At 64.0% G+C, this 54,339-nt stretch carries 58 protein-coding genes (1 of these 58 only partly in view); 25 read left to right on the forward strand and 33 right to left on the reverse strand.

Annotation, left to right across the window (positions count from 1 at the left end; genetic code table 11):
• From RT513_RS06855 to RT513_RS06870, 4 genes are all read right to left on the reverse strand, one after another.
• On the reverse strand, positions 1-520 hold the start of the coding sequence (locus RT513_RS06855) for an ATP-binding protein (RefSeq protein ID WP_290684429.1). Its footprint begins 1,292 nt before the window's first position; 520 of the gene's 1,812 nt are visible here — the first part of the coding sequence; it begins with the start codon at positions 518-520; its stop codon lies off the left edge, out of view.
• Positions 521-604: 84 nt separating this feature from the next.
• The gene (locus RT513_RS06860) at positions 605-3,709 is read right to left on the reverse strand and encodes an efflux RND transporter permease subunit (RefSeq protein ID WP_088215936.1); all 3,105 of its coding nucleotides are present in this window, start codon (positions 3,707-3,709) and stop codon (positions 605-607) included.
• Positions 3,710-3,718: 9 nt separating this feature from the next.
• The gene (locus RT513_RS06865) at positions 3,719-4,870 is read right to left on the reverse strand and encodes an efflux RND transporter periplasmic adaptor subunit (protein WP_290684426.1); all 1,152 of its coding nucleotides are present in this window, start codon (positions 4,868-4,870) and stop codon (positions 3,719-3,721) included.
• Positions 4,867-5,466 (reverse strand): TetR/AcrR family transcriptional regulator, encoded by a 600-nt coding sequence (locus RT513_RS06870; protein WP_290684424.1) that lies wholly within the window; start codon positions 5,464-5,466, stop codon positions 4,867-4,869. Before RT513_RS06870 ends, RT513_RS06865 begins: the two co-directional genes overlap by 4 nt.
• A 171-nt stretch (positions 5,467-5,637) precedes the next feature.
• Between RT513_RS06870 and RT513_RS06875 the strand changes: the two genes are divergently transcribed.
• Together RT513_RS06875 and gabT are read left to right on the forward strand one after the other, a co-directional pair.
• Positions 5,638-6,228, forward strand: coding sequence for a cupin domain-containing protein (locus RT513_RS06875; RefSeq protein WP_256947343.1), 591 nt, complete (start codon positions 5,638-5,640; stop codon positions 6,226-6,228).
• Positions 6,229-6,301: 73 nt separating this feature from the next.
• The gene (gabT, locus tag RT513_RS06880; RefSeq protein WP_290684421.1) at positions 6,302-7,594 is read left to right on the forward strand and encodes a 4-aminobutyrate--2-oxoglutarate transaminase; all 1,293 of its coding nucleotides are present in this window, start codon (positions 6,302-6,304) and stop codon (positions 7,592-7,594) included.
• A 165-nt stretch (positions 7,595-7,759) separates the two neighbouring features.
• Here gabT and RT513_RS06885 read toward each other — a convergent pair whose 3' ends face one another.
• The 3 genes from RT513_RS06885 to RT513_RS06895 are packed head-to-tail and all read right to left on the reverse strand — an operon-like array spanning position 7,760 to position 9,922.
• On the reverse strand, positions 7,760-8,374 hold the full coding sequence (locus RT513_RS06885; RefSeq protein ID WP_290684419.1) for a Smr/MutS family protein: 615 nt from the start codon (positions 8,372-8,374) through the stop codon (positions 7,760-7,762).
• A 1-nt stretch (position 8,375) separates the two neighbouring features.
• Positions 8,376-9,263 (reverse strand): murein transglycosylase A, encoded by an 888-nt coding sequence (locus RT513_RS06890; protein WP_290684417.1) that lies wholly within the window; start codon positions 9,261-9,263, stop codon positions 8,376-8,378.
• The gene (locus RT513_RS06895; RefSeq protein ID WP_290684415.1) at positions 9,260-9,922 is read right to left on the reverse strand and encodes a Tim44/TimA family putative adaptor protein; all 663 of its coding nucleotides are present in this window, start codon (positions 9,920-9,922) and stop codon (positions 9,260-9,262) included. Before RT513_RS06895 ends, RT513_RS06890 begins: the two co-directional genes overlap by 4 nt.
• A gap of 142 nt (positions 9,923-10,064) precedes the next feature.
• On the opposite strand from RT513_RS06895, the gene RT513_RS06900 reads away from it, so the two are divergent.
• Both RT513_RS06900 and secB read left to right on the forward strand, forming a co-directional pair.
• Positions 10,065-10,556, forward strand: a complete 492-nt coding sequence (locus RT513_RS06900) for an FxsA family protein (RefSeq protein ID WP_290684413.1) — start codon at positions 10,065-10,067, stop codon at positions 10,554-10,556.
• A gap of 54 nt (positions 10,557-10,610) precedes the next feature.
• The gene (gene secB / locus RT513_RS06905; RefSeq protein WP_088215929.1) at positions 10,611-11,105 is read left to right on the forward strand and encodes a protein-export chaperone SecB; all 495 of its coding nucleotides are present in this window, start codon (positions 10,611-10,613) and stop codon (positions 11,103-11,105) included.
• A 2-nt stretch (positions 11,106-11,107) separates the two neighbouring features.
• On the opposite strand, the gene dnaQ is transcribed toward secB, so the two are convergent.
• The 4 genes from dnaQ to RT513_RS06925 are packed head-to-tail and all read right to left on the reverse strand — an operon-like array spanning position 11,108 to position 13,818.
• The gene (gene dnaQ, locus RT513_RS06910) at positions 11,108-11,797 is read right to left on the reverse strand and encodes a DNA polymerase III subunit epsilon (RefSeq protein WP_290684411.1); all 690 of its coding nucleotides are present in this window, start codon (positions 11,795-11,797) and stop codon (positions 11,108-11,110) included.
• Positions 11,790-12,395 carry a dephospho-CoA kinase gene (coaE, locus tag RT513_RS06915; RefSeq protein WP_290684409.1) on the reverse strand — a complete coding sequence of 202 codons (606 nt, stop codon included), beginning with the start codon at positions 12,393-12,395 and terminating at the stop codon, positions 11,790-11,792. The genes dnaQ and coaE overlap by 8 nt, the downstream gene beginning before the upstream one ends.
• Positions 12,392-13,228, reverse strand: coding sequence for a shikimate dehydrogenase (locus RT513_RS06920; RefSeq protein WP_088215926.1), 837 nt, complete (start codon positions 13,226-13,228; stop codon positions 12,392-12,394). Before RT513_RS06920 ends, coaE begins: the two co-directional genes overlap by 4 nt.
• Positions 13,225-13,818 (reverse strand): nucleoside triphosphate pyrophosphatase, encoded by a 594-nt coding sequence (locus RT513_RS06925; RefSeq protein WP_179209207.1) that lies wholly within the window; start codon positions 13,816-13,818, stop codon positions 13,225-13,227. The genes RT513_RS06920 and RT513_RS06925 overlap by 4 nt, the downstream gene beginning before the upstream one ends.
• A 407-nt stretch (positions 13,819-14,225) precedes the next feature.
• Between RT513_RS06925 and hemJ the strand changes: the two genes are divergently transcribed.
• From hemJ to RT513_RS06960, 7 genes are all read left to right on the forward strand, one after another.
• Positions 14,226-14,675, forward strand: coding sequence for a protoporphyrinogen oxidase HemJ (gene hemJ, locus RT513_RS06930; protein ID WP_290684406.1), 450 nt, complete (start codon positions 14,226-14,228; stop codon positions 14,673-14,675).
• Between the two features lie 121 nt (positions 14,676-14,796).
• On the forward strand, positions 14,797-16,068 hold the full coding sequence (gene rho / locus RT513_RS06935) for a transcription termination factor Rho (RefSeq protein ID WP_088215967.1): 1,272 nt from the start codon (positions 14,797-14,799) through the stop codon (positions 16,066-16,068).
• 24 nt (positions 16,069-16,092) lie between these two features.
• On the forward strand, positions 16,093-17,373 hold the full coding sequence (gene mnmE / locus RT513_RS06940) for a tRNA uridine-5-carboxymethylaminomethyl(34) synthesis GTPase MnmE (RefSeq protein WP_290684403.1): 1,281 nt from the start codon (positions 16,093-16,095) through the stop codon (positions 17,371-17,373).
• A gap of 2 nt (positions 17,374-17,375) precedes the next feature.
• Entirely contained in the window at positions 17,376-19,250 is a 1,875-nt protein-coding gene (gene mnmG, locus RT513_RS06945) for a tRNA uridine-5-carboxymethylaminomethyl(34) synthesis enzyme MnmG (RefSeq protein WP_290684402.1), read from the forward strand.
• Entirely contained in the window at positions 19,247-19,852 is a 606-nt protein-coding gene (gene rsmG / locus RT513_RS06950; protein ID WP_290684400.1) for a 16S rRNA (guanine(527)-N(7))-methyltransferase RsmG, read from the forward strand. Before mnmG ends, rsmG begins: the two co-directional genes overlap by 4 nt.
• Positions 19,845-20,636: a ParA family protein gene (locus RT513_RS06955; protein ID WP_290684398.1), complete on the forward strand. Its 792-nt coding sequence runs from the start codon at positions 19,845-19,847 to the stop codon at positions 20,634-20,636. Before rsmG ends, RT513_RS06955 begins: the two co-directional genes overlap by 8 nt.
• A 10-nt stretch (positions 20,637-20,646) precedes the next feature.
• Positions 20,647-21,522, forward strand: coding sequence for a ParB/RepB/Spo0J family partition protein (locus RT513_RS06960; protein WP_290684396.1), 876 nt, complete (start codon positions 20,647-20,649; stop codon positions 21,520-21,522).
• Here RT513_RS06960 and RT513_RS06965 read toward each other — a convergent pair.
• Genes RT513_RS06965 through rph form a run of 5 tightly spaced genes read right to left on the reverse strand, consistent with a single transcriptional unit; the run spans position 21,491 to position 24,714 of the window.
• Positions 21,491-21,853, reverse strand: coding sequence for a YbaN family protein (locus tag RT513_RS06965; RefSeq protein WP_290684394.1), 363 nt, complete (start codon positions 21,851-21,853; stop codon positions 21,491-21,493). The two genes, RT513_RS06960 and RT513_RS06965, sit on opposite strands and share 32 nt — an antisense overlap.
• 2 nt (positions 21,854-21,855) lie before the next feature.
• Positions 21,856-23,028, reverse strand: coding sequence for a radical SAM family heme chaperone HemW (hemW, locus tag RT513_RS06970; RefSeq protein ID WP_290684392.1), 1,173 nt, complete (start codon positions 23,026-23,028; stop codon positions 21,856-21,858).
• Positions 23,025-23,399, reverse strand: a complete 375-nt coding sequence (locus RT513_RS06975) for a RidA family protein (RefSeq protein WP_290684390.1) — start codon at positions 23,397-23,399, stop codon at positions 23,025-23,027. Before RT513_RS06975 ends, hemW begins: the two co-directional genes overlap by 4 nt.
• A complete protein-coding gene (gene rdgB, locus RT513_RS06980; protein WP_290684388.1) occupies positions 23,396-24,004 on the reverse strand; it encodes an RdgB/HAM1 family non-canonical purine NTP pyrophosphatase in 609 nt (202 codons plus the stop codon). Before rdgB ends, RT513_RS06975 begins: the two co-directional genes overlap by 4 nt.
• Positions 24,001-24,714: a ribonuclease PH gene (gene rph / locus RT513_RS06985; protein ID WP_035743380.1), complete on the reverse strand. Its 714-nt coding sequence runs from the start codon at positions 24,712-24,714 to the stop codon at positions 24,001-24,003. The genes rdgB and rph overlap by 4 nt, the downstream gene beginning before the upstream one ends.
• 138 nt (positions 24,715-24,852) lie before the next feature.
• Here rph and hrcA point away from each other — a divergent pair, with 138 nt between their 5' ends.
• Entirely contained in the window at positions 24,853-25,914 is a 1,062-nt protein-coding gene (gene hrcA, locus RT513_RS06990; RefSeq protein WP_290684384.1) for a heat-inducible transcriptional repressor HrcA, read from the forward strand.
• A 3-nt stretch (positions 25,915-25,917) separates the two neighbouring features.
• Positions 25,918-26,460, forward strand: a complete 543-nt coding sequence (locus RT513_RS06995) for a nucleotide exchange factor GrpE (RefSeq protein WP_290684382.1) — start codon at positions 25,918-25,920, stop codon at positions 26,458-26,460.
• A 50-nt stretch (positions 26,461-26,510) separates the two neighbouring features.
• Here the strand turns inward: RT513_RS06995 and RT513_RS07000 are convergent, their stop codons facing one another.
• Genes RT513_RS07000 through RT513_RS07010 form a run of 3 tightly spaced genes read right to left on the reverse strand, consistent with a single transcriptional unit; the run spans position 26,511 to position 30,338 of the window.
• Complete coding sequence (locus RT513_RS07000) at positions 26,511-27,830, reverse strand: cytochrome c (protein ID WP_290684380.1); 1,320 nt, start codon at positions 27,828-27,830, stop codon at positions 26,511-26,513.
• A gap of 12 nt (positions 27,831-27,842) precedes the next feature.
• Positions 27,843-29,612, reverse strand: coding sequence for a GMC family oxidoreductase (locus RT513_RS07005; protein WP_290684378.1), 1,770 nt, complete (start codon positions 29,610-29,612; stop codon positions 27,843-27,845).
• A 3-nt stretch (positions 29,613-29,615) separates the two neighbouring features.
• Entirely contained in the window at positions 29,616-30,338 is a 723-nt protein-coding gene (locus RT513_RS07010) for a gluconate 2-dehydrogenase subunit 3 family protein (RefSeq protein WP_290684376.1), read from the reverse strand.
• 177 nt (positions 30,339-30,515) lie between these two features.
• Here RT513_RS07010 and RT513_RS07015 point away from each other — a divergent pair, with 177 nt between their 5' ends.
• The 5 genes from RT513_RS07015 to RT513_RS07035 all read left to right on the forward strand — a co-directional run bounded on the left by RT513_RS07015 (position 30,516) and on the right by RT513_RS07035 (position 34,914).
• A complete protein-coding gene (locus RT513_RS07015; protein ID WP_290684374.1) occupies positions 30,516-31,547 on the forward strand; it encodes an LLM class flavin-dependent oxidoreductase in 1,032 nt (343 codons plus the stop codon).
• A 139-nt stretch (positions 31,548-31,686) separates the two neighbouring features.
• The gene (locus RT513_RS07020) at positions 31,687-32,211 is read left to right on the forward strand and encodes an RBBP9/YdeN family alpha/beta hydrolase (RefSeq protein WP_088215908.1); all 525 of its coding nucleotides are present in this window, start codon (positions 31,687-31,689) and stop codon (positions 32,209-32,211) included.
• Positions 32,212-32,290: 79 nt separating this feature from the next.
• Entirely contained in the window at positions 32,291-33,040 is a 750-nt protein-coding gene (locus tag RT513_RS07025; RefSeq protein WP_290684371.1) for an ABC transporter permease, read from the forward strand.
• 30 nt (positions 33,041-33,070) lie between these two features.
• Complete coding sequence (locus RT513_RS07030; RefSeq protein WP_088215906.1) at positions 33,071-34,081, forward strand: ABC transporter substrate-binding protein; 1,011 nt, start codon at positions 33,071-33,073, stop codon at positions 34,079-34,081.
• Positions 34,082-34,107: 26 nt separating this feature from the next.
• Positions 34,108-34,914 (forward strand): ABC transporter ATP-binding protein, encoded by an 807-nt coding sequence (locus RT513_RS07035; protein ID WP_313533808.1) that lies wholly within the window; start codon positions 34,108-34,110, stop codon positions 34,912-34,914.
• A gap of 52 nt (positions 34,915-34,966) precedes the next feature.
• Here RT513_RS07035 and RT513_RS07040 read toward each other — a convergent pair whose 3' ends face one another.
• The gene (locus tag RT513_RS07040) at positions 34,967-35,896 is read right to left on the reverse strand and encodes an XdhC family protein (RefSeq protein WP_290684366.1); all 930 of its coding nucleotides are present in this window, start codon (positions 35,894-35,896) and stop codon (positions 34,967-34,969) included.
• Positions 35,897-36,055: 159 nt separating this feature from the next.
• Here RT513_RS07040 and RT513_RS07045 point away from each other — a divergent pair, with 159 nt between their 5' ends.
• Positions 36,056-37,240, forward strand: a complete 1,185-nt coding sequence (locus tag RT513_RS07045) for a MalY/PatB family protein (protein ID WP_290684364.1) — start codon at positions 36,056-36,058, stop codon at positions 37,238-37,240.
• A gap of 466 nt (positions 37,241-37,706) precedes the next feature.
• On the opposite strand, the gene lpxK is transcribed toward RT513_RS07045, so the two are convergent.
• The 6 genes from lpxK to RT513_RS07075 form a co-directional block, all read right to left on the reverse strand.
• Entirely contained in the window at positions 37,707-38,699 is a 993-nt protein-coding gene (lpxK, locus tag RT513_RS07050; RefSeq protein WP_290684362.1) for a tetraacyldisaccharide 4'-kinase, read from the reverse strand.
• Positions 38,699-39,985 (reverse strand): 3-deoxy-D-manno-octulosonic acid transferase, encoded by a 1,287-nt coding sequence (locus RT513_RS07055; protein ID WP_290684360.1) that lies wholly within the window; start codon positions 39,983-39,985, stop codon positions 38,699-38,701. The genes lpxK and RT513_RS07055 overlap by 1 nt, the downstream gene beginning before the upstream one ends.
• Positions 39,978-40,220, reverse strand: coding sequence for a DUF4170 domain-containing protein (locus RT513_RS07060; RefSeq protein ID WP_035712519.1), 243 nt, complete (start codon positions 40,218-40,220; stop codon positions 39,978-39,980). Before RT513_RS07060 ends, RT513_RS07055 begins: the two co-directional genes overlap by 8 nt.
• Positions 40,221-40,293: 73 nt before the next feature.
• Positions 40,294-41,079 (reverse strand): 3'(2'),5'-bisphosphate nucleotidase CysQ, encoded by a 786-nt coding sequence (locus RT513_RS07065; RefSeq protein WP_290684354.1) that lies wholly within the window; start codon positions 41,077-41,079, stop codon positions 40,294-40,296.
• Positions 41,066-42,406, reverse strand: a complete 1,341-nt coding sequence (locus RT513_RS07070) for a TldD/PmbA family protein (RefSeq protein WP_290684352.1) — start codon at positions 42,404-42,406, stop codon at positions 41,066-41,068. The genes RT513_RS07065 and RT513_RS07070 overlap by 14 nt, the downstream gene beginning before the upstream one ends.
• Before the next feature lie 60 nt (positions 42,407-42,466).
• Entirely contained in the window at positions 42,467-44,026 is a 1,560-nt protein-coding gene (locus RT513_RS07075) for a DUF2125 domain-containing protein (RefSeq protein WP_313533817.1), read from the reverse strand.
• Between the two features lie 124 nt (positions 44,027-44,150).
• On the opposite strand from RT513_RS07075, the gene RT513_RS07080 reads away from it, so the two are divergent.
• The 3 genes from RT513_RS07080 to RT513_RS07090 are packed head-to-tail and all read left to right on the forward strand — an operon-like array spanning position 44,151 to position 46,703.
• Entirely contained in the window at positions 44,151-44,906 is a 756-nt protein-coding gene (locus RT513_RS07080; protein WP_290684348.1) for an SDR family oxidoreductase, read from the forward strand.
• Positions 44,903-45,520, forward strand: coding sequence for an enoyl-CoA hydratase/isomerase family protein (locus tag RT513_RS07085; RefSeq protein ID WP_290684346.1), 618 nt, complete (start codon positions 44,903-44,905; stop codon positions 45,518-45,520). Before RT513_RS07080 ends, RT513_RS07085 begins: the two co-directional genes overlap by 4 nt.
• Entirely contained in the window at positions 45,513-46,703 is a 1,191-nt protein-coding gene (locus RT513_RS07090; RefSeq protein WP_290684344.1) for a TIGR03862 family flavoprotein, read from the forward strand. The genes RT513_RS07085 and RT513_RS07090 overlap by 8 nt, the downstream gene beginning before the upstream one ends.
• A 3-nt stretch (positions 46,704-46,706) precedes the next feature.
• Here the strand turns inward: RT513_RS07090 and RT513_RS07095 are convergent, their stop codons facing one another.
• From RT513_RS07095 to RT513_RS07105, 3 genes are read right to left on the reverse strand one after another with little or no spacing between them, the layout of a single operon-like run.
• Positions 46,707-46,913: a Trm112 family protein gene (locus RT513_RS07095; protein ID WP_088215896.1), complete on the reverse strand. Its 207-nt coding sequence runs from the start codon at positions 46,911-46,913 to the stop codon at positions 46,707-46,709.
• Positions 46,910-47,536 (reverse strand): LON peptidase substrate-binding domain-containing protein, encoded by a 627-nt coding sequence (locus RT513_RS07100; RefSeq protein WP_088215964.1) that lies wholly within the window; start codon positions 47,534-47,536, stop codon positions 46,910-46,912. Before RT513_RS07100 ends, RT513_RS07095 begins: the two co-directional genes overlap by 4 nt.
• 21 nt (positions 47,537-47,557) lie before the next feature.
• Complete coding sequence (locus RT513_RS07105; RefSeq protein WP_290684341.1) at positions 47,558-48,469, reverse strand: co-chaperone YbbN; 912 nt, start codon at positions 48,467-48,469, stop codon at positions 47,558-47,560.
• 189 nt (positions 48,470-48,658) lie between these two features.
• Here RT513_RS07105 and RT513_RS07110 point away from each other — a divergent pair, with 189 nt between their 5' ends.
• Complete coding sequence (locus RT513_RS07110) at positions 48,659-49,009, forward strand: NirD/YgiW/YdeI family stress tolerance protein (RefSeq protein ID WP_088215894.1); 351 nt, start codon at positions 48,659-48,661, stop codon at positions 49,007-49,009.
• 2 nt (positions 49,010-49,011) lie between these two features.
• Here the strand turns inward: RT513_RS07110 and RT513_RS07115 are convergent, their stop codons facing one another.
• Entirely contained in the window at positions 49,012-49,800 is a 789-nt protein-coding gene (locus RT513_RS07115; RefSeq protein ID WP_088215893.1) for an exodeoxyribonuclease III, read from the reverse strand.
• Positions 49,801-49,995: 195 nt separating this feature from the next.
• Positions 49,996-50,682, reverse strand: coding sequence for a response regulator transcription factor (locus RT513_RS07120; RefSeq protein ID WP_035743345.1), 687 nt, complete (start codon positions 50,680-50,682; stop codon positions 49,996-49,998).
• 171 nt (positions 50,683-50,853) lie between these two features.
• On the opposite strand from RT513_RS07120, the gene ribA reads away from it, so the two are divergent.
• Together ribA and RT513_RS07130 are read left to right on the forward strand one after the other, a co-directional pair.
• Entirely contained in the window at positions 50,854-51,942 is a 1,089-nt protein-coding gene (gene ribA / locus RT513_RS07125) for a GTP cyclohydrolase II (RefSeq protein WP_290684336.1), read from the forward strand.
• A gap of 50 nt (positions 51,943-51,992) precedes the next feature.
• A complete protein-coding gene (locus RT513_RS07130; RefSeq protein ID WP_290684334.1) occupies positions 51,993-52,487 on the forward strand; it encodes a L,D-transpeptidase in 495 nt (164 codons plus the stop codon).
• Here the strand turns inward: RT513_RS07130 and RT513_RS07135 are convergent.
• Positions 52,436-53,092: a YggS family pyridoxal phosphate-dependent enzyme gene (locus RT513_RS07135; RefSeq protein ID WP_088215890.1), complete on the reverse strand. Its 657-nt coding sequence runs from the start codon at positions 53,090-53,092 to the stop codon at positions 52,436-52,438. The genes RT513_RS07130 and RT513_RS07135 overlap by 52 nt on opposite strands.
• A 124-nt stretch (positions 53,093-53,216) precedes the next feature.
• Positions 53,217-54,230: a porin gene (locus tag RT513_RS07140; protein WP_179209204.1), complete on the reverse strand. Its 1,014-nt coding sequence runs from the start codon at positions 54,228-54,230 to the stop codon at positions 53,217-53,219.
• Positions 54,231-54,339: the final 109 nt, after the last annotated feature.

Raw genomic sequence — 54,339 nt, forward strand, 5'->3', positions numbered from 1 at the left:
CCGTCACCACGCCCAGAATATCCCCGCCCCGGCGGATCGGCGCGGAGAAGTAGTATCCCCGAAGGCCCGAGGTGGTGCCGATCCCGTAGAAGCGCGCGAGCCGCCCGGAGATCGCGTCCTGAAAATAGGGCCGGTAGCTGAAGTTCTGACCCACGAAACTGTCAGGCCGGTCGTGGTTGCTGGCGGCCAGCGTCACGCCGTCGCGCCCTATGACATAGATGTCGGAGGCCTGAAGCGCGGCGTTCCGCTCCGTAAGCATCGCGTTGATCTCGGCGGTGCGGGCAGGGTTTGCGGGATCGGCCGCCAGCGCCCGCACCTGATCCAGAGCGGCGAGCAGGTCAGGCGCCACCTCGTAGCGCGCGAGATAGCCGGTCATCGCGCCGGTGGTCAGACGGAGCGCCGTTTCGGCCCGCTGACGGTCCGCTTCCAGATAGTGTCGGAGCGCGATGCGCCCCGCCTGCCAGACCGACAGCAGGATGAGAAGCAGACAGGTTCCGGCGACGAGGATACGGCGCGTCATGGGCGGCTCCCGGAAACGAAAGGGGCGCCCGGTTCCCCGGACGCCCTGTGGAGTATGGGGCCGGCAGCGTTGCCGGCCAAGCACTCAGGCTGCGACGGGCGCCTTCTTGCGACGTTCGAAGAGCGCCATGACCACCACGAAGAACACCGGCACGAAAAACACGGCCAGTACGGTCGCGGCGACCATGCCCCCGATCACCGCCGTGCCGATGGCGTTCTGGCTGGCCGCCGATGGCCCCGTGGCGATGGCGAGCGGCACCACGCCCAGCGTGAAGGCGAGCGAGGTCATCAGGATCGGGCGGAAGCGCAGCTTCGCCGCCTCTACCGCCGCCTCGAGCGCAGTCTTGCCCTCCTCCCGCAGCGCTTTCGCGAATTCCACGATGAGAATCGCGTTCTTGGCCGATAGACCGATGATCGCGATGAGACCCACCTTGAAATACACGTCGTTCGGCATGTCGCGCAGCATGACCGCGATCACGCAGCCGATGACCCCCAGCGGCACGACGAGCATGACCGAGATCGGGATCGACCAGCTTTCGTAAAGTGCGGCGAGCAGCAGGAACACGAACAGGATCGACATGCCGAACAGGAGGGTGGAGGCGTTGCCCGAGGAGATCTCCTCCAGCGACTGCCCGGTCCATTCGTAGCCGAAGCCTTCCGGCAGTTCGCCCGCCAGCCGCTCCATCTCCGCGATGGCGGCACCGGAGGAATGGCCGGGTGCGGCCTGACCGGCGATGCGGATGGAGGGATAGGCGTTGTAGCCCACCACCTGTGCCGGGCCCCGCTCCCAATGCAGCGTCGCGAAGGAGGAGAAGGGCACCATTCCGCCGTGGCTGTTGCGCACCGTCAGGTCCAGAAGCCCCTCTGCCTGCATGCGGGCGGACTCGCCCGCCTGCACCACCACGCGCTGCATCCGCCCGTTGTTCGGGAAGTCGTTGACATAGAGCGACCCAAGATACTGCGAGATGGTGGAGGAGATGTCGGCGAAGGTCACACCGAAGGTATTCGCCTTCTCCCGGTCGATCGTCACCTGCACCTGCGCGGCATCCGGCAGGCCCTCTGCGCGCAGGCCCGCAAGGATCGGGCTCTGGCCCGCCATGCTCATGAGCTGGTTCGCCGCCGCCTGCAGCGCCTGCTGGCCGTGGCCCACCCTGTCCTGAAGCCGGAAGCTGAAGCCGGAGGAGGTGCCGAAGCCCTGGATCGCAGGGGGTGACAGGGCAAAGGCGCGGGCATCCTGCACACCGAAGAGTTGCGCATTCGCGGCGTTGGCGATCTGCTGGGCAGAACGATCCCGCTCCGACCAGTCCTTGAAGGTCACGAACATGAGCCCGGCGTTCGCCCCGGAGCCGGAGAAGGAGAAGCCGCGAAGGCTCACCACGTTCTCCACCTCCGGCATCTCGCTGAAGATGCCCTCCGCCGTCTCCAGCACCGCGCTCGTGCGGTTGGCGGAGGCTGCGGGAGGCGCCTGCACATCGGCGATGATGAAGCCCTGATCCTCGTTCGGCAGGAAGGAGGTCGGCAGTTGCAGGAAGCCGTAACCGACCGCCGCGCAGAGGATCACGTAAACCAGCATCATCGGCCAGGGCCGGTTCACCACCCGCCGCACGCCGCTTGTATAGCCCTCGGTCGTCCGGTCGAAGCCCCGGTTGAACCAGCCGAAGAACCCCTTCTTGGCATGATGGTCATGCGTGACGGGTTTCAGGAAGGTCGCGCAGAGCGCCGGTGTCAGGGTAAGGGCAAGGAAGGCGGAGAACAGGATCGACACCACCATCGTCAAAGCGAACTGGCGGTAGATGATGCCCGTCGAGCCCGGGAAGAAGGCCATCGGGATGAACACGGCCGACAGCACCAGCGTGATCCCGACGATCGCACCGGTGATCTGGTGCATGGCCTTTTCGGTGGCCTCCCGGGGCGGCAGACCCTCGGAGACCATTATGCGCTCGACGTTCTCGATCACGACAATCGCATCGTCCACCAGAATGCCGATGGCCAGAACCATCGCGAACATGGTCAGCACGTTCACCGAAAAGCCGGTCGCCCACATCACCGCCAGCGTCCCGGACAGCGCAATCGGCACGACGATGGTCGGGATCACGGTGTAGCGGATGTTCTGCAGGAACAGGAACATCACCAGGAACACCAGAATGACCGCCTCGATCAGCGTGTGGATCACCTTTTCGATGGAGGCCTGCACGAAGGGAGAGGTGTCATAGGGGATCGAGTATTCGATGCCTTCCGGGAAGAAACCGGACAGTTCAGCCATCTTGGCGTGGATGGCCTCAGACGTCGCCAGCGCATTGCCGGTGGTGGAAAGCTGAATGCCGACGGCGGCGGAAGGCTGCCCGTTCAGGCGCGAGGCGAAGGTGTAGCTCTCCCCCCCCTCCTCCACCCGGGCGACATCGCGGAGCCGCACGGCGGAACCGTCGGGATTGGCGCGCAGGATGATCTCGCCGAACTCCTCGGGGGTGGAAAGCTGGCCCTTGACGAGAACGGTTGCGGTGAGTTGCTGGTTTATCGGGTTCGGCGCGGCACCGACGGAGCCTGCCGCCACCTGCGCATTCTGTGCCCGGATCGCTGCCACGACATCCGCGGAGGAGAGGTTGAGCCCGGTCATCTTGTCCGGGTCCAGCCAGACCCGCATGGCGCGTTGCGCGGCAAAGATCTGCGCCTCGCCCACGCCGTTGATGCGCCGCAACTCGCCTACGATATTGCGGTTGATATAGTCGCCCAGTCCGACCACGTCATAGCTGTTGTCGGTGGAGGTCAGCGCGACCATGAGCAGGAAGCCCGCACCGGCCTCCCGCACGGTGATCCCCTGGTTCACGACCTGCGAGGGCAGGCGCGGCTGCACGCGGGCAACCGCGTTCTGCACGTCCACCTGCGCACTGCCGACATCCGTTTCCGGGGTGAAGGTGGCGGTGATCGCGATCCGGCCGGAGGTATCCGAGGTGGATTCGAAATACATGATCCCGCTGATGCCGTTCAGCTCTTCCTCGATGGGACGAGCGACGGACTGGTAGATTTCCTCCGGCGAGGCGCCGGTATAGCTGGTTGAAATCTGGATCTGCGGCGGAGCGACGCGGGGATATTGCGAGATCGGGATGGAGGGCAGCGCCAGCACACCGGCGAGCACGATGAAAATCGCGATCACCCAGGCGAAGACGGGCCTCTTGATGAAGAAATGCGGCATCTGACGTCCTCAGTTCGCGCCGTTTTCGGCCTGCGACCACTGCTGCGGCACGACCTTGGCATCCGGGAAAAGCTTCTGGGAACCGACGACCACGACACGCTCGCCCGCCTGCAACCCGCCGTCCACGATCCAGCGGTTGCCGATCGTCGGGCCAAGCTGGAGGGTGCGAAGCTCCACGGTATCGTCATCGCGGACGACATAGACCTGCGCATTGCCCTGCGCATCGCGCAGGACGGCCATCTGCGGGATGGCGAGCGCATTGTCACGGATCGCCTGCTCGATACGGACGCGGACATAAAGCCCCGGCAGAAGCTCCCCGTTGGGGTTCGGGAATTCACCGCGCAGAAGCACCTGGCCGGTGGTCGTATCGACGGTGGCTTCGGAGAACAGCAGCTTGCCGGGGTGCTCGTATTGCGTGCCGTCATCGAAGAACAGCGTCACCTGCGCCTCGTTCGGAGCGGTCGCGACCAACTGGCCTGCCGCCATCGCCTGCCGGAGCCGGCGCAGATCGGAGGAGGATTGGGTGAAGTCGGCATAGAGCGGGTCAAGTTGCTGGATCAGCGCCATGATATCGCTCTGCGAGGTGACAAGCGCCCCCTCCGTCACCAGCGCGCGGCCGATCGTGCCCGCGATGGGCGCCCTGACCTGGGTATAGTCGAGATTGAGTTTCGCCTCCTGCAGCGCCGCCTCTGCGGCGGCGACATCGGCGCGGGCCTGCGCCAGCACGGTTTCGGCGGTATCCAGATCGGCGCGGGCAGAAACGTTCCGCTCCCGGAGCTGCTGCTGACGGCGATATTCGATTTCAGCGTTCATTTCGGTGGCCTCGGCCCGGGCGCGCTGCGCCTCGGCGGCGCGGACACGCACCTCGAACTGGGCGGGGTCGATCTTGTAGAGGACATCGCCCTCCTTCACGATGCTCCCCTGTTCGAACACACGGTCCACCACGATGCCGGAAACGCGCGGGCGCACTTCGGCGATACGTGTGGCGGAGACGCGCCCCGGCAGTTCGTTGACCACGGGCAGAGCTTCGGGCGTCATGGTGATGACGCTGACGGAGGTTGGGGGCATCTGTCCCTGCTGAGCCGCCACGGGGAGGGGCAGGCAGAGCATCGCGACGAGTGCAATTCCGCGCCAGGCGCGGTCAAGGGATGAGCGGATCATTCGGTGCCTGTATTTTCCGATGCGAGGGGGGAGGGAAGGGAGAGAGAGGGAAGGGCGCGAAGGGCGGCGACAACCTTGTCCCGCAGGCCGGGATCGCATCCCGACACGCCTTGAAACTCAAGCGACTTGAGCCCCCAGAGTGCGAGATAGGCGATGAGGGCAGGAGCCGGGTCTCCGGCATCCTGCACCGCTTCGGAGATGATGGTCTGGATGTCATCCTCATGCGCACGGCGCACGATGTCCCGACAGCCGTGGCTTGCCACCATGGCCGCCGAAATGGCCAGCGCGATCTGGGAATCGTCCACGCCCGCGCAGGCCTGATACTTGTCGAGGATGCTGTTCAACCGCTGGTTCGCCTCGCCCTCGCGGGCGACCTCGCGCTCGCGGACCTCCTCCCGCCAGCCGTCGATGCGGCTTTCGGTATAGGCAAGGATCAGCCCTTCCTTCGACCCGAAGTCGTAAAGGACACCGGCCTTGCTGATGCCCATTTCGGCGGCCACAGCGCCGATGGTCAGCCCCGCCGCCCCATCACGGGCAACGACGGTTTCCACGGCACGAAGAATTTCCGCCCGGTCTATGGTCTGCTTGCGGCCCATAGGGTTCCAGATTTTTAAAAGACGACCGTTCGTAAATAAAACTTCGGGGTAAAAGTCAACCGCTCTCTCCGTCTTGCACCGGCAGAGGGAACGCAGGCGGCAAGCCGCGGTTAATGGACGCCGGGAGTGGTTCGGCCTAGGGTCCGGCAAGACGATCATGGGAGATGCGACGTGAACGGGGAGAGACAGTTCGACATCGGCGCGCGGCTGCTGGCGATGCGCCGGGCGGCGGGATTGTCGCAACGTCAACTGGCCGAGCGGGCTGGAGTGCCGCATGCGCAGATCTCCGTGATCGAGCAGAATCGCTCCAGCCCATCCGTCTCAACTTTGCGCAAAGTATTAAGCGGATTGAGCCTCAGCATGGCGGATTTCTTTGAAGCGGAGCGGCAGGAGGCGGAAGGCCCCTTCTTCACGGATGCGGAGCTTGTGGACCTCACCTCCAAGCTGCCCGTATCGGGCGGGGCGGAGTTCACGGGACGGATGGCCCTCCGTCAGATCGGCAATGCACGGCGGCACAACCTCCAGATTCTGCATGAGGTCTATGAGCAGGGCGCCGATACCGGAAACACAATGCTGGAGCATTTTTCAAACGAAGGCGGCTATGTGATCGAAGGTGCGCTCGAACTGACCGTGGGGGAGGACGTGCGGGTCCTTCTTCCCGGCGATTCCTACCTGTTCGACAGCCGCCTTCCCCACCGTTTCCGCAATGTCCATCCCGGACGGACGGTGGTGATATCCGCCTGCACACCCCCCTATCTGTGAATTTCACCAACGAATCTGTTGCTCAAAATTTGAAGCGATCTTACATATTTCCACCTCAACATGGAGATCGCCGATGACTGACAGCAGAACGCTTTCGTCCCGCAAGGAGGCCGCCGTCGCCCGCGGCGTCTCCACCCGTGGCATCTATGCGGTGCGCGCGGAAAACGCCGAACTCTGGGATGCGGATGGCAGGCGCTACATCGACTTCGCCGCCGGTATCGCCGTCAACAATACCGGGCATCGCCATCCGAAGGTCATGGCCGCCGTCGCAGAGCAGGCGCAGTCCTTCACCCATACCTGCTTCCATGTCGCACCTTACGAATCCTACCTTCGGCTTGCCGAGCGGCTGAACGCTGCCGCGCCCGGCGATTTTCCCAAGAAAACCATGCTTGTCACCACCGGCGCGGAAGCGGTGGAGAACGCGGTCAAGATGGCGCGCGCTTATACGGGGCGGTCGGGTGTCATCGCTTTTTCCGGCGCATTCCATGGCCGGACGCTGCTCGGCATGGCGCTGACGGGCAAGGTCGCGCCCTACAAGAAGGGTTTCGGCGCGATGCCGGCGGAAGTTGTCCACGCCCCCTTCCCCAACGAGTACCACGGCGTCAGCGAGGCGCAGGCTCTGGCCGATCTGGAGCGGCTGTTTGCCAGCTCCGTCGATCCCGAGCGGGTGGCCGCGATCATCGTGGAGCCGGTGCAGGGTGAGGGTGGTTTCAACATCGCGCCCTTCGGCTTCCTTCGTGCGGTCCGGGAGATCTGTGATCGCCATGGCATCGTCCTGATCGGGGATGAGGTTCAGGCCGGTATCGCGCGCACCGGCAAGATGTTCGGCTTTGAACATGCGGGCGTGGCGCCCGATCTCGTCACGATGGCCAAGGGGCTGGCGGGAGGGTTCCCGCTCTCTGCGGTCACGGGCCGGGCAGAGATCGTCGATGCGCCGGGCGCGGGCGGGCTCGGGGGCACCTATGCGGGCAATCCTCTGGCCGTGGCTGCCGCGAACGCCGTCCTCGACATCGTGGAAGAGGAGGCGCTCTGCCTCCGCGCTGCCGAGATGGGAGAGCGGATCCGCGCCCGGCTGGAGGCCATCTCCCGACGGCAGGGCATGGAGTGCATCGGCGATGTGCGAGGCCTTGGGGCGATGAACGCGTTTGAACTCGTGACGGATCGGGAGACCCGCGCCCCCGATGCCGCACTTACCGGCCGGATCGTGGCGGAAGCGGAGACGCGAGGGCTGATCCTCCTCTCCTGCGGGACGCGCTACAACGTCATCCGTTTGCTGCCGCCGCTGACCACGCCCTGGGCGCAGGTGGATGAGGCGCTGGATATCATCGAAGCCTCGATCGAGGCAGCCGTGATGAAAGCCGCCTGACGCCTGGCATGGCGCTGAAAAAGCCGGGTATCTACCTGGGCTTGCGCTGAGGGCCAAGAAATCGCTCCGGTCACGAGCCAAAACTCGCGGTGTCCGGGGCGCTCTTCGACAATGTGGGGAAGATCTCCGCCTCAGGACGACCCGGAATGGTTTTTAAGCCGCCTGCTAGGCCCGGTTGCGGCGCAGATAGACATAATAGGCCCCGGCACCGCCATGGCGGATATGCGCCGGGGTCACCTGCAAGACGAGCCCGCCCAGCGGTGGCAGCGTCAGCCACTGCGGCACCTGATGGCGAAGCGCCCCCATGCGGACGGGAATAGGGCCCTCATCGCTCGGGTTTCGACCCTTTCCCGTAATCACCAGCAGCAGCCGACGCTGCCGACGGTGGCCATCCATCACAAAGCGGACAAGCGCGCCATGCGCCTCTGCCAGCGTCATCCCGTGCAGGTCGAGCCGCCCTTCGGGCGAGATCTTGCCGCGGTTCATCTGGTCGAAGGTGCGCCGATCCATCCTGACGCCACCCGAGGCCAACCGCTCCGGCAGAGAGCCAAGCAAGGTATGGGGCCGTCTTGCGTCCGCCCTCTCCCCGACCCGGAACGCCTGAATCGCGGCCGGTATCGCGGCTGGTGTAGGCTCCTGCACACGGGGCACGATGGGCCGCACGGGACGTTCTTCGGGCTCGGGCAGGGGCTCGATGCGATGCATCGGCAGGGTGGAGCGCGCCACGCTCTGCCAGAGTTTCGCCTCCTCGGGGGTGATGTCCCGCCGTTTGCGCGCCATCTCAGCCCTCCCGCGGGAGAAGCAGGAAAGCCTGCCCGGGGTGCCGCAGGCGCCCCGCGCGCCGCCCTGCCTCCGCACCCGAGCCGAAGAAGATGTCACCCCGCGGCCCCTTGATCGCGCTGCCGGTGTCCTGCGCCACCATCAGGCGGGCCATCTCCTCCACCCGCACCCAGACCGCCGCGCCGAGCGGCACGACAGAAGGGTCCACGGCAAGGCTCCGGCCAGCCGTCAGCGGTCGCTCCATCGCGCCCAGCGGACCTGTCGCTGGGGGGAGGTCCAGCAGGCGGAAGAAGACGTAGGACGGGTTGGTATTCAGAAGGTCGGACAGCCGGTCAGGGTTCCGGCGCGCCCAGTCGCGAATGGCTTCGGTGGACATCGCCTCCAGCGGGATCTCTCCCCTAAGAACAAGCTGCCGGCCGATGGAAACATAGGGATGGCCGTTCCACCCGCCGTAGCCGAGGCGCAGGACGCGGCCATTCTCCAGCACCAGCCGCCCGGAGCCCTGCACCTGCAGGAGAAACGCCTCGAGCGGATCGTCCAGCCACGCGATCTCCTGCCCCCGGAGCAGGTCGCCTGCAGCGATCTCCGCACGGCTGAACCACGGTTTCCCTGCGGACAAACCTTCGGGCAGGCGGTGAACCGGATGGCGGAAACGGGCATCCGGCTGGCTGCGAGCCGGAAGTTCAGGCTCATAGTAGCCGGTGAACATCCAGTCTCCGGCAAGCTCCACGGCCCGGAACCCCTGCTCCCAATAGCGTCGCGCGGGACCGTGCCCCGCCGCCGAAGTGACCAAAAAGGCGGCCAGGGCCGCCTCATGATCGTCATCATTCCATCCCGGCAGGGCGTCGGGTGACAATCCCGCGCCTGCCCCAGCCAAGCGCTCCGTCATTCTCCGGTCGCGACAAGCTGCCAGTTGGGGTCATTCGATCCCATGATCCGAGCGAAAGTCCAGACATCGCGCTGACGGCGGATCTCATTCGGATTGCCCTCAACGATCTGTCCCGCCGCATCACGGACGACAGAGGTCAGCTCGCCGGTGAACCGCACGGTGACCGCCCCTTCCCCGCTCCCCTGATCGAAGGTCGCGTCGGCCAGTGAAAGCTCGCGAATACCGACGAAGGTGGATTGAACGGTCAGCCCCTCCCGTCTGCGGCTCTCGATCACATGCGCGAAGGTGGCGTACACCTGATCCGAAACGTAAGGTTTCACGGTTTCGATCTCGCCGCGCTCGAATGCCATGAGGATCATCTCATAGGCCGCACGGGCCCCATGCAGGAACTCGCCCACGTTGAAGGCGGGATCGGCCTTCTTCATGCTGGCGAGCGCGACAGCAGCAGGAGACCCTTCAGGCACGTGATCCGTGATGTCCTGATCGGGACCACCATCAATGACCTCGAAATTCCGGCGGGGCGTCGGGCGGGCCTCATCTCCCACAGGAAGTGACGGCTTTTCAAATCCTTCGCGGCTGCCCAGAACGCTCCGCAGCCTCAGGATCAGGAACACGGCGATCCCGGCAAGAACGATGAGTTGGATAACGGCGGAGCTCATTTATACCTCGGGGTGCGTCAAAAGAGGTCGGAACATGGCATTCGGCGGCTGTTCTACCTATGTAGGGGAGCAGGGGGCCTGAGTCCACCGCAGCGCCCCGGATCAAATGCCGCAACCCCATCTTAAAGGCCTCGAACCGGATATGTATCTGCTCCTCGCCCTTGTCCTCCTTCCGTTGGTCGAGATTGCGCTGTTCATTCTTGTCGGAGGATGGATCGGCGTGTGGCCAACGCTCGGCCTGATCGTCCTGTCCGCGCTGGCAGGCATGGCCGTCGTGCGGCGGCAGGGCCAGGGCGCGCTCAACGATATGCGGCGGCGGCTGGAGACGCTGGGCGATCCATCCGCGCCGATGGCGCATGGCGCGATGATCATGATGGCGGGATTCCTGCTGATGCTTCCCGGCTTCTTCACCGATGCGGTGGGTATCCTGCTGCTCATTCCGCCGGTCCGGCGCTTCATTCTGAGAGAGGCGTCGCGGCGCATCCAGGTGCGCACTTTCGGGATGCGCACGGCAGGTGACACGCGCCGTCCGAATGAGCAGAGCCCCAAGGATATCGTCATCGATGCGGAGTTTGAGGAAATTCCTCCCGGCAAGAATCCCACGCATGGAAATTCCGGCTGGACGCGGCATTGAGGCAGGCTCTGCGACCTGATAGTCACGAACCCAAACGACCTTGAGGAGGTTCTGATGGCTGAAGTGGCGAATGGCGGGGCCCCCGAGGCGCCGCAAGTCAGGATGCAGGTGCTCGCACAGTACACGCGCGACCTGTCGTTCGAGAATGTCGTCGCCCAGAAGGGTGCTCAGAACGGCGAGATGCAGCCCGACATTCAGGTGCAGGTGAGCCTTGATGCCCGCAAGCGCGGGACGACCAACCACTATGAGGTGGTAACCAAGTTCAAGATCACCTCGCGCAACAAATCCAACAACGAGCCGCTGTTCCTGCTGGAGCTGGATTACGCCGGGGTCTTCGCGATCGAGGGCGTGCCGGAGGACCAGATGCATCCGTTCCTGCTCATCGAATGTCCGCGCATGCTGTTCCCCTTCGTGCGCCGCATCGTCTCCGACGTGACCCGTGACGGCGGGTTCCCTCCGCTGTCGCTCGACAACATCGACTTCCTTGCCCTTTACCGGCAGGAACTGGCGCGGCGGGCGACGCAACCGCCGGCGATGACGCCGAACTGAAGTCAGGTATAGCGGCGCCAGAGCGCAGCCTCGCCCATGCCCGCCACAAAGGCGGCATGGGCTTCCTTCTCTTCCGCGGTCAGTCGCGGGGGGAGGGCCACGGGACGCGGGCCCGGGCGCCAGACACGGATCTCCGTTCTCTGCCGCGTTTCCTGAGCGACACCGAGCGCGAAGTCCGGCTGCCGCCCGCCGATCAGCTCCAGATAGACTTCGGCGAGTATCTCGCTGTCCAGCAGCGCGCCGTGTTTTTCCCGCGCCGAATTGTCCACGCCGAACCGGCGGCAGAGCGCATCCAGCGAGGCCGGTGACCCCGGAAACCGCCGTCTTGCGATGGCGAGCGTATCCACCGCCTGTTCGAAGGGTATCCTCGGCAGACCGAGCCACCCCAGTTCCGCATTGAGAAACTTCATGTCGAAGGCGGCATTGTGGATGACAAGCCGCGCGTCTCCCACAAACGTCAGAAAGTCCTGCGCCACTTCACGGAAGACCGGCTTGTCGCGGAGAAAATCGTCGCCCAGCCCATGAACCTCGAACGCCTCCGGCGGCATGGAGCGTTCGGGATTGATGTAGACATGGAACGTCCGCCCCGTGGGCATGTGATTGAACAGCTCAACCGCGCCGATTTCGACGATGCGGTCGCCTTGCTCCGGTTCAAAACCGGTGGTTTCGGTATCGAGAACGATCTCACGCATGCTGGCTTTTCCTGATCTGCTCGATCAGGGAAAGCACAGCATTGCGGGCTTCTTCAAGGCTATTGGTCTCGATAACGTAGTCCGCGCGGCCACGTTTCTGTGCATCCGGCATCTGTTTTTCCAGAATCGCGTCGAGCTGTGCAGGCGTCATCGTACCGCGAGCCAGCACCCGATCCCGCTGAACCGCAGGATCGACGGTGACGACTGCCACGGCATCCATCCAGGTGTCGTGGCCGGTCTCGAAAAGCAGGGGAATGTCCAGCACGACCATATCCGCGCCGGCTGCTTCCGCCTGCTCCATGAAACGCGCACGATCGACCGCCACCAGCGGATGGATGACGGCTTCGATCTGAACCAGCGCATGCGGGTCTTCGGCAATCCAATGCTTCAGGCGGTCCCGGTCCACTGCGCCATCCACCAGCGCCGTGGGGTGAAGTGACCGGATAGCCTCAGCCCCCTGCCCTCCTGCCGCATAGAGACGGTGTACCGCCGCATCGGCATCCCATACGGGAATCCCGGCGTCTGCGAAAAACGCGGCAGTAGTGGATTTTCCCATCCCGATGGAGCCGGTCAGCCCGAGAACGAAAGGCGTCGTCATGATGCCAGCACTGCCTCCCGCGTTTCCTCATCCACCTCCGGCCGTCGCCCGAACCAGCGCTCGAACCCCGGAACGGCCTGATGAAGGAGCATGCCCAGCCCGTCCACCACCGTACACCCCCGGGCCTCTGCCTCCAGCAGGAACCCGGTCCGGAGCGGCGTATAGACGATATCTGTCGCCAGCGCCCTGGGTGAGAGCGCGTCCAGCGGCACCCGTAGTTCCGGCTTGCCGACCATGCCCAGCGAGCTCGTGTTGACCACGGTCAGGCAATCCTCCAGCATCGCCCCTGCCTGCACCCAGTCATGAACGACGATCCGGGTACCGAAATCGTGCCGGAGCGCCTCTGCACGCGGCTTGGAGCGGTTGGAGAGGCGGATCTCGGGCACGCCCACCTCGATCAGAGAGGCGATAACGGCACGGGCTGCACCACCTGCACCGAACACCGCAGCCGGGCCGGCCTTCGGATCCCAGAGGGGCGCATTCTGACGCAGGTTCGCGATGAAGCCATAGCCATCGGTGTTATCCGCGTGGATTTTGCCATCCCGACGAAAGATCAACGTATTCGCGGCGCCGATCAAGGCCGCCCGGTCGGTGACGAGATCCGCCAGCTTCAACGCGCTTTCCTTGTGCGGGATGGTGACGTTCACACCCACGAATCCCGCCTTCGGCAGGCTGCGGATCACCTCGACCAGATCGGCCTGGGCGACATTCATGGGAATATAGAAGCCCCGGATGCCGTATGTCCTGAGCCAGTGACCGTGCAGAACCGGCGATTTGCTGTGCTCGACAGGTGATCCGATCACCCCGGCGAGGGGAATTCCACCCTCCGTCATGACGGGATGACCTTTCGCGCAGCGAGATAGTTCAGAAGTTCGACAAGTGGCAGACCAAGCACCGAAAAGTAATCTCCCTCGATCCGGGAGAAGAGGCGAACGCCCTCTTCCTCCAGCTTGTAGGCTCCGACCGCGTGCCGGATGCTCTCCCAGTTCCGCGCGACATACCCGTCCAGCCAATCGTCGGAGAATGTCCGCATCGTCAGCCTGACCTCTCCGATCTGCCGCCAGACAGGCGCAGCGGCTTCATATACCACGGCTGCCGAAAGAAGCCGGTGCCGCCTTCCCCGAAGCTCCAGCAACTGTGCTTTCGCTGCATCACGGGTTTCTGGCTTGCCATAGATCCTTCCCTCGCACTCCAGCACCTGATCACAGCCGATCACCAGCGCATCGGGCCGCTTCTCGGCCACCTTGCGCGCCTTGAACTCCGCCAGCGCATCGGCCACGTCGCGCGGCTTCGCGCCTTCTGCCTCCAGCGCAGCCCGGATGGTCACTTCATCGATCCGGGCAGGAACAGTCTCAAAGGTCACGCCTGCGTTGCGCAGCAGCGTCGCGCGAATTTCCGAAACTGAGGCGAGGACAAGAGGCATCATCATGTATTATCCTGTGGACAACCGCGTTATAGTTCTGTGGAAGGCATGCAGGTGATCCACACCGATCCACGAAATCCAGATCCGCTGTCAAGCAACAGCCCGCTTTCCCACAGTGGGACGGATCCGTCACGGGCCGGTGGACGACTCGCGGGATCCGTGCGATTCGTTTTGGCTCGCTACAGCTATCCACAAAAAAATCACAAGCCATCCCCTTGATCCTGCGGGTTGATTTAGTGTTATCCACAATCATGTTCCGGGATCCGTGACTCTTATCGACAGATCCGTCGTCCTGTGGAACAGATCCGGGGCAACATCCGGGATTCAGTTATCCCAAGGCCCTACATCAACTTCATCTTCTCTTTATTTTCTTATTTAAGAGTAGAAGGTATGAGAGCGAGGTTCCGATGGGCGAGCTGCTGGCCACCCTTTATCCATGGACATTGTCTTTTCACGTCATCAGCGTGATCGCCTGGATGGCGGGGTTGTTCTATTTGCCGCGGCTCTACGTCTATCACACCGAGAGCGTTCCGCCGGGCGGTGAGACGGATCTGCTGTTCCAGACGATGGAGCGTCGGCTGCTGCGAGCCATCATCAACCCTGCAATGATCGCGGCATGGCTGTTCGGGTTTTGCCTGGTGATGACGCCAGGGGTCGTGAACTGGTCGCTGGGGTGGCCCTGGGTGAAGGCGGGTGCGGTGCTGGCCATGAGCGCCTTTCACGGCTGGCTGACCGCACGACGGAAGGACTTCGTGCAAGGCACCAACAGCGTCAGCGGGCGCAGCTATCGCATCATGAACGAGGTGCCAACGCTCCTGATGATAGTCATCGTCATTTCGGTCATAGTGAAATACTGAAAACGTTGACTCGACCGCGACGGATCTCTATATGCCGCATTGCGTGACCGTCCGGTCCTTCGCGTTTTCCGCAGACAATTTTGTCAAACGTGCCGTCCGGCGCCTTCGAGAACCTATCCCCATGACCCAAGAACGTCTTAGCCTCGCAGATCTCAAGGCAAAGAGCCCCGCTGACCTCCTCGCCATGGCGGAGGAGTGGGAGATCGAGAACGCCTCTTCCATGCGGAAGGGGGAAATGATGTTCCAGATCCTCAAGGAACATGCCGAGGAAGGCTGGGAGATCGGGGGGGACGGCGTTCTGGAGGTGCTTCAGGACGGCTTCGGATTCCTGCGTTCGCCCGAAGCGAACTACCTGTCCGGACCGGATGACATCTACGTCTCGCCCGAGATGATCCGCCAATATTCCCTGCGCACCGGCGACACGGTCGAGGGTGTGATCCAGGCTCCGCGTGAGAACGAGCGTTACTTTGGTCTGGTTGCCGTCAACCGGATCAACTTCGACGACCCGGAGAAAGCGCGGCACAAGGTGCATTTCGACAACCTGACACCGCTTTATCCCGATGAGCGTCTGAAGATGGAGATCGAGGATCCGACCATCCGCGACCGTTCAGCGCGGATCATCGACCTTGTCGCGCCGATCGGGAAGGGGCAGCGGAGTCTCATCGTGGCTCCGCCGCGCACGGGCAAGACCGTGCTGCTTCAGAACATCGCCCATTCGATCGAGCGTAATCACCCGGAATGCTATCTGATCGTCCTGCTGATCGACGAGCGGCCGGAGGAGGTCACCGACATGCAGCGGAGCGTGCGTGGCGAGGTCATCTCATCCACCTTCGATGAGCCTGCGACGCGTCACGTAGCCGTTGCGGAAATGGTTATCGAGAAAGCCAAGCGACTGGTGGAGCACAAGCGGGACGTGGTGATCCTGCTGGACTCGATCACGCGTCTTGGCAGGGCCTTCAATACCGTTGTTCCCAGCTCCGGTAAGGTCTTGACGGGCGGCGTGGATGCCAATGCGCTCCAGCGGCCGAAACGCTTCTTCGGCGCCGCTCGCAATATCGAGGAGGGGGGCTCGCTGACCATCATCGCAACTGCCCTCATCGACACGGGCAGCCGGATGGACGAGGTGATCTTCGAAGAATTCAAAGGCACGGGCAACTCCGAGATCGTGCTTGACCGGAAGGTTGCCGATAAGCGGGTGTTCCCGGCCATGGATATCCTCAAATCCGGCACCCGGAAGGAAGACCTGCTGGTTGACAAGTCCGACCTGCAGAAAACCTATGTGCTGCGCCGCATCCTGAATCCCATGGGGACCACCGATGCGGTTGAATTCCTGATTTCGAAGCTGAAGCAAACAAAGTCGAATTCGGAATTTTTCGAGTCTATGAACGCGTGATTTCTAATTTAGAATCAATGAGTTATGGATACGATCTACGCCTTGGCGACGGCACGGGGACGTGCGGGTGTCGCGGTCATACGCATTTCCGGGCCTTTGGCCTGGGAGGCGTCGGCCGCGCTTGCCGGGACGCTGCCTGAACCACGGCGCAGCGCGCTTCGGCGGCTGACATGGGCGGGCGATCTGATCGATGAAGCCCTCGTGCTGGTATTTGACACGGGGCGGAGCTTCACCGGCGAACGGGTTGTAGAGTTCCATCTGCACGGCAGCATTGCCGTCGTTTCCGCAGTTCTATCAGCCTTAAACAAGCAGCCCGGCCTTCGCCCTGCAGAGGCCGGGGAGTTTACAAGGCGGGCTCTGGAGAATGGCCGATTGGATCTGACGCAGGTCGAAGGACTTGCGGATTTGATCGATGCGGAAACAGAAATTCAAAGAAAACAAGCTCTTAGGATATTTTCAGGCGCAATATCAGCCAAAACGGAAGTATGGCGGGCGCAGCTCATCAGGGCCGCCGCCTTGATGGAAGCAACAATAGACTTTGCTGACGAGGACGTTCCTGTGGACGTGAGTCCAGAAGTTACGGAACTCATTGGTAGCGTTGTATCCGATATTCGGGATGATCTCAAAGGAGCCTCGGTATCCGAGAGAATCCGGGATGGCTTCGAAGTAGCGATCATCGGGGTACCTAACGCCGGGAAGTCTACTCTCCTGAACGCCTTGGCCGGTCGGGAAGCAGCCATTACCTCGGAGATTGCAGGAACCACTCGCGATGTCATTGAAGTCCGGATGGATCTCAAGGGACTGCCGGTCACGTTGCTGGACACAGCTGGTCTGCGAGACACGAGCGATATAGTAGAGACAATAGGAATTGAGCGCGCCCAGGTACGTGCAAGCAAAGCGGATCTTCGCGTTTTTTTGGTTGAGGATGACGTCCTTCCTCCGGGAGTTGATCGACAACCGGATGATATCGTCGTGCGTGGAAAAGGAGACCTGCGCAGCGGCGATGGGGAGGCGGTATCAGGATTGACGGGGCAGGGTATTGATCGTCTTGTCGATCAAATCGCCAACCTCCTGGAGGGAATGGCTGTTGGCGCATCACTCATGGTGCGCGAAAGACACCGTGAAGCGCTGAAAAGCGCAGAGCTATCGTTAAGCGCTGCCACGGCGGAATTGGAAGGTGGTCAGGCGGAAATTGTCGCTGAGCACATCCGCTTTGCTCTTCGGAGACTTGAATCTCTGGTTGGACGGGTTGATGTTGAAGATCTTCTTGGAGAGATCTTCTCAAGTTTCTGCATCGGTAAGTAGGAGTGTTTCACGTGAAACAATTCGATGTCGTTGTCGTCGGCGGTGGGCATGCTGGTGCAGAGGCCGCGCACGCCGCGGCGAGGATGGGCGCGAGTACCGCTCTTATCACTATTCGCAGAGACGATCTCGGCGTAATGTCCTGTAATCCCGCGATCGGTGGACTTGGCAAGGGTCATTTGGTCCGCGAGATAGACGCTCTTGACGGCGCTATGGCGCGTGTCGCTGATAGCGCTGGCATACAATTCCGCCTTCTCAATCGTCGCAAAGGTCCGGCTGTACAAGGCCCGCGCGCCCAGATCGATAGGGCGCTTTATCGACGTGGAATGAAGAAGGAACTGGAGAGCCAAAAGAATCTAAGCATTCTTGAGGGTGAGGTTGCTGATATATCGGTGGAAGGCGTTCAGGTTCGTGGAGTGAGGCTTGCCGACGGAGCAACGATACTTTCCAAGACAGTAATCCTGACGACCGGGACCTTTCTTCGCGGCGTGATACATATAGGGGATAAGCGCCATTCGGGGGGGCGAATGGGCGCTCGTCCCTCAATAGCATTGGCAGAGCGGATCATTGATCTTGGAATTGACTTGGGTCGGTTGAAGACCGGTACTCCCCCAAGGCTCGACGGTCGAACGATAAATTGGGATATTCTGGAGCGGCAACTCGGCGATGAAGAACCGACGATGTTTTCCTTTTGCTCCTCTCATCCCGCAGTTCGGCAGGTCTCATGCGGAATAACGCATACAAATGAGAAGACACATGACATCATTCGAGAAAACTTAACCCTTTCGGCCATGTACGGGGGGATGATCGAAGGCGTTGGCCCCAGATACTGTCCTTCGATAGAGGATAAGGTCGTTCGATTTGCCGACAAATCGTCTCACCAGATATTCCTAGAGCCTGAGGGGTTGGACGACTATACCGTTTATCCCAATGGGATATCCTCTTCTCTTCCGGTCGAGGTTCAGGAAGAGTATGTTCATTCGATTGAAGGCTTGGAGAATGCGACCATTCTTCAACCGGCGTACGCTATCGAGTATGATTACGTAGACCCCCGTGCTTTGAAAGCGAGCTTGGAAATTCGCGCACTCGATGGTCTTTACCTCGCGGGTCAGATAAATGGCACGACCGGGTATGAGGAAGCAGGCGCTCAAGGTCTGGTAGCCGGCATAAATGCAGCGTTGAAAGCTCTTGATCGAGATCCGATCCTATTCAGCCGGACTGAGAGCTATATCGGCGTGATGATAGATGATCTTGTGACGCGGGGTGTCAGTGAGCCTTATCGCATGTTTACATCTCGATCCGAGTTTCGCCTTTCGCTCCGGGCAGACAATGCTGACCAGCGATTGACGCCTCTGGGGATTGGTGCGGGCTGTGTGAGCGAGACTAGGCAAGCCATTTTTGAAGAAAAAATGGGCGAACTGCAACGGGGTAGGGCACTCCTGTCATGTATGCGCACAAGCCCCCGTGAAGCCCAGGCAGTGGGCATCGAGGTGAGTCAAGACGGAGTTCGCCGTACGGGGGGCGATCTTCTGGCGTTTCCTGGAGTCGAACCCCATCATCTTCTGCCTCTTCTACCGGAGTTGGGCACGCTTTCCTTGGCCGTTCAAACGCAGCTTAAGCGGGACGCGCTCTATGCAAAGTACCTAGATCGGCAGGTTTCCATCGCGGAGGCACTGAAGAAGGACGAATCGTGGGTAATACCTTCCGACTTAGATTATGATGTTCTTGACGGCCTATCCAATGAATTGAAGGTGAAACTGAAAGCGTCACGGCCGGATACACTCGCGCAAGCAAGTCGGCTTGAAGGGATGACGCCAGCTGCGCTCGCGCTCATCCTTCTCCGCTTGAAGCGCGGCCAGCGACATAGGGCGTCTGCATGAAGAGAAGCCTTGAATTCAACGATGTTTCACGTGAAACGCTGGAGCGTTTAGAAGTTTACGAGAGACTGCTTCGGACGTGGAACCCCAAGATCAACCTTGTGTCGATGAACACGCTGGATGATTTGTGGAGCCGTCACTTCCGTGATTCTGCGCAACTTCTGACGTACTCGAGCGATTTCAAGGCCTGGGTTGACCTCGGATCCGGTGGCGGTTTCCCGGGGATGGTGGTTGCGATCCTCGGCGCGGGTCAGGATCGTTCCTTTACTCTAGTGGAAAGCGATCAACGCAAAGCGGCTTTTCTGTCGACAGTGGCCAGAGAAGCATATGTAAAAGTGAATATCATAGCGACGCGCTCAGAATCGGTGCCACCGTTAAAAGCCAATGTTGTCTCGGCGCGTGCCCTCGCCCCTTTGCCTCGCTTACTTTCGATGGTTGAGCGGCATCTGGATGAAGACGGTGTCGCGCTTCTCCCGAAGGGGAGGGGGGTAGATCAGGAGATACACGAAGCCCTTGAAAAGTTCCGGTTTGACGTGCAAAAGTTTCCGAGCGAAACCGATCCCAACGGTGTTATCCTGAAAATCAAGGGGCTTTCCCGTGTCTGATACCGGCCAAGCACACATTATTGCCATTGCGAACCAAAAAGGTGGAGTGGGAAAGACTACGACTGCCATCAATCTCGCCGCAGCGTTGACGGAGCAAGGCAAAAAGGTTCTGGTGATTGACCTTGATCCGCAGGGAAACGCTTCTACCGGATTGGGTGTGTCGCCCGAGGCGCGGGATTTCACGACATACGACCTTCTCATCGAAGCCATGCCTCTGGGTGATATCGTCATGCCCACGCGCATTGACGGATTATCTATCTGTTGTGCGACGCAGGACCTCGCATCGGCAGATATTCAACTCGTAGCAAATGAGAAGCGAAGCCTGCTTTTGCGGGACGCTCTTCGCGAAGGTCTGCCTCAGTTCGACTTTGATTACGTTCTTATCGACTGCCCCCCTTCGCTGAGCTTGCTGACTGTGAACGCGATGATTGCCGCAGATTCCGTCCTCGTACCTCTTCAGAGTGAGTTCTACGCGCTTGAGGGACTTTCTCAACTCATGCTGACGATCCGTCAGGTGCGGCAAACTGCCAATCCTGATCTGCGAATCGAAGGTGTATTGCTCACAATGTATGATGGACGCAATAATCTTTCTCTGCAGGTTGAGGCTGATGCGCGGGAAAACCTTGGGGAACTGGTGTTCAGAACGATTATTCCGCGCAATGTGCGGGTGAGCGAAGCGCCGTCTTTTGCCATGCCGGTATTGTCATATGACAGCAATTCACGCGGGAGTGTGGCTTATCGGTCATTGGCACAAGAAATGGCAGATCGTCATGCGGGGGTCTGAAGGAGGCGGCATGAAGGAAAACAAACGTAGCCTTGGTCGTGGACTTTCGGCGCTGATGGCGGATGTTCAGGTTGAGCCTCAATCGGTGAAGCGCCGTGCGGAACTATTGATTCCGGTCGAGAAAATCGTACCCAACCCGGATCAACCTCGCCGGGATTTTTCGGGCGAGGCGCTGGAAGATCTGGCGAACTCAATTCGAGAAAAGGGCATCATCCAGCCGCTTATCGTGCGGGAGCGGCCGGGGGGCACATATGAAATTGTTGCGGGGGAGCGCCGCTGGCGAGCCGCGCAGATTGCGCAGCTTCATGAAATTCCAGTTATAATTCGGGACTTTAGCGACACAGAGGTTCTGGAAGTCGCGATTATTGAGAATATACAGCGCGCGGATCTGAATGCCGTGGAAGAGGCTCTTGGGTATCGCCAGCTCATGGACCGTTTCGGGCATACTCAGGAGCGCCTCGCAGAAGCCCTTGGCAAGAGCCGCAGCTATATCGCGAATCTGTTGCGCCTTCTTCAACTACCTGAAGAAGTGCTGAAATGGGTGAGAGAAGGTTTGCTCAGCGCTGGCCATGCCCGCGCGTTGATCACGGTGGCCGATCCCATTGCGATGGGCCGTCGTGTGATTGCTGAAGGGCTGTCGGTTCGCGAAACAGAGAAGCTGGCACAAAAACAGGCAACTCCCAAAGAGGCCCGTCCGCGTTCGGAAAAAGATGCCGACACTCGTGCGCTGGAAACGGATCTTGGTGCAACTTTGGGAATGCGGGTCGAAATCGCCCATCGCACGGGGCAGGGGAACGGGCAACTTACCATTCGCTACGCTTCGCTTGAGCAGCTGGACGATCTCTGCCGTATTCTTACGTCTTCGGCTCAGGTCGAGTCCATATGAATATACTGACAAGTGTCAGGATTACTCCCTGCGCCATGAGTGCCCAAGCAGGCAATCCGACAAAGGCGCTGACAAAGGCGAAGCCGACCGCCATGGACAGCACGGCTATCCATTTCGTCTGACGTCGAATAGCCCGGTTCGCCTCCCAGTCTCTGAGCGGCGGGCCGAAGATGCGATGGGCCATCAGCCACGCATGCATCCGCTCTGAGGAGCGGCCAAAGCAGAAGGCCGCCACTATTAGAAAAGGAACGGTCGGCATGATCGGCAGGACCGCGCCCACAAAGCCGAGCAGCACGAACAACCCACCGAATATCAGCCACAAGATGCGCATCGCTACCCCGGCAACAGGTCGCGGATAATGCCGTTCAGCACCATTCGGCCCCGCACCGTCGCGCGCAGGCGACCGCCCTGTCGTTCGAGCAATCCGAGTTCCTCCAACGACAGGATTGCCGCCTCATCGAGCGGTTTGCCCATGAGATTCTCATAGCGTAGAGAGTCCATCCCTTCCGCCAAACGGAGGCTCATCATCAGATACTCGGCCGCCTGTTCTTCTGCGGGCAGAGGGATGCGGGACGCTTCACCATTTCCAAACCTTTCCACCTTTTCCAGCCACGCGCCGGGCTGGAGAGGCGTGTCTGTGGCAAAGCGGCCCGCATGATTGCTCAACCGGCCGTGGGCGCCGGGGCCGACACCCGCATAGTCGCCGTAACGCCAGTAGATCAGGTTGTGCTGGGACTGCGCATCCTCTGCGGCGTGATTGGAAATCTCATAGCCCGGAAGACCGGCCGAGGCGCAGGTATCCTGCGTCGCGGCATACAGATCGGCGGAGAGATCTTCATCGGGCAGGCCGCGCAGACCGCCCGCAGCGTGCCGTGCTCCAAAAGCCGTGCCATCCTCGATGGTGAGCTGGTAAAGCGACAGGTGATCAATCGCCATGGAAAGCGCCTCGCCAAGTTCGGCCTGCCACTCGGACAGACCCTGATCCTGACGGGCATAGATAAGATCGAAACTGACCTTGTCGAAGGTATCCCGCGCAATGGTGAACGCCTTGCGCGCTTCGCTCGCGGTGTGCAGCCGTCCCAGACGACGCAGATGGTCGTCATTCAGCGACTGGATACCCATTGAAAGCCGGTTTACCCCGGCCTCGCGGTAGCCACGGAAGCGATCGGCTTCCACAGAGGTCGGGTTCGCCTCCAAGGTGATCTCTATGTCATTGGCAAAGGGCCAGACGCTCCGGGCCGCTTCCAGCACACCGGCGACCGTCTCTGGTGCCATCAACGACGGTGTTCCGCCTCCGAAAAACACGGTGTTAAGGATCCGCCCCGGCGCATCCTGCGACAAACGCCGGATTTCGCTTTCATAGGCGGCAAGCCATCTCTTCTGATCGACCTCCCGCGCCACATGGGAGTTGAAGTCGCAGTAGGGACATTTCGCCTGACAAAACGGCCAATGGACATACAGCCCGAAGCCCGCGTTTCGCCAGTCTTCCGATGCGGTGAAGCTCATCCGCGCAGCGCCGTGACCTCAATCTCCACGAGCATTTCGGGATGGATGAGGTCTGCAAAGACCATGGTCGCCGCAGGGCGGATCTCACCAAACGCCGCAGCCAGCGCCGGAGCGAGATCATCCACCAGCCCCCGGTTGGTCACGGTATATTGAACGCGAACGACATCGCAGAGGTCAAACCCGGCGTCGGCAAGCGCTTGCCGGATGACGTTCAGGGCGTTTTCTGCCTGCCGCGCGATATCGGGCAGAAAGCGTCCGTCACTCTCCGCCCCGGTGCAGCCGGAAACAAAGCACCAGTCACCGGCCACGACAGCGCGCGAATAGCCGATCACCGCCTCATAGGGGGAGCCGCTGCTGATACGCTTTTTCATGTGAAGCACCCTTCCACCAGTTTGCGGAACGCCTCGGCACGATGGCTGATGCGATTCTTTTCCGACGTCTCCATCTCTGCGAACGTGGTGTCCCGGCCCGTCGGTTGGAAGATGGGGTCGTAGCCATGGCCGTTGTCGCCCCGCGGGGGCCAGACGATCTGCCCGGGCATCACGCCCTCGAAGGCCTCGTCATGTCCGTCCGGCCAAGCCAGAACGAGCGTGGAGACAAAGCGCGCCGTCCAGGGCTGCGGAGCATTCCGCTCCTCCAGCAGGTCATGGACCTTCCGCATCGCCATCGGGAAGTCCCGTCCATTTTTCGTCTCTGCCCAATCGGCTGTATGTACGCCCGGCGCCCCGTTGAGGCCATCAACCTGAACGCCGGAATCGTCTGCAAGCGCCGGAAGACCGGTTGCCTTTGCCGCCGCATGGGCCTTGATCCGTGCGTTGCCGACGAAAGTCTCCTCCGTCTCCTCGGGTACTGGCAGGGCCATCTGCGCAGCGCCGGTGACCGCCACGCCATAGGGGCGCAGCAGTTCCGCGATTTCTTCCAGCTTGCCGGAATTATGCGTGGCGACCAGAAGGCGATCGGAGGTGAACTTCCTCATGCGACCGCGACTTTCTGCGCTTCTATCAGGGTTTTGACGCCGGATTCTGCGAGGTCGAGCAGGCCGAACATCTCCTCCCGAGAGAAGGTGGCGCCTTCCGCCGACATCTGTACCTCGACGAGGCGGCCTTTGCCCGTGATCACAAAATTCCCGTCGGTGCCTGCTTCGCTGTCTTCCGCATAGTCGAGATCCAGCAGGGCCTGACCCGCATAGATGCCACAGCTCACGGCGGCGACATGATCCATGATCGGGTCGCTTGTGATCACACCCGCCTTCAGCAGCTTGTTGACGGCGAGGCGGAGCGCGACCCAGCCGCCGGTAATTGCGGCACAGCGGGTGCCGCCATCTGCCTGAAGCACGTCGCAATCCACGGTGATCTGCCGTTCTCCCAGAGCCACCCGGTCAACCGCTGCGCGGAGCGACCGGCCGATCAGCCGCTGGATCTCCTGCGTGCGGCCGGACTGCTTGCCCTGCGCGGCTTCCCGGCGCGAGCGGGTGTGGGTGGACCGGGGGAGCATGCCGTATTCCGCCGTTACCCAACCCAGTCCCGTGTTGCGCAGGAAGGGCGGCGGCTTGTCCTCTACAGAGGCGGTGCAGAGCACATGGGTGTTCCCGACCTTGATGAGGCAGGAGCCTTCCGCATGTCGCGTGAAACCCGGTTCGATTGAAATCGGGCGCAATTCGCTTACCTGTCTGCCGGAGGGGCGCATGGAAAATCCTCTCGTCATCTCATGTCGGGCTGGTTTCCGCGCCAGTTACAGGGCGCCCCCCTCACTATGCAACCCCGATCGACGTATCGCCGATTGACGATCGGCCGCGTCGATTCTTAAATCGTCTGCGGAAGTGCCATGCAGGACGGATCGAAAATTCTCTCTCAACTCAATGATCGCTCGCGGGAGGTGTTCCGGCGGGTTGTGGAGTCGTATCTGCAGAACGGCGAGCCCATCGGGTCGCGCACGCTGACCCGCGCCATGAGTCAGCCGATCTCTGCCGCGACCATTCGCAACGTGATGCAGGACCTGGAGCTGCTCGGACTTCTGGACAGTCCGCATGTCTCCGCGGGGCGCATTCCGACGCAGCTTGGCCTTCGGATGTTCGTGGACGGTTTCATGGAAATCGGCACGGTGGAGACGGCGGACCGCCAGCGGATCGAAGCGAATTTCGCCTCCGGCTCCGGTGAGGTCAGCAGTGTGCTGGACCGGGTGGGTTTCGCGCTCTCGGGGATCACGCAGGGGGCGAGCCTCGTGCTGATGCCGAAGCATGAAGCGCCGGTGCGTCACATCGATTTCGTCAGCCTGGCACCGGACAGGGCGCTGGTGGTTCTGGTGTTCTCCGACGGGCAGGTGGAGAATCGCATTTTCACCCCACCGGCGGGTCAGACCCCGTCCTCCATGCGGGAGGCGGCCAATTTCCTGAACGCGCTGCTGGAGGGCCGGACGCTGTCGGAATTGCGGGTCAGCATTTGTCAGCAGATGGAGACGCGGCGGCAGGAACTCGACACGCTGTCGCGTGAGCTGGTGGAAAGCGGCGTCGCGCTCTGGGACGATCATGGCGAGAGCTATGAGCGGCTGATCGTGCGGGGCCAGTCCAACCTCCTGTCGAACTCAGACGACCTGGAACGGATTCGCAGCCTGTTCGACGATCTGGAGCGGAAACGCGATCTGGCCGAGTTTCTGGAGCTTGCCGAGGAGGGGGAGGGCGTGCGCATCTTTATCGGATCGGAGAACAAGCTTTTCTCACTTTCGGGTTCCTCTCTCGTGGTGTCTCCCTATATGAACGCTGACCGTAAGATCATCGGCGCCGTGGGTGTGATCGGCCCGACGCGGTTGAATTATGGCCGGATCGTCCCGATTGTGGACTACACGGCGCAGCTCGTCGGCAAGCTCATGTCCGACCGGGCGAAAGGATAGGGAATGGCAGAAGAAAAGATCGATGGTGTGACGGACGGCGCGGATGAGGCGCTGGAAGCCAGCTTCGAGGCAGAGCTTGAGCAGGTGAAAGCCGAGCGTGACGAATTCCGCGACCGCTTCATGCGAACTTTGGCGGATGCGGAGAATTCCCGCAAGCGCTCCGAAAGGGATCGCCGGGAGGCGGAGCATTACGGCGGCACCAAGCTCGCCCGTGACATGCTGCCGGTCTATGACAGCCTGAAGCGGGCGCTCGACCATGTGACGGATGAACAGCGCGCAACGTCGGCCGCCTTCATTGAAGGGGTGGAGTTGACGCTGCGAGAGCTGCGCAACATTTTCTCCAAACACGGCATCACCGTGATTTCCCCCGCTGTGGGCGACACCTTCGATCCGCAAATCCATCAGGCGATGTTCGAGGCGCCGGTCCCGAATGTCGCCGCCGGCGGCATCATTCAGGTCATGGGCGAAGGCTTCATGATCCATGATCGTCTGCTGCGACCGGCTCAGGTAGGTGTCTCCTCCACTCCCGCCAGCAAGATTCAATAAGATCAAAGCCCCCAGATGGGGGCTTTTTCATGTCCTCAAGGCTTTTTCGTTCAGTTGGAGGCCGAAGCCTCTCCCGTTCGGCTTTCCCGCAACGGCGCCACCGTGGCGGCGGTCACCGGAGCGGCGTCGTTCGTCCAGGCCTGGCGCAGGAAAGTCGCGAGTTCCGCCACCTCCGCATCCGACAGGCGATGGCCGAAGTCGGGCATCCGCAGACGATAGGGCCTGATCTCGGTGGAGGGCGCGGTGGAGCCGTGCAGGATGACCTCGATGAGCCCGGTGGGAGAGGGCGCATTGACCAGGAAATTGCCATCAAGCTCCGGGAAGACCTCATCCGCGCCCTTGCCGCTGACGAAATGGCAGGCCCCGCAATTGTCCAGGTAGAGCCGCGCGCCAAGGGGCATGTCCCGCGTCGGATGGGTCAGCAGAGCGACCGTCGGTGCGGGATCCCGTACGGGCCGGGGATCGGCCGGATCTGCAATGGACTTCAGATAGGCGACCATCGCGTCCAGATCGCTTTCCGTCCAGTGCTGGGTCGACTCTTCCACCACAAGCGACATCTCTCCCGTCACCGCCGCATGGGCGCTCCGGCCGCTGGCAAAGAGCATCTTGAGCTGCTCCGCGCTCCAGAGAGCCACGGGGCTTTTGGCTCCGCGCAGGTCGGGCGCTGTCCAACCGTCGATCTCTCCGCCGCGCAGGAAGCTCTTGCTCGAGGCATCCGTGCCGTCCTGCGCCATGACGAGGTTCCGGGGGGTGTGACAGGCCCCACAATGGCCTGGCCCCTCCACGAGATAGGCGCCGCGGGCAACTTGCGGATCCTCCGTATGGGGACGGAAGCCGGGCTGCTCCAGCGCCACCCAGTTCCAGGCCCGGATGCCCCAACGCTGGTTGAAGGGGAAGGGCAGGCTCGTCTCCGGCCCCTGATGGTGCACGGGGGCCACTTCCTCGGTGAAGTAGTGGTAGAGCGCGCGGACATCCTCCTCCGTCAGCTTGCGGTAGTTCTCATAGGGCATCGCGGGGTACAGATGCGCGCCATCCGCGCGGATGCCGTCGTAGAGCGCCGCGCGGAACTGATCGAGCGTATAGCGCCCGATACCGGTTTCGGGGTCGGGCGTGATGTTCGTGGAGTAGATCGTGCCGAGCGGGCTGTCTATCGGTCGCCCTCCCGCGAAGCGCTCACCGCCTTCGGCAGTATGACATGCGGCGCAATCCCCCAGATACATCGCATATTCCCCCGCCCCTGAGGGAATCTCGTAATCGGCGGGCAGAGTGGTGAGCGGCGGCGTCGGGCGGTGCGGCACGAAGATCATCGCCAGCGCGACCACGACCCCGATGAGCGCGAGGCCGAGGAGCAGGCGCAGAAACGTCAGCATGGCGCGACCTCCTCAGACCAGCGGGCGGGGGTTGGAAAGATATTCGGTGCGGATCGCGTGCGCCGCCCAATAGGCCAGCGCGCCCACAAGACCGGTGGGGTTGTACTGGATGTTCTGCGGAAAGGCCGATGCCCCCATCACGAAGACGTTGTGCTTGTCCCATGTCTGGAGATAGCGGTTCACCGCCGAAAGCGACGGATCCGCCCCCATGATCGCCCCGCCGACGTTATGCGTGGTCTGGTAGGGCCGCACGTCGTAACGGCTCGCATGGGTCATGTAGGAGGAGGTCTGGAAGTCGGGAGCCATCGACTCGGCGATGGGCTCGATCTTTGATTTCATGAACTGCGTCATGCGGATATCATTCGGCTTCCAGTCGAAGGTCATCCTGAGGAGCGGGCGCCCGAACCGGTCCTTGTAGGTCGGATCGAGGTCGAGATAGGTATCCCGATAGGACATGTTGGACCCGTGGGATCCGATGGACATGGACCGTCCGTACCAGTCCTTCACACCGCTCTTCCAGCTGCTGCCCCATTTCGGCGTCTCGGGCGGCAGGCTCATGGAGCGTATCGGCTGGCCGTTGGTGATCCCTGCGGAGATGTAGCTGCCGCCGATGAACCCCTCGCGCCCGAAATCGATCTGGCTGATGGCGAAATCGTCGATACACATGCCGTTCGATCCTGCTCCGACGAACGGGTTGAAATTGCGTTCCCGAAAAAAGAGCGAGGTACCCCCCAAGACCTGATAGGCATAGTTGCGCCCGGTTACGCCCTCCCCGCTGGCCGGGTCATACGGCCTGCCGATGCCGGACAGCAGCATGAGATGCACGTTGTGAAACTGATAGGCGCAGAGAATGACCAGGTCGGCGGGCTGAAACACCTCCTCCTGCGTCGCTTCGTCGAAATAGGTGACGCCGGTCGCGGTCTTGCCGTCGGGGGCAAGCTCCACGCGCATCACTTCCGCCTCCGTGCGATAGGAGAAGTTTGGCTTTCGCCGCAGTGCGTCCAGAATACAGGTCTGCGGCGAAGACTTGGAGTAGTTCAGGCAGCCATAGCGTTCGCAGAACCCGCAGAAGTTGCAGGGGCCAAGCTGCATTCCGTATTCGTTCACATAGGAGCGGGAGGCGTTGGCCGCAGGGCGCGGAAAGGGATGATAGCCCATGGCGCGCGCCGCCTCTGCGAACATCGTGGCATCCAGCGTCTGCGGGAGTGCAGGCATGGGATAATCGCGGGAGCGGGGAGACTCGAACGGATTACCGCCCGGAATGATCTGCCCGCGTATGTTCCCCGCCTTGCCGGAAATGCCCGCCATGTATTCGAAGCGGTCGAAGAACGGCTCCAGCTCCGCATAGGTGAGAGGATAGTCGTAAAGATCCATGCCCGCGGGAATGATCCCCTCGCCCCAGTTCTCGCGCACATAGGAGCGCAGGCGGAACTCGTTCTCCATCGGCCGCCAGTTCTGGCCGTTCCAGTGAACCCCGGCGCCTCCCACCCCGTCGCCGGGCAGGAAGGAGCCGAGCTGCCGGTAGGGCAGCGCCTGCTCCGTCAGCGTGCGCCGGATCGTCAGGGTGGAGCGAGAGGGCTTCTGCATGAGTTCGAGCCGCACGCCATAGCGCAATTCGTCGACGATGTTGGGATACTGGAAATCCGGCACGGTTGCCCGGTCCTTGCCGCGCTCGAGCGCGACGACCTCCAACCCCTCGGTTGCGAGCTCCATGCCAAGGATGGCACCTGTCCATCCGAGCCCCACGATGACCGCGTCCTTCTTCTTCTCGGTGCGTGCCATCGCTCAGGCCCTGTCGCCGGAGATCGACACGGGGCCGAGCGGATAGGGCACATCCCGTTGATCAATCGATTCCAGAAAGCTGCCGCGCGCGCCGGGAAAGCCGATATGCACCCAGGCCTGCATTCCATGGTTGCCGCCATACATCGGGTCCGCGAAATACCCCTCCTTCGTATTCTGGAGAAGAAGGTCGCCGAAATCCCGCATCTCCGGCGGCAGCGGAACCTTTCCCGCCATCAGCGCCGTGATCGCCTCATCCTGCTCTGCGGCGGCGAGGTCGGCAAAGGCCGCGCCCTTCTGGCGGATGCACCAGTCGTTGAAGATCGGGATTGCGCCCCGGTAAATCTGCGCGGGCGACAGCGGGCTCTGATAGCCGAGATGCGGATCGGCATCGGGCACATGGGGCCCCTGCATGTAGAGGGTCGCAGCCCCGCCGAAGTCGCCCGAGAGCTGGCGGTCGATGAATACCGGCACCCGCGCCTCTATCGCCCCCGGCCCCTCGCCTTCCGAAGGGATGAGCCGTGCCACCGCCGCCAGGATGAAGACCCATTCCGCGTCGCTGAGAAAGACGCGCTGATAGCGGTCGAGCGGGGGGACATCCTCCGTCCGCCCGAACTCTGCCCGGGTCAGCGCGGGCCGGGCAAAAGCCGCAACCGTGACGCCGACCGCCCCGCCCTGAAGAAAGCCGCGTCGTGTGGCGGAGAGGTCGCGCGTCGAGCGTGGGGGCATGGGGTGTCCTTTTTGGCTGGGCAAGAGGCCTCTGGCGATATGCGGGGAGGGCTGCCGCTCGAAGGCAGACCCACGCCCCCAACGCCGGAACGCGGGGCGGGTTCCGCAGGCAGGCCGCCCGATCTGGAACATTTCGGCCAGAGTGCCTATCTGCCAGAAAACCATTGAGGAATTCACATGGCACAGGCTCTGGAACTCGGTCTCGACACGTTCGGGGACGTCATGAATACTGCCGCCGGCGGGCCGGAAACCCACGCGCAGACCATCCGTAACGTGGTGGAGGAAGGGGTTCTGGCCGATAGCCTCGGCCTCGACTTCTTTGGGGTCGGGGAACATCACCGCGCCGATTTCGCCGTCTCCGCTCCGGAGGTGGTTCTGGCCGCCATCGCCGCGCGAACCGAACGGATCCGCCTTGGCTCCGCCGTCACGGTGCTGTCCTCGGACGAGCCGGTGCGGGTGTTTCAGCGGTTCTCCACGCTCGACGCCATCTCCGGCGGGCGGGCGGAGGTGATCGTGGGGCGCGGCTCCTTCACTGAGAGCTTTCCGCTCTTCGGCTATCCGATGGACCAGTACGAGCGGCTTTTCGAGGAGAAGCTCGCGCTCTTTGCCGAGCTGGCGAAGGGCGGGCCGGTCACCTGGCAGGGAAGCGTGCGTGCGCCGCTGAAGAACACCGAGGTGTTTCCGCCGCTGGAGCAGGGACCGCTGCGCACCTGGGTCGGGGTCGGCGGCAGCCCGGAATCGGTCGTGCGCGCGGCGAGCTATGATCTGCCGATGATGCTGGCGGTCATCGGCGGCGATCCGAAACGCTTCCGCCCCTACGTGGACCTCTATCACAAGGTTTTTGCCCAGACGGGCGCGCCGGTGCAGCCGGTGGGAATGCATTCGCCCGGCTATGTCGGGGTGAATGACGAAACCGCCAAGGCGGAGTTCTTCGGCCCCTATGCGGAGATGCACGACCGGATCGGCGCGGGCCGGGGCTGGCCGCCGCTCCGGCGCGAGGATTTCGAGCGGGAGGTGGAGCAGGGCGCGCTCTGCGTCGGCGGGCCGGAGACGGTGGCCCGCAAGATCGCCCGCTCGGTGAAGGCTCTGGGCCTTGTGCGGTTCGACCTGAAATATTCCGCCGGACCGCTGCCGCATGACAATCTGATGCGCTGTATCGAACTTTACGGAACCCGTGTCGCACCGATGGTGCGGGACATGCTGGCCTGACCCCAAGCTGGCCTGACCTTCAGCCGCCAAACCCCGGATCGGGCGATGTTTTTGGGAACCATCCCGGCTCTCGCCCGTTCATGACCCGGCAGTGCTCTCCCCGCAAGACGTAGAGAGCCTGCTTTTGTCCGGAGGTTTCATGGTCAAGATGCTTATCGTTCCCGGTCTGGGAGGCGCGCCTGCGCCGCACTGGCAACACTGGTTGGCAAGCACCGTTCCCGGCGCGCTTCTGGTGGAACAGTTGGAGTGGCATCGACCCTGTCCCCGGCAATGGGAGGTGGAACTTGCCGGTATTCTGCTTCAGCACCCGGGGGCGGTTCTGGTCGGCCATGGTCTGGGCGCCTCGCTGATCGCGCGCGTGATCGCCTCCTGGCCGCAGATCAGGGCCGGGGGCGCATTGCTGGTCGCTCCGCGGGGGCTGGAGATTTTCGCGCCGCCAAAATTGCCGCTGAACGTTCCCGCCGTGCTGGTCGCCAGCCGCAATGACCCCGCGCTGCCATGGCTGAACGCCCGGCGGCTTGCCGAGATATGGCAGGCCGATATGCTCGATCTCGGCCATGCGGGCGGGATCGACAGCGACAGCGGCTACGGCCCGTGGCCGCTCGCCCGCCATCTAGCGCAGCAGCTGGTGACGGAAGGGGGCGGGCTGCGCACGCTTCCCTGAAGGATTGCGCATGGGGGCTGGAAATCCTCCCGCCCCTCTGCTCTCTTGTCCACCGCGGCGGGGAGCAAGGATTGACGACGTGAAGGTTATCGGCCTCAGGCTGCTGTTTCTCGCGCTGATCCTTCTCGCATGGCAGATCACGGCCGAGAGGCTTCCACCGGGTCTGTTCGCGACGCCGCTTGCCACGCTATCTGCTGCGCGCCGGCTGTTTGCCGATGGCGAACTCACGACCGCGCTTCTGGCGAGCCTGCGGGTTTACCTGCTCGGTACGATCAGCGCGGGTGTCGTGGGTATCGTCGTGGGCGTGCTCATGGGCGTGGTGCGACCGCTCGGGCGCATGCTGGACATCTTTGTCTATGCCTTGGCCGCGACCCCCCGCGTGGCATTCGTGCCCCTCATCATCGTGCTCCTTGGGCTGGGGGTGGAGGCGAAGGCCTTCATCGTCTTCATGGGGGCGGTGATGCCCGTGATCCTCAACGCCTACACCGGCGTCTCCGAGGCCGATCCCGATCTGATGGAAATGGCCCGCGCGACTGGGGCGTCGCCGGGACGGATCTTTTTGCATGTCATCCTTCCGGGATCCTTGCCGATCCTGATGGTAGGGCTCAGGCTCGGTGCGACGATCGGGTTGATAAACACGGTCGTGGCGGAGCTTTACACCGCGGTGACAGGGCTTGGCGGCCTGCTGGCGATCTATGGCAACTCCTTTCGGATGGCCGAGTATTTCGTCGTCGTGCTCACTCTGTCTCTGGTGGGCGTTGCGGTCACGGAGACGCTCCGTCATCTGGAGAACCGGCTGACGCGGTGGAGAACCGCATCGGCCCGTTAAGGCGAGGGAAAGATGGGGAGAGGAAAACAGATGACTGTCAGAGCTTTGTGCGCGGCGGGCGCCGTCGCTATCCTGCTAGCAGTACCCGCGATCGCAGCACCCTTTCGGGTGATCGTGACCGATATGGAAACACCGCTGGTTCCCAATTCGGTCATGGAGCTGGCGAAGAGCGAGGGGTATTTCGACCGCGCCGGGGTGGATGTGGAATTCGTGCGCGTGCAGCAGACCCCGCTTGCCATTGCCGCGCTGCGCTCGGGTGAGGGGGAGATGGCCAATGTCGGGGTGGAGGCCCTCCTTCAGCTCCGCCTGCAGGGAGTGGACGACCTGCGCGCCGTGACCTCGCCCAACAAGGCGCTTCCCTACATGATCGTCGCCTCCGGTCTGACCTCCACGTCAGAGCTTCCGGGCAAGGCTTTCGGGATCGGGCGCATCGGCAGCGTGGATCACCTGCTCTCACTCCGGGTGCTGGCGGCAAAGGGGGTAGACCCGACCACGGTGGATCTCGTGCCGCTCGGCCAGCCGAACGTGCGGGCGCAGGCGCTTGTGGCGGGGCGGATCGCGGCGACAACCATGTCGATCGGCACCTTCCTGTCCATACCGGAGGCGGATCGCCTGTCCGTGCTGGTCGGGGTTGAGGATTTCTACGCCGCCGCGCCCGTCGTCTCCAAGGTCAATGCCGTCACGACGGCCGTGCTGGAGCGGCGTGGAGAGGAAGTCCGCGCGGTCATTGAGGCGATGACCCTCGCCGCGCGGGATTTCGCCGCCGACCCCGCGACATGGGTTGCAGCGATGGAGAAGGCCCGCCCCGACGTGTCCCACGAAACGCTCGTCAAGCTCGGTCAGGCCTTCGCGCAGAGCTGGAGCGTGAACGGCGGTCTGGAGAAGGCGGAGCTGGACACCACGGTGGACTGGCTTTGGGAGACCGAAGATTTCGCCGGCAAACCCCGGCCGGCAATGGAAAGCTGGGTGGATTTCGGACCTGAGGACGCCGTGCTGGGCAGGATCGGAGTGGCAGAGGGTCGGGACAGCCCCAGCAGATGATGGCTCCCGCAGATGATCGCCTGCCGATGACGAGTGCCGATTCCTACCTTGCCTTTGAGCATGTGTCGCACAGTTTCGCGGGCTCGCCCGCGGCGGCCTTGTCTGACATCAACCTCACGGCCCGGCAGGGAGAAACGGTCGTCCTGCTTGGCCCCTCGGGCTGCGGCAAGACCACGCTGCTGCGCATCGCCGCCGGACTGGTGCGGCCCACGGGCGGGAGGGTGCTAGTCCGGGGGAAGCGTCCGGTGCCGGGCGTTGAAAGCGCGATCGTCTTTCAGTCCTTCCGGCTTCTGCCGTGGAAGACCGTTGCGGGAAACGTGGCCTTCGCGCTTCCCGACCTGCCCGAGGTGCTGCGTGCAGAGCGCGTTCGGCGTTATGTTGATCTCGTCGGACTGACCCGGTTCGCCGACGCCTATCCGGCACAGCTTTCCGGCGGCATGCGCCAACGCACCGCGCTGGCGCGGGCTTTGGCGCGCGAGCCGGGGCTTTTGCTGATGGATGAGCCTTTCGCCAGCCTCGATGCCCAGTCACGTGAGCTCATGCAGGCGGAGACGATGCGCCTGACGGAAAGCGCGGCGCATGGCCCTGCGATCCTCTTTGTCACACATAGCGTGGATGAGGCGCTGTTGGTGGGCGACAGGGTGGTGCTGCTGTCGCCGCGACCGGGGCGGGTGGCAGAGGTCATCGATGTTCCGTTCCCCCGCCCGCGCTGGCGGCGCGATCCACGGGGAGAGCCGGAATTCGGCACACTTCGCCGCTATCTATGGGAACGGCTGCGCAGCATGGTGCTGACGGATCCGGCGTCGGATTTCTACGGCCGCCTTGCGGAGTAGCGGGGTCGGGCTCCTGCCGCGTGGCATGGACGGTGCCCGTCGAAAGACGGGTTCAGAGAGGGATGCGTTGCGCCTCTCCCAGCACCTCCGCCAGAACGGACGCAGCCAGCGTCCGGGGATCGCGCGCGGAAGGGATGAGACCGACCGGGCCGCGTGCCCGGGCAATATCCGCCTCGCTCACCCCCAGTTCGCGCATCCGTGCCGATCGCACGCGGCGTGCCCGCTGGCTGCCGAGGGCGCCGATATAGAAGGCGGTCGTCGTCAGCGCACCCTTCAGGATCTCCGGCTCCCAATCGTGATCGTGGAAGAACAGGACGATTGCCGTCCACGGATCGACCGCGACATCGGGCATGATCGGGCGCGGAAGGGCGGTCACGACGGCGCCGGAGCCGAGGAGGCTCTCGGGGTCCGGAGAAAACGCCTCGATGGGCCAGCCTGCACTTCGCACGAAGGCCGCGAAGGTGGCGGCCTCCGGCCCCCGGCCGAATACGAGAAACCGTAGATCAGGCGTAAGGGACAGGTGGAATCGGTCGCCCTCAAGCCCGGTCGCCGCCCTGCCCGCGGGCTCTTCCAAAAGGCGTCCGTCGGGCTCGACCACGAGAGAGATCGTTTTGCGCGCCTCCCGCGCCGCCACCGCTCTGGCAAGAACCGCCCGGTCGGGGCGGGGCAGGATCAGGATGTCCAGCCCGCCTCCGCAAGGCAGCTCTATGTCCATGAAGGGCGAGCCTGCGCCATAACGCAACCTGCGCGGAGCGCCATCCGTCAGGGCTTCGGCAGCGTGAAGTGCCACATCACCGTCGATGCAGCCCGAGGACAGCATCCCTATGCGCCCGCCCCCAGGCAACACGGCCATCATCGCGCCGACGGGCCGATAGGACGGCCCCTCCACATGGGTGATGATCGCAAGCGCGCCCTCCGGTGCGGCGGAAAGCGAGGCCAGCGGGTCTTCGGCGCGGGCGCTGGCAAAGATCGTATCGGCCATGGCTTGCTCCTTGATCAGCGGGCGGCTCGGTGGCGCATGTATCGGCAAATATGGGGATGCCGCAGAAATTCGCCACCACTTTCTCTTTCACCGCCAAGGATAGGGGGTTGCACCCCGAAACCCCGGAGATAAGGCTTCAGCCCAGAAAAGGAGATACCCATGACCTCTGCCCCCGATTTCGATGAGGTAATCGACCGCCGCGGCACGCATTCCTCAAAGTGGGACATGATGAGCCGGAACTACGGGGTGCCTGCCGACAGCGGCATCGCGATGTGGGTGGCGGACATGGATTTCCGTCCTCCCGAAGCGGTGCAGCGTGCGATCGAAAGCATGGCGCGGCACGGTGTCTATGGCTATTTCGGCGATGACGGGGCTTATCTTGAGGCGATCCGCTGGTGGATGGCCGAACGGCACCACTGGGATGTCGCGCCCGAGGCGATCATGACCACGCACGGGTTGGTGAACGCCACGGGTCTCTGCGTGCAGACATGGACGGAACCGGGAGATGGTGTCGTGCTGTTCACGCCGGTGTACCACGCCTTTGCCCGCGTCATCCGCGCCGCCAGGAGAGAGGTGGTGGAATGCCCCCTGGCGCTGGACGACGGCCGTTACATGCCCGATTTCGCCGCTGCGGATGCCAGGATGACCGGGCGGGAAAAGATGATGATCCTGTGTTCGCCGCACAATCCGGGCGGTCGTGTCTGGACGGTGGAGGAGTTGCGCGGCTTTGCCGATTTCGCCAAGCGGCACGGCCTGATCCTCGTCTCGGACGAAATCCACCACGATCTGGTCTATCCGGGGCAGAAGCACACGGCCATGCCGCTGGCCGCGCCGGACATCCTCGACCGTCTGGTGATGATGACCGCGACGACCAAGACCTTCAACATCGCCGGCGCCCATACCGGCAATGTGATCATCCCCGACCCGCATCTGCGCAAGCAGTTTCAGGCGACGCTGGGCGCGATGGGGATCTCGCCCAACAGCTTCGGTCTGCACATGGCCACCGCCGCCTATTCACCCGAGGGCGCGGCCTGGGTGGATGATCTGATGACCTATCTCGACGGCAACCGCCGGCTTTTCGATGAAGGCCTTTCGGCCATTCCGGGGCTTTTCTCCATGCCGCTGGAGGCGACCTATCTTGCCTGGGTGGATTTCACCGGTCTTGGCATGAGCGAGGCCGAAGTGCTGCGGCGGGTGGAGGGAGAGGCGGGTATTGCGGCCAACCACGGCACCACCTTCGGGCGGGGCGGGGACGGCTTCCTCCGCTTCAACCTCGCCACGCCGCGCAGCCGGGTGGAGGAGGCTGTGGACCGTCTCCGCCGCGTCTTTGCCGATATCCAGTAGCTGACAGGCTGCTGAATGAACTCTGAAGTCTGATACTTGCTCTGAAAATCAGGAAATCTGCCCGGGAATGACCCGGAATGTGTCAGATCATGAAACGGTTTTCGCTCCGGTACAGATCTGAAGGCTTGTTTCAGCAGCCTTTCAACAGGGTGCTGAAACAGTATTCCGAGGTTGCTCCGGGATGGAGAGCTTCCCTACATGGGTGAAGATCTCCCCGGAAACCGCAGGTTTCGGCTCGTGACTGGACCGCTTTTCTGGTTTTCGGCGCATGGCCGGGGAGGCCCACGACTTTTTCCAGCGGCCCGCTAACAGGCTGCTGAAAAAGGTTTTTTGGCCTGTGTTGAAGTGGAAATCGTTCGCAATCTGACGAAATCCAGCCGGAAATCTTTATACTTCCGGGCGTTTCCGGACCGATTTTCCGATTTCCGACACATAGGCATGACCGTTCGGACTTTTCCGCAGCCCGCTAAAGGCCGATCCGATCGAGGGCCGCATCCAGCGGCCCCCAGTCCTCCAGTACAAGGCGAACGGGCAGGGTGAGCACGCTGGAGCGGAAGGAGGCGGGCAACCGCGCCGCGTCCTTTTCCGTCGTGACGAGCTGCAACGCCCCTGTCCGCGCATCTGCCGCAAGCCGGTTGAGCAGCGGGGCTGAAAAGGCCGCATGATCCGGCAGAGCCTCCGCCCGCACGATCTCTGCGCCAAGCGAGCGCAGCGTGGCGAAGAACTTTTCGGGACGTCCGATTCCCGCAAAGGCCAGAACGCGAAGCCCCGCCCAGTCCATCCCGGTCTGAAGCGGGATCAGCGCACCGCGCAGCCGGGGCACCGGGATGCCCGCCCCCCATTGGCCATCGAATCGTGCCTGCGCAGCGGCATCGCCGATCGTCAGAAGCAGGTCCGCCCGCTTCAGTCCCTTCGCCACCGGCTCCCGCAGCGGCCCGGCGGGCAGGACGCGGCCATTGCCAAACCCCGTCGCCGCATCGGCGACCACGAGGGAGAGGGACTTGGCAACGGCAGGGTTCTGCAATCCGTCGTCCAGCAGCACGGCTTTCATTCCGCCTTCGATGGCCGCCCTTACCCCTGCCGCTCTGTCGCGCGCCACCCAGACCGGCCCGAAGGCGGCGAGCAGCAGAGGCTCGTCACCCACCTCCTCCGCCCGGTGGCGGGTGGGATCGACCCGGACCGGGCCGGGAAGCCTGCCGCCATAACCGCGAGAGACCACGCCCGCCGTTACGCCGCGCTCCGCCAGACGTTGGAGAAGCGCGATGACGGTCGGCGTCTTTCCCGTGCCGCCCGCGTTGATATTGCCCACGCAGATCACCGGGACATCCGGTTGAAGCTCGGGCGCGCGCGCGACACGCCGCGCAGTGGCGGAGGCGTAGATGCAGCCCAGCGGGCCAAGCAGCCGCGCACGCCAGTCCGGCCGATCCGGTGCAGTGAACCAGAACCTCGGTGCCTGCATCAACCCGCCCCGCCGATCTTAGCCGCCGCCGCCTCATCGAGCGCGCGGAGCAGAAGCTCCACGACCCGATCGGTGACCTCGGCGCCGCTGGACGTCACTTCCCACGCGTTGTGGGCCATCTGCGCCGCCCGGTCGGGAGCCAGCAACTCGCTGAGCGCGCTGCCGAATTCCGGCGCCCCCCGCAGCACCCGCGCCGCGCCCCCGCGCCCCAGCCGGGCATAGGCTGCCGTATGGGGGCCGGTCTTTGGTCCGTGCAGGATGGCGGAGCCGAGCGCAGCGGCCTCGTACGGATGCCGCGGCGTGCCCTTGCCCGAAAGCGTGCCGCCGAAATAGGTCACGGGAGCAAGGCGATACCACAGGCCAAGCTCCCCCTCCGTATCCGCGATATAGATCTGCTCTGCCTCCACCGGCTCCTCCTCCCGCGAGCGGAGCGCCACGTCCCAACCGTCGTCCTGAAGGCGGCGGGCAAGGGAGGGGCCGTTTTCCGGGTCTTCGGGAACCACGATCATCATGAGGCGGTGCCGCAATCCCAGAGCCGCACGGTGCGCGGCGATGGCCACGGCCTCCTCCGCCTCGGGCAGGCCCACGGCGAGCCAGACGGGACGCGCGCGGAGCATATGGGCGAGATCGTCACGCTCCGCCTCGGTGCAGGGAAGCGCGCCATGCCCCTCCTCCAGACGGCCCGAGATTTCCACCTGCTCAGGGCGCGCGCCCATGCGCCGCCAGTGCCGGAGCGCGGCTTCGTCCTGCACCAGTATCCTGGAAATCCGACGCAGCATCGCGCGGGAAACGCCGGGCCACCAGCGCCAGCCGCCCCGGGCCGGCGCGCTCACCCCGTCGATAACGATGATCGGGGTTCCGCGGCGATGACCGGCATCGATCACCGCGGGTATCAGTTCTCCGCCGACGAGAACGATCAGCCCGGGCTGCCAGTGTTCCAGAAATCGGGAGGCCGCGGCCTCCGTCTGGGGGCTCGCCGTGCCGGTCTCCTCGCCCGTCATCACCACCTGGGCGGCAGGACGAACGCGGCGGAGGCGGCGGACAAGCTCATCCGCCGCGGCCCGATGGCCGGCGGAGGCCAGATGGAACCACAGGACAGTCCCCTCAGGCCGTGCGGGAAGGAGTGCCCCTGCGTCGGAAGCGCCGGGCGGAGGGGCCGCCCCGATCCGCAGATAGGTGCGCAGCGCAAAGGATCCGCCGGTTTTCCCGGCAGCTATCGGTTTCGCATCCGCCGTGGCGGAAGGCAGGTTTTCGGCCCGTGAAGCCTGTGCGCCGAGGTCAGCCACCGAGCTCCTCGGTCGTGCTCGTTTCGCGCTCCTCATCGCGCAGGCGATGGAGATGCGCGATGAAGTAGCGGGTCTGGGCTTCGTCCACCGTGCGCTGTGCGGCCGATTTCCATGCCGAATAGGCGGAAGCGTAGTCCGGGAAGATGCCGACGATATCAATCGCCTTCACATCGCTGAAAACGGTTGAGGAGACGTCTTTCAGCTCTCCCCCGAACACGAGATGCAGGCGTTGCATGGGCGGTCCTTCCAGACTTGTTGAGGATGGCGGAAGTTACGACATGTGCCCGCGCGCCTCAAGGGAGGCTGGTTCACGGATCGGGCAGCAGCCCGTCCAGCAGCTTGCCCTGCAGTTCGGGCGAGGCGGCGACGATGCCCGGCACCAGCGGGACGCGCCGGTTGAACCGGGGTTGCTCTCCGCGCCGGTCCGTCACCACGGCACCCGCCCGTGCGGCGATCAGGGCCCCCGCTGCCATATCCCATTCCCAGGTGTCGCGGAGCACGACCAGCGCGTCGAACCGCCCTTCCGCGATCAGGCAGAGGCGGAAGGCGATGGAGGCGCGGAATACCTGCCGCATCGGCGGGATCAATCCGCCCCGCCACATGCCGGATTGAAGCACGGGCCGGGTCGCGAGGATCGTGCCACCGGACGGATCCGTCCGCCCGCTGGCTCCGATGGGCACGCCGTTCAGCGCCGCCGGTCCGTCGGCTGTGGCGGTATAGAGCGCGGACATCTGTGGAAGATACACGACGCCCGCGATCACGCGCCCTTCCTCCGCCACAGCGATGGAATGGGCAAAGCTCGGTTCTCCCGCCATGAAGGAGCGCGTGCCGTCGATGGGATCGACGATGAACACCCGACGCGCGCCAAGGCGTGCCTCGCTGTCGTCGCTTTCCTCCGACAGCCAGCCATACTCGGGCCGCGCCGTTGTCAGCTCCTCCCGGAGCATCCGGTTGACGGCGAGATCCGCTTCCGTCACAGGCCCCGCGCCGCCCGGTTTCTCCCATGCCTCCGGCTCTCGGCGCCAGTAGCGGGAGGAAATCTCCCCCGCCCGCTGCGCCGCGTCGATCAGAAGGGCGAGGTCATGATCCGGCAACCGTCATTTCCCCGACGAAAAGGCTTGGCACCACGCGGGACAGGTGAGTGCGCGCGTCATTGGCCGGAACGATCCGCGCCAGCATGTCGCGCAGGTTGCCCGCGATGGTGCATTCGTTCACCGGATAGGCGATCTGGCCGCCCTCCACCCAGAATCCCGATGCGCCGCGCGAATAATCCCCGGTATTGGGATTGATCGTGGCCCCGATGAAGGAGGTAACCAGAAGCCCGGTTCCCATGGCGGCAAGCAGCTCGTCGCGCGCGGCCTGCCCCTGGCTCAGTGTGACGTTGGTGACGCCGGGAGAGGGGGGCGCGCTGGTGCCGCGCACGGCATTCCCCGTGCTTTCCATGCCGAGCTGCCGCCCCGTGGCGAGATCCAGCGTCCAGCCCGTCAGCACCCCGTCGCGCACGATCTGGCGGGAGCGGGCGGGCAGACCCTCCGCGTCGAAGGGGCGGGAGCCGAAAACGCCGGGGCGGAGCGGGTCTTCGGTAAGGCTCATCGCCTCCGGCAGCACGACCTCTCCCAGCGCGTCGCGCAGCCAGGAAGAACCGCGGGCGATGGCGCTGCCGTTCACCGCCTCCAGCAGGTGCCCGATGAGCGAACTGGAGATCCGCTCGTCGAACAGCACCGGGAACATGCCCGTCGCCGGCTTCCGCGCGCCGGCGCGGCCGAGCGTTCGTTCCGCCGCGATGCGGCCCACGGTTTCGGCGCTGTCCATGTCGGCCAGTCGGACGCGGCTGTCGGCATAGTAATCCCGCTCCATGCCGGTGCCCGTCCCGGTGATGGCGAGGCAGGAGAGGGAATGCCAGGACCGCGCATAGCCCCCCGAGAACCCGTTGCTCGTGGCGAGATGTATGCGGCGCACCCCCGCCGTGGCAGAGCTTTCCGCCTGTTCGATACCGGTGTGCGAGAGCGCTGCGGCCTCCGCCTCCCGCGCGCGGCTTTCAAGATCGGCGGGCGTAGGTGGTTCCTCCTCCGCCGAAAGTTCCAGCGCCGCCGTGTCCCAGTCCCGCGCCAGTTGCCCGGGCTCCGCGAGGCCGACCCAGCGATCCTCCGGCGCGGCGCGCGCCATGGCGACGGCGCGTTCGGCGATCTCGTCCAGCGTGCGCGCGCTGACGTCGGAGGCGGAGACGCAGGCCTGCCGCTTGCCGATCAGCACGCGGAGACCGATCTCCACCCCGTCGGAGCGGGACGCCTGCTCCAGCCGCCCGTGACGGACATCCACCTCCACGCTGGAGCCGTCCACGGCGAGGGCATCCGCCGCCTCCGCCCCTGCGCGGCGGGCCGCGTCCAGCACCGCCACGGTCAGTTTCTCAAGATCCGCCATTCTTTCGGGCCTCCATTACCGTTCTGAGGTAGGCCACCCCCGGCGCGAGGGCAAGCGCGCTCAGGGCAGCAGGCCCTTGCCATTGGCGCGGACCGACCCGCTCTGGGTCAGCTCGATGCGGGTCGTCAGCGTGCCCGGCTCCGGTCCGGGGCGGGAGAATCCCTGCAGCATCATCTTGGCGACCATCGCCTGCTGGGGCGCGAGCAGGCCAAGCTGCACGAGCCTGTCCACCGCCTGATCGCTGCCCCGGATCGTCAGGTCCAGCCCGCCCACGGGTTTCGGCAGGCCGTCCCATGTCGTCAGGTCGCTGTTGTCGATGGTGAAGCTGCCGCGCCCCTTCACCCCCGCGCCGATGGCGGAAATGTCCAGATCGTCAATATTCACCGTCTCGAACTGATAGGGCGCCTCGGCCATGGCCGACGGGTCGGACGGGTCGGCCAGCCAGCGCATCGTGCCCGAGAGCGCGAGCGAGACCAGCGCCGGGTCGCGCGGCAGAATGCCGGTGGGATCGACCTGTTGCCACAGCAGGTCGTCTGCGCGCACCCCCTCCAGCCTGCTCATGAAGCGGAAGGGTTCGGCGGCCTCCGCGACCCGCGCGGGAAAGGCCGCGTCGAAATTCGCACGATCCGCGGTGAGCGACATCGGGGGCGCTTCCGGCCCGCCGCTGACGCTCAACCGCCCGGCCTCCGTCTCCCCCTTGTAGGCGACCTGCCCCTGGGTGAGCGCGTAATCCGCGCTGCCGCGCTCGGCTGTCGCCTCCACGATCCGCAGCTGGCCCTCCGGGTCGGTCTCGGTGAGCGTCAGGCTCACCGGCCCGTGGCTCAGCGTTCCGCTGGCGGAAAGGCGGATCAGGTCGGCGAAGGTCGCGCCCCCGGCGATCACCGGCAGCGCCCCGGTGGACCGGGTTTCGACCGATTGGGCGGACAGAACCATCTGATAGCTGCCGCCGGGGCCGTCGGTCATCGCCTCCTCCCCCTCCGGCCCGCTCTGGGAAAGGGTGAGGCCCGCAGCTTCCACCTGCGTCCGGGTGTCGATCTCACGCTCCGTGTTGGCTGCGCCGGTGAAGCGGTAGGTGCCGGTGACACCGCTCGCCGTCATCTGAAGGGCGAGCGATCCGTCCACCGTCTCGCCGCTCTCCATCTCCTCCAGCGTGGCGGTGAGGTTCGGCATGGCCATCTGGTAGGTGACATCCTCCGGCTGGCCCGTCGCATGAAGAGCGAGGCCGGGATGGCTGATGAGGAGCGTCATCCGCGTCGGCACGGCCTCCTCCTCCCCGTCGGCAAGCGCCTCGGGATCGGGGGGGAGGGTGCTCTCCACCAGAACGGGATATTCGGGGCTGAAGGTGACGTCGACGGCGCCGCCCGCGCCGGTCAGGGCGATCTGCGGGATGGTGCCGCTGATCCGGTCCGACCCGTGCATCGCGCTGAAGGCGACATCCGTGAGCGTGAGCGTCCCGCCCGCTTCCGCCGTATTTCCAGCCGAGAGTTCCTGCCCCGCAGCATTCGCCTGCGCTTGCCAGTCCTGCCACAACCCTGCCGGGGTCAGATCGGCCCGCGCGGCGAGCGTGGTTGCCATGAGGATCGCCGCCGCGCTAAGCACGGGGCGGGCGAGCTGCGGCATGAACTTCCGATACGGCATCGTCGAACCCTTCGCGTCTGGAGGCCGGGGCCACCATCTGGTGCGCCGGAAGGCAGGTCAAGCCCTTCGCCCGATCCCGGACGCGTGCTGACGGAGAGGTGACAGGATGGCGGAACTAGAGGGGCGGACTGCGCTGATAACCGGCGCAGGGCGTGGCATCGGCGCGGCGACGGCACGGCTTTTCGTGGCCGAGGGCGCGCGCGTGGGGCTTGTGGGCCGGAACGCGGCGCAGCTTGCCGGGCTTGCGGCGGAACTTGGGCCGAATGCCCATGCGCTGCCCTGCGATGTCGCCGAATTCGGACAGGTGAGTGCCGCGGTGGACCGGCTGGCGGCGGTGTTCGGCGCGCCCGATATCCTCATCAACAACGCGGGTGTCGTCGATCCGATTGCCCCGCTCGCGGACAGCGATCCGGCGGATTGGGCGGCCTCCGTCACCATCAACCTGACCGGCGTCTATAACGGCATGCGGGCGGTTCTGCCGGGAATGCTGGCACGGGGGGCGGGTACGATCATCACCGTCTCCTCCGGCGCCGCGCACAACCCGCTGGAAGGGTGGAGCGCCTATTGCTCCGGCAAGGCGGGCGCGGCGATGCTGACGCGGGCCTGTGATCTGGAGAACCGCCAGAAGGGTATCCGCGTCATGGGCCTGTCGCCCGGAACCGTGCGGACGGAGATGCAGGTCCGCATCCGGGCCTCCGGCATCAACCGGGTGAGCCAGCTTGATCCTTCGGTCCATGTGCCGCCGGAATGGCCAGCACGGGCGCTTTTGTGGATGTGCGGCCCGGAGGCGGACGGCCGTCTGGGGGAGGAGCTCGCGCTCCGGGACGAGGGCCTGCGCGCAAGGCTGGGGCTTTCCGCGTGATCCGCCTCACGGAAACGGCGGAGGGGGCCTGGATCGTCACGCTCGATCGCCCGGAGAAGGCGAATGCGCTGACCCGCGCCATGCTGGTGCGGCTTGTCGAGATCATGGTGGAAGCCCGCCGGGCGGAAGCCCGCGCCGTGATCCTGACGGGCAGCGGCAAGGTGTTTTCCGCCGGGGCCGATCTGGACGAGGCGCGCGCGGGGCTTGCGACCGACCCGATCTGGGTGGAGCTTTCCGCCGCCGTGGCGGGGGTGCCGGGGCTCACCATCGCGGCGCTGAACGGCACGCTGGCAGGGGGTGCGCACGGCATGGTGCTTGCCTGCGACCTGCGGATCGCGGTGCCGCAGGCCACGTTCTTCTATCCCGCCATCCGGCTGGGCTTTGTCCCGCCCGCGCCGGACCCCGGTCGTCTGGCGGCGCTGGTCGGCCCGTCGCGGGCCCGGATGATCTTCCTCGCCGGTCAGCGGATCGGCGCGGAGGAGGCGCTGCACTGGGGGCTGGTGGACCGTCTCGTTCCGGGTGAGGCGCTGATGGAAACCGCACACGACCTCTCCGCCGCCGCGCTCGCCGCGAAGGAAGGGGTGACGGCGGGGATCAAGGCGCTCCTTGGCTGAGCGCCCGGAACCCGTCGATGCGCTGGTGATCGGCGCGGGGCCAGCTGGCCTGATGGCGGCGGAGGTTCTCGCCGCCGCCGGTCGCCGCGTCGTGGTGGCGGAGGGCAAGCCCTCGCCTGCGCGCAAGTTTCTGATGGCGGGGAAATCCGGCCTGAACCTGACCAGGAACGAACCGCTGGAGGCGTTTCTTGCCCAGTATGGCACGGCGGAGGAGAAGCTTCGCCCCATGCTCACCGCCTTCGGGCCGGAGCAGGTCATCCATTGGGCGGAGGGCTTGGGGGAGCAGGTGTTCACCGGCAGCACGGGCCGGGTCTTTCCGCGGGCGATGAAAGCCTCTCCGCTGCTCCGCGCCTGGCTTCTGCGGCTCGGGCAAGGGGGGGTGGAGATCCGCACCCGCTGGCGCTGGACCGGCTGGGAGGACGGGGCTTTCGCCTTCGACACGCCCGCGGGGAGGCGACGGATCTCCCCCCATGTGACGGTACTGGCGCTTGGCGGGGCAAGCTGGGCCCGGCTCGGCTCGGACGGGGCATGGGCGGAGCAGCTGGCGGCAAAGGGTGTGCCGCTCGCGCCGTTCCGGGCCGCGAATGCCGGGTTGATCGTGCCGTGGTCGCCGATGATGGAGCGCCATCACGGTGCGCCGCTGAAGGGGATCGCCCTTTCCGCAGGCGCCCTGCGCAGCCGGGGGGAGGTGGTGATCTCTGCCCGCGGGCTGGAAGGCGGCGGGCTTTATTCCGTAGTCGCGGACGTGCGGGACGGCGCGCCGCTGCTGATGGATCTGATCCCCGACATGACGGAAGCGCAGGCGGCGGAACGGCTTGGCGCGGGCCGGAAGGGCGAGAGCCTTGCCAATCGCCTGCGCAAGGCGCTTCGGCTGTCGCCCGCGGCCATCGCGCTGATCCAGGAATTCGGACGACCGCTGCCGACGGATCCGTTGGGGCTTGCGCGGCTGTTGAAACATCTGCCCATCCGGCATAGCGGCCTCCGCCCGCTGGACGAGGCGATCTCCACGGCAGGCGGTGTGCGCTGGGACGGGGTGGACGCGGATCTCATGCTCCACGCCCTGCCCGGAACCTATGTCGCGGGCGAGATGTTGGATTGGGAGGCACCGACCGGGGGCTATCTCCTCACCGCCTGTTTCGCCACCGGCCGCCATGCGGGGGAAGCCGCGGCGCGCCGGCTCTGAGCCTCACAGGCAGCGCGCCTCGCTCACCAGCATGATCGGGATGCCGCTGCGGATCGGGAATGCCAGCTTTGCCGCGCGGGAGACCAGTTCCTGCCGCTCCGCATCGTAGGACAGCGCCTGATGGGTGACGGGACAGACGAGCGATTCCAGCATCCGGCGGTCGAACAGCGGGGCTTCCGCTGCCTCGGCGGGGGCAAGGTCGATGGTCATTGCATGATCTCCTCTTTCGATCCGCCGCGCAGCCCGTATTCAAGCAGGGTTGTCAGCACTTCCCGGCGTTCGGGCAGGGTCGGGGCCTCCAGCAGGGCCTGCCGGTCCTCCACCTCAAGGGGCAGAAGCTGCGAGAGGGCGTTGATGAGCATCTCGTCCTCCGCCTCCTTCAGGCTGCCCCAGTCGGTGGACAGGCTGTGCGACTCCATGAAGCGGTGGAGCAGGTCGAGAAACTCCTCCCGCTCAAGGGACGGATCCGTCTCCGCATGGCCGATGTCGCGGGGGTAGTCGGACCAGTCCACCCGCGCCCGGAGATAGGGGGTGAAGCCCGGAACCTCCTCCAGCAACCGGAACCGCGCGATCCCCGTCAGCGTGATGAGATAGCGCCCGTCCTCCGTCTCGGAAAAGGAGGAGATCCGCCCTGCACAGCCGATGGCGAACACCCCGTCCTCCTGTGGCTGGATCATGCCGATCAGCCGCTGGCGGGTGCGCAGGCAATCCTCCATCATCGCGAGATAGCGCGGCTCGAAGATATGCAGCGGCAGCTTCGACCGTGGCAGAAGCAGCGCCCCCGGCAAGGGAAAGAGCGGCAGCGTATCGGGCAGGTCGGATTCCTTGATCATCGCCATGGCGGGCACCGCCCGTCAGAAGAAGATCATGGAGCTGAGACGGCGGCGCCCCTTCAGCACGATCGGATCCTGCGGTTTCAGCGCATCGAAGATGGTGAAGAGCTGCGCCTTGGCGGCACCGTCGTTCCATTCCCGGTCACGGCGGAACAGGTCCAGAAGCTCGTTGACCCCGCCCTCCACATCGCCGCTGGCGTGAAGCGCCTGCGCGAGATCGAAGCGCGCCTGAAGATCGGCGGGATCGGCCTCAACGCGCGCACGGAGTTCCGTTACGGGGCCCGCATTCGCGGCCTGTCGGGCAAGCTCGATCTGGGCGCGGGCGGCGTCGATCTCCGGCGCCGCGGCAAGCTCGGGCGATAGGGTGTCGAGCAGGGTTGCCGCCTCCTCGACCTGTCCAAGCGCGAGCCGCGCCCGCACAAGCCCGCCAAGGGCAGCGGCGCTGGCCGGATCCTCGCCGAGAATGGCCGCAAAGGTTTCCGCGGCATCCTCCGCTGCGCCCTCTGCCAGCATCTGCTCCGCCGCGGCGATCGCCTCTCCCAGACCGCCGTCACCGGCCAGCGCCGCGACGCGTTCCACGAAAGCACTCACTTCGGAATTGGGCAAGGCACCCTGAAAGCCATCAACGGGCTGGCCCTGCCAGAAGGCATAGACCGTGGGGATCGATTGAATGCGGAGCTGGGACGAGATCGTCTGCGCCTCATCGACATTCAGCTTCACCATTCGGACGCGTCCGCCCGCCGCCATGACCGCCGCTTCCAGCGCAGGGCCAAGCTGGCGGCAGGGGCCGCACCACGGTGCCCAGAAATCCACGATGACCGGAATATCGCGGCTCGCCTCCACCACGTCGGCCATGAAGGTCGCTTCGGTCGTGTCCTTGATCAGCTCGGCGTCTGCCTGCGGTGCTGTGCTCTTCTCGCTCAGTCCCAGCATGGATATGCCCCCTTGGAAAATCGTTGCCCTCTATATGAGGCGACCGATCCGAAACACCAAGAGCGAAAGCGAGACGCGGTATCTTTGCCGCAACTTATGCGCGCTCGACGGGAACCGTTACAAACCCTTTGCGGTTTCAATGTGAGATAGGTGACAACCGTCAAGCGATTCCGAGAAAGGTCTCTCGTCATGAAGATGCAGCAGATGCCCCTCGCCTTCGTGGTTCTCGCTGGTGCGGCCGCAGCTCCGGCGCTGGCGCAGTATATGGGGTCGTCCGGGCGGAGCACGATCTCCTCCGTCGCGGAGGTGCGGTCCGCGGGCGAAGCGTCCCGCGTCAGCCTGAACGGCGCGCTCATTGCCCATCATGCGGAGGATGTCTTCATCTTCCGCGATGCTTCCGGGGACATTCCGGTGCGGATAGATACGGCGCTTTGGCGCGGTGCCGACCTTGGCCCGGGAACGGAGGTGCGCCTGACGGGTGCCACCGCGGGGCGCGGGGAGCGCCGCCGGGTGGAGGTCAACGCCTTCGACCTGCAGTAGGCCTACAGGTCGAAAGTGGCAAAAACCGGCACGTGGTCGGAGGGTTGCTGCCAGCCGCGGGCCGCCCGCAATACCCGGCTTCCATGACCGGCTGAAACGATATCCGGCGTGGCCCAAATATGGTCGAGGCGACGCCCCTTGTCTGCCGAGTCCCAATCCGGGGAACGGTAGGACCACCAGCTGTAAAGCCGTCCGTCCGGTATGTCCTGCCGCGTCACATCCACCCAGCGCCCGGACTCCCGCACCTGCTCCAGATGCTCGACCTCAACGGGCGTATGGCTGACGATGCGCAGCAGTTGCTTGTGGTTCCACACGTCGTCTTCCCGCGGGGCGATGTTCAGATCGCCGACGAGAATGGCCTTATGCGGCCGCTCCACCTGAAAGAACCGCGTCATGTCGGTCAGGAAGTCGAGCTTCTGGCCGAATTTCACATTGGCCTCCCGGTCGGGAATGTCACCGCCGGCAGGGACGTAGAAATTATGGATCGTCACGCCGTTCTCAAGCTCGGCCGCGACATGGCGGGCGTGGCCCAGCGTGGCAAAGTCCCGGTCGCCGGCATCGCGGAGCGGCAGCTTCGACAGGATTGCGACGCCGTTGTAGCCCTTCTGCCCCCGTGCGACCATGTGGGTGTAGCCCAGGGCGCGGAACTGCTCGACCGGGATTTTTTCAACCGGCGATTTGCATTCCTGCAGACACAGGATGTCAGGCGATTCCTCTGCCAGCAGGCGCTGAACGAGCCCTTCGCGAAGGCGGACGGAGTTGATGTTCCAGGTGGCGATGGTAAAGGTCATGGGCGTCTCCGGCTGGCGGCGGGACCATGCCAACCGGGCGCGGGGAGGGCAAGGGAGCGGGACAAAAAAGGGCCCGGCACAGGGCCGGGCCTTTGAGGTGCCAACAGGGAGTTTCCGTATCCTGACCCCGATACGGGAGGGCTTCGCGGACCTAATGCTCCGGGAGACACATTGGTTCCGCCAGATCGCGTGAAATCAGGCGACCAGCCGATAACCGCCCGACTCGGTCACCAGAAGCCGCGCATTCGAGGGATCAGGCTCGATCTTCTGGCGAAGGCGGTAAATGTGGGTTTCAAGCGTGTGGGTGGTGACGCCCGCATTGTAGCCCCAGACCTCATGCAGCAGCACATCGCGCGGCACGACGCCCTCGGAGGCGCGGTAGAGGAACTTCAGGATGTTCGTTTCCTTCTCCGTCAGACGGATCTTCCGCTCCCGCTCGTCGATCAGCATCTTCATCGAGGGTTTGAACGTATACGGGCCAAGCTGGAATACCGCATCCTCGGATTGTTCATGCTGGCGGAGTTGCGCGCGGATGCGGGCAAGCAGAACCGGAAACTTGAACGGCTTTGTGACGTAATCGTTCGCGCCCGCGTCCAACCCCAGAATGGTGTCGCTGTCGCTGTCATGGCCGGTCAGCATGAGGACAGGACATTTCACCCCCTGCTTGCGCATCCGGCGGCAGAGTTCCCGCCCGTCGGTATCCGGCAGGCCCACGTCGAGGATCACCAGATCGAAAATGCCGCCCTTGACCTTTTCCATCGCGTCCTGACCGTTCTCGGCTTCGAACACGTCGAAATCCTCGGTCATGACGAGCTGTTCGGAGAGCGCCTCGCGGAGATCGTCGTCATCATCGACGAGCAGGATTTTCTTCAGGTTGGCCATGGCTCTCTCCTCTCGGTATCGTGTGCAGGGGACATTGGCATCCCGGCGCTGTCCGGCAAGGGAAGCGGGCCAATTGCTACAAAGCCTCACGCCGACGTGTCGCGGGGCGGGGAAATGTTTCAATTTCCTGCAGCAGCGCCTAGATGGGGGGTGTCTTGAGAGGGCAGGTTCATGAGTCTCATTCCCGGTATTGTCGAGCGGATCGCGCGGGCGCGTGCGGACCTTCGGATGGGTCTGCCCGTGGTTCTGATGACCGATACCGAAGGCGCGCTGGCGCTGGCCGTGGAAACGCTGGATGAGGAGCGGCTTCGCGATCTGCGCGCGATCGGGCACCCCGTTCTCGCCATCACCGGCTGGCGGGCGGAGACGCTGAAGGCGCGGGCCTATGACAATGATCTCGCCCGGATCACCGTGCCCGGCGATGTGGATGCGCGCTGGCTCCGGTCCGTGGCAGATCCTGCGGATGATCTCCGCGTGCCGATGAAGGGGCCGCTACTGGCGGAGCGGGAGGGAGGGGCGGAGTTGCATCGTGTGGCGCTCCAGCTTGCGAAATCCGCGCATCTGCTGCCGTCCGCGGTGCTGGTGCCGCTCGATCATCCTGCGACCTTTGCCGCGGAGAATGAGCTGACACTCCTCTCTGCCACTGCCGCGGCGGATGAACTTCGGCAGTCGGTGCCCCTGCTGCCGGTCGTTTCGGCGCGCGTGCCCATGGCTGCGGCGGAAGCGGGGCGGCTGCACGTCTTTCGGCCGGAGGATGGAGGGGAGGAGCACTATGCCGTTGAAATAGGTCGCCCGCCGCGGTCGGAGCCGGTTCTCGCACGGCTGCATTCCGCCTGTTTCACGGGGGATGTGCTGGGCAGCCTGAAATGCGATTGCGGTCCCCAGCTTCATGCCGCGCTGGAGCGGATGGGAGAGGAAGGGGCGGGTGTGCTCCTTTACCTCAATCAGGAGGGTCGCGGTATCGGTCTGGCCAACAAGATGCGCGCCTACTCGCTTCAGGATCAGGGCTTCGACACCGTGGAAGCCAACCACCGGTTGGGCTTCGAGGATGACGAACGCGATTTTCGCATCGGCGCGGCCTTGTTGGCGCGGCTTGGATTTTCGGAGGTCCGGCTGCTTACCAACAACCCCGCAAAGGTGCGGATGATGGAGGCCAATGGCATCCATGTCGTCGAGCGTGTGCCGCTGAAAGTTGGCAGGACCGCATTCAATGAGGGATATCTGGCCACCAAGGCGCGGAAGTCGGGGCATCTGCTTTGACGGGAGATCTCGTCCTGACACCCACCGGATTGCGCTATGGGAACCGGTTGATGCCCTGCACCATAGGGCGGGGCGGTATCGTGCCCGACAAGCGCGAGGGGGATGGCGGAACCCCGGTCGGGCGGCATGAGATCGTCGCCATGCTCTACCGTCCCGACAGGATCGACCGGCGGCGGCTCCCTCGCTGGGCCGTCCCGATCCGTCCGGGGGACCTGTGGTCGGACGATGTGGCTGACCCGGAGTACAACCAGCTCGTCGCGGCGCCGCACGACTGGAGTCACGAGAGCCTTCGGCGGCCCGACCCGCTCTACGATCTCATATTGGTTACGGACTGGAACTGGCCCGATGCGCTGCCGGGTCGGGGGTCCGCGATTTTTCTGCACAGTTGGCGACGGCCCGGTGCGCCGACGGCGGGGTGCATCGGACTGTCGCGCCACAACCTGTTGTGGCTGGCTAGACGCCTGACGCCCCGAACGGCGCTGCGTGTCAACGATCAGCCTTGGGGGTTGCGGGCCCCGAAGAGGGCAGAGCCGACCCGCACATAGGTTGCACCATGGGCGATGGCGGTCTCGAAATCATCGCTCATGCCCATGGAAAGCTCGTGAAGGCCATTCCGGGCTGCGATCCTTGCCAGAAGTGCAAAGTGAAGCGCGGGTTCCTCCTCCACCGGGGGGATGCACATCAGCCCGACAACGGGCAGGTCCATCGCCCTGCATTCGGCGACAAAGGCATCCGCTTGGGCGGGGAGGCAACCGGCCTTCTGCGGCTCCTCTCCGGTGTTGACCTGAATGAACAGCCGGGGAGAGCGACCGCGCTTTTGTGCGAGATCGGCAAGGACATGGGCCAGTTTGGGCCGATCGAGGGCGTGGATCGCCTCGAACAGATCCACGGCCTGTTTGGCCTTGTTGGTCTGCAGCGGGCCGATCAGGTGAACTTCGGTTTCCGGGAAACGGGCGCGGAAATCCGGCCATTTGGCGGCGGCCTCCTGCACCTTGTTCTCTCCGAACAGGCGCTGACCTTCTTCCAGAACGGCCTCCACCCGCGCGTTCGGCTGGACCTTTGACACCGCTATGAGATGGACCGATCCCGGCGCGCGGCCCGCCTCTGCTTCGGCCTTGGCTATACGGTTCCTGATATCGATAAGCGGCATCCTGGATTCCTTTCTTTGCGGTGAAAGGGATCACAGCAGCACGAAAATGAACAGATCCGACCCCCCGCCGGACCAAATGAAAAGAGCGGGCCAAGGCCCGCTCTCTCCGTAGATGGTCGTCGGATCAGAACTTGAACACGACGCCGAAGTCGGCGACGGTTTCGTCTTGCGCGATGATCGAGCCGGACTGGTTGTCCTGGATGTAGGCACCATCCGGACGGTCCATTTTCATGACGCCGCCTTTGAGGGTCGCGCCACCGCCGAGGTTGTATGCCGCGCCGAGGCCGTAGTATTTCGCGTCGCCCGTCGTGTCGAGGCTCAGCTCACGGTAGAACGCAGTGACCGTGGTCGGGCCCATCTTGTAGTCGAAGGACACGCCGTACTGGTCGAACTTCTGGAACACGGACGGGGCGATCAGGTCGCCAGTGTTGACGTCGTAGTCGTTGCCCGCGAAGTTGTAGGCTTTACCTTTGCCGTAGAAGCCTTTCAGAGCCGCGTCGCCGAAGGCGGCGTTGGCGCTGACGATCCATTGGTATTCACGCTCGTAGTTTTCGGCCTTGCGGGATTCGTAACCGCCAGCCACGCCGAAATCGCCGAAGTCGTAGGTCGCGCCGACCGAGTACTGCTCGAAGCGCGGGGTGTCTTTGTCGGTGTTGCCGTGCATACCGCCGGCGGTGCCGTCGCTCATGCCGGCATAGAAGCCGAAGTCACCGAAGCTGTAGGAATACAGCAGGTAGGGGTCCTGAATATTGGTGTAGTTCAGGTATTCGGTTTCGTACCATTCCATGATGGAGTTGGCGTTCGAATAACCGATCCCGGAGAGATCGCCCACGGCGTTCTCAAGAGCGCCATCGACGTCGCCCATGGCGATCTTGCCGAATTCGCCCGAGATGAAGATGTTGCCCGCGGCACCCACGGTACCATTGGCAGAGTTGTCGGCACGGATGGAGCCGCCGAAGGTCAGACCGCCGTCCGTTTCACCGGCCATGGTGAAGATGGCGCGGATACGGCTGTTGAAGTTGGCGTTCTCACCATCGTAGACGATACCCATGCGGCCGTCGCCGGTGACCGCGACTTCGGCAGCGGCGACACCAGCGGTCATCACCAGCGCGGTCGTCGCGAACAGGATCTTTTTCATCGTTTTCCCTCGTGGTTCAAGGTGCAGCCCAATCCAGGGAAATCCGAACTGGGAATGAGACTGTATTTCCCGCCCGGACCCCATATTGCAAGCGAGCCGCGTGCCCCGC

This window comes from Haematobacter sp. (genome assembly GCF_032102465.1).
Taxonomy (GTDB): domain Bacteria; phylum Pseudomonadota; class Alphaproteobacteria; order Rhodobacterales; family Rhodobacteraceae; genus Haematobacter.

Bases quoted from the DNA above. Each gene is read 5' to 3' on its own strand.
- RT513_RS07100 (WP_088215964.1), bottom strand. From the start codon at position 47,536: ATGATCAAGGAATCCGACCTGCCCGATACGCTGCCGCTCTTTCCCTTG.
- mnmE (WP_290684403.1), top strand. From the start codon at position 16,093: ATGGATACGATCTACGCCTTGGCGACGGCACGGGGACGTGCGGGTGTC.
- RT513_RS07115 (WP_088215893.1), bottom strand. From the start codon at position 49,800: ATGACCTTTACCATCGCCACCTGGAACATCAACTCCGTCCGCCTTCGC.
- RT513_RS06960 (WP_290684396.1), top strand. From the start codon at position 20,647: ATGAAGGAAAACAAACGTAGCCTTGGTCGTGGACTTTCGGCGCTGATG.
- RT513_RS07020 (WP_088215908.1), top strand. From the start codon at position 31,687: ATGGTCAAGATGCTTATCGTTCCCGGTCTGGGAGGCGCGCCTGCGCCG.
- RT513_RS06925 (WP_179209207.1), bottom strand. From the start codon at position 13,818: ATGCCTCTTGTCCTCGCCTCAGTTTCGGAAATTCGCGCGACGCTGCTG.
- gabT (WP_290684421.1), top strand. From the start codon at position 6,302: ATGACTGACAGCAGAACGCTTTCGTCCCGCAAGGAGGCCGCCGTCGCC.
- RT513_RS07135 (WP_088215890.1), bottom strand. From the start codon at position 53,092: ATGCCGCTTATCGATATCAGGAACCGTATAGCCAAGGCCGAAGCAGAG.
- ribA (WP_290684336.1), top strand. From the start codon at position 50,854: ATGAGTCTCATTCCCGGTATTGTCGAGCGGATCGCGCGGGCGCGTGCG.
- RT513_RS06885 (WP_290684419.1), bottom strand. From the start codon at position 8,374: ATGGCGCGCAAACGGCGGGACATCACCCCCGAGGAGGCGAAACTCTGG.
- RT513_RS07130 (WP_290684334.1), top strand. From the start codon at position 51,993: ATGCCCTGCACCATAGGGCGGGGCGGTATCGTGCCCGACAAGCGCGAG.
- RT513_RS06865 (WP_290684426.1), bottom strand. From the start codon at position 4,870: ATGATCCGCTCATCCCTTGACCGCGCCTGGCGCGGAATTGCACTCGTC.
- RT513_RS07005 (WP_290684378.1), bottom strand. From the start codon at position 29,612: ATGGCACGCACCGAGAAGAAGAAGGACGCGGTCATCGTGGGGCTCGGA.
- RT513_RS06975 (WP_290684390.1), bottom strand. From the start codon at position 23,399: ATGAAAAAGCGTATCAGCAGCGGCTCCCCCTATGAGGCGGTGATCGGC.
- RT513_RS07070 (WP_290684352.1), bottom strand. From the start codon at position 42,406: ATGGCGGATCTTGAGAAACTGACCGTGGCGGTGCTGGACGCGGCCCGC.
- RT513_RS07030 (WP_088215906.1), top strand. From the start codon at position 33,071: ATGACTGTCAGAGCTTTGTGCGCGGCGGGCGCCGTCGCTATCCTGCTA.
- rdgB (WP_290684388.1), bottom strand. From the start codon at position 24,004: ATGAGGAAGTTCACCTCCGATCGCCTTCTGGTCGCCACGCATAATTCC.
- RT513_RS07060 (WP_035712519.1), bottom strand. From the start codon at position 40,220: ATGCAACGCCTGCATCTCGTGTTCGGGGGAGAGCTGAAAGACGTCTCC.
- RT513_RS06860 (WP_088215936.1), bottom strand. From the start codon at position 3,709: ATGCCGCATTTCTTCATCAAGAGGCCCGTCTTCGCCTGGGTGATCGCG.
- RT513_RS07080 (WP_290684348.1), top strand. From the start codon at position 44,151: ATGGCGGAACTAGAGGGGCGGACTGCGCTGATAACCGGCGCAGGGCGT.
- RT513_RS07140 (WP_179209204.1), bottom strand. From the start codon at position 54,230: ATGAAAAAGATCCTGTTCGCGACGACCGCGCTGGTGATGACCGCTGGT.
- lpxK (WP_290684362.1), bottom strand. From the start codon at position 38,699: ATGCAGGCACCGAGGTTCTGGTTCACTGCACCGGATCGGCCGGACTGG.
- secB (WP_088215929.1), top strand. From the start codon at position 10,611: ATGGCTGAAGTGGCGAATGGCGGGGCCCCCGAGGCGCCGCAAGTCAGG.
- RT513_RS07045 (WP_290684364.1), top strand. From the start codon at position 36,056: ATGACCTCTGCCCCCGATTTCGATGAGGTAATCGACCGCCGCGGCACG.
- rho (WP_088215967.1), top strand. From the start codon at position 14,797: ATGACCCAAGAACGTCTTAGCCTCGCAGATCTCAAGGCAAAGAGCCCC.
- rsmG (WP_290684400.1), top strand. From the start codon at position 19,247: ATGAAGAGAAGCCTTGAATTCAACGATGTTTCACGTGAAACGCTGGAG.
- rph (WP_035743380.1), bottom strand. From the start codon at position 24,714: ATGCGCCCCTCCGGCAGACAGGTAAGCGAATTGCGCCCGATTTCAATC.
- RT513_RS06965 (WP_290684394.1), bottom strand. From the start codon at position 21,853: ATGCGCATCTTGTGGCTGATATTCGGTGGGTTGTTCGTGCTGCTCGGC.
- RT513_RS06895 (WP_290684415.1), bottom strand. From the start codon at position 9,922: ATGAGCTCCGCCGTTATCCAACTCATCGTTCTTGCCGGGATCGCCGTG.
- RT513_RS07095 (WP_088215896.1), bottom strand. From the start codon at position 46,913: ATGACCATCGACCTTGCCCCCGCCGAGGCAGCGGAAGCCCCGCTGTTC.
- RT513_RS06890 (WP_290684417.1), bottom strand. From the start codon at position 9,263: ATGACGGAGCGCTTGGCTGGGGCAGGCGCGGGATTGTCACCCGACGCC.
- RT513_RS06870 (WP_290684424.1), bottom strand. From the start codon at position 5,466: ATGGGCCGCAAGCAGACCATAGACCGGGCGGAAATTCTTCGTGCCGTG.
- RT513_RS06900 (WP_290684413.1), top strand. From the start codon at position 10,065: ATGTATCTGCTCCTCGCCCTTGTCCTCCTTCCGTTGGTCGAGATTGCG.
- RT513_RS07010 (WP_290684376.1), bottom strand. From the start codon at position 30,338: ATGCCCCCACGCTCGACGCGCGACCTCTCCGCCACACGACGCGGCTTT.
- hemW (WP_290684392.1), bottom strand. From the start codon at position 23,028: ATGAGCTTCACCGCATCGGAAGACTGGCGAAACGCGGGCTTCGGGCTG.
- RT513_RS07075 (WP_313533817.1), bottom strand. From the start codon at position 44,026: ATGCCGCAGCTCGCCCGCCCCGTGCTTAGCGCGGCGGCGATCCTCATG.
- RT513_RS07110 (WP_088215894.1), top strand. From the start codon at position 48,659: ATGAAGATGCAGCAGATGCCCCTCGCCTTCGTGGTTCTCGCTGGTGCG.
- RT513_RS07015 (WP_290684374.1), top strand. From the start codon at position 30,516: ATGGCACAGGCTCTGGAACTCGGTCTCGACACGTTCGGGGACGTCATG.
- RT513_RS06920 (WP_088215926.1), bottom strand. From the start codon at position 13,228: ATGACGGAGGGTGGAATTCCCCTCGCCGGGGTGATCGGATCACCTGTC.
- RT513_RS07035 (WP_313533808.1), top strand. From the start codon at position 34,108: ATGACGAGTGCCGATTCCTACCTTGCCTTTGAGCATGTGTCGCACAGT.
- RT513_RS07105 (WP_290684341.1), bottom strand. From the start codon at position 48,469: ATGCTGGGACTGAGCGAGAAGAGCACAGCACCGCAGGCAGACGCCGAG.
- RT513_RS07000 (WP_290684380.1), bottom strand. From the start codon at position 27,830: ATGCTGACGTTTCTGCGCCTGCTCCTCGGCCTCGCGCTCATCGGGGTC.
- coaE (WP_290684409.1), bottom strand. From the start codon at position 12,395: ATGACGACGCCTTTCGTTCTCGGGCTGACCGGCTCCATCGGGATGGGA.
- hrcA (WP_290684384.1), top strand. From the start codon at position 24,853: ATGCAGGACGGATCGAAAATTCTCTCTCAACTCAATGATCGCTCGCGG.
- RT513_RS06995 (WP_290684382.1), top strand. From the start codon at position 25,918: ATGGCAGAAGAAAAGATCGATGGTGTGACGGACGGCGCGGATGAGGCG.
- hemJ (WP_290684406.1), top strand. From the start codon at position 14,226: ATGGGCGAGCTGCTGGCCACCCTTTATCCATGGACATTGTCTTTTCAC.
- RT513_RS07040 (WP_290684366.1), bottom strand. From the start codon at position 35,896: ATGGCCGATACGATCTTTGCCAGCGCCCGCGCCGAAGACCCGCTGGCC.
- dnaQ (WP_290684411.1), bottom strand. From the start codon at position 11,797: ATGCGTGAGATCGTTCTCGATACCGAAACCACCGGTTTTGAACCGGAG.
- RT513_RS07120 (WP_035743345.1), bottom strand. From the start codon at position 50,682: ATGGCCAACCTGAAGAAAATCCTGCTCGTCGATGATGACGACGATCTC.